This is a genomic window from Aquabacterium commune (genome assembly GCF_004362855.1).
Lineage (GTDB): Bacteria > Pseudomonadota > Gammaproteobacteria > Burkholderiales > Burkholderiaceae_C > Aquabacterium > Aquabacterium commune.
Genome location: NZ_SNXW01000005.1, coordinates 56550 through 113372, shown reverse-complemented (window position 1 = coordinate 113372; position 56823 = coordinate 56550). Strand labels below are relative to the sequence as shown.

The window sequence follows — 56823 nt, the reverse complement described above, 5'->3', positions numbered from 1 at the left end:
CATCATCTGGGATCAGTAGCCGCCGCGGCCGTAGCCACCGCCGCCGTCGCCACGGCCACCGCCGTAACCACCGCCGCCACCTTCGCGACGGCCACCGCCGCCGCCGCCACCACCGTAGCCGCCACCGCCGCCTTCACGGCGACCACCGCCGCCAGCGCCACCGTAGCCGCCGCCACCATTGCCGCCACCGCCGTTGCCACCACCGTAGGGGCTGCGGAAGCCAGCAGGACGCTCTTCGCGGGGACGTGCTTCGTTCACGACGATCGCACGGCCGGCCACGGGCTGACCGTTCAGGCCGTTGATGGCCGATTGTGCTTCGGCATCAGAGCCCATTTCGACGAAGCCGAAACCCTTGGAGCGGCCAGTCTCGCGGTCCATCATGACCTTGGCCGAGGAAACTGCGCCAAATTCGGAGAAAGCGTCTTGCAGATCCTGATCGCGCACGCTGTAGGCCAGGTTGCCCACGTAAAGTTTGTTGCCCACGAGAGAGCCCCTTTCAAAGTAACAAAGTAACCATGTGGAGCTTCAACCCATCAGGACCCATTCCAAAGACGGTGCCGCTTCCAGACACAGACCGGATCATTATGTGTGAAGCCTGCGCCTTCGACCAGCGTTTTGCACCCAAATTTTTGAATGGATGTCAACCATTGATGCGCATGTGGCGGCCTGTCTGCAGGTTTTTCTAGGGGCTAGCCCCTATGATCGGACCGCATTCAGCCCCTTCGCACCTCGCCCCACCCCTTTTTTGAGCGACATGCCCACTCCGCCCGAACCTTTTGCGTCCTTGGTGGCCTCGCGCCGCCGCTTTGACTGGTGGCAGGCCCTGGTGCGTGTGCTCTCCAGCATCGAGGCGGTCCGCGATGGCCACGCCCTGTACGTGCTGCTGGCCTCGTTCTGTGGCGCGGGTTTGGCGACGGCGTCGGCGATGGCCTCCTTCGGACGCGAGGACGTGCCCTGGGCGATCGGGCAGGGCGCGGCGGCCTTGTTCATCGCGTTTTACGGTGCCAACGCGGCCGGCCTGCTGTTGATGGACCGGGCCATGGGCCGCGCGCCCCGCGATGTGGCCGACGCCGTGCGCGACGCCTTGGGCATCGCGCACCGGGTGCTGCTGGCCCTGGCGATGATGCTGGTGCTGGCGGCGGCCCTGGCGGGTGGCTTGCTGGGGCTGTACTGGTTGAGCGGCCTGCCGCGCATCGGCCCCTGGTTGTTCGTGCTGGTGGTGCCGGCCACAGTGCTGATCATCGGGCTGACGGTGCTGGCGGGCGTGGTGGTGGTGGCGCCCTTGACCGGGCCGACCGTCTGGGCGGGGGCCTCGTCCGTGCAGGCGGTGGCGACCATCGGGCGGCTCATCCGCGACCGTTTGCTGCAGGCCGCTGTGCTGGTGGGCGGCTTGAGCCTGGCCACCGGTCTGGTCGGTGCGGCGGCCAGTGCCATGGTGCTACTGGGCGGTCGGGTCATGGCCGAGGCCTCGGTGTTCGTGCTGGGTGTGGACATCCCTCCCGAGGCCCTGATGGCGGGCCTGCTGGGCCGCACCGTGCAGATCACCCAGGGCGCGGTGGTGCCGGCCAAAGCGCTGAGCTACATCTCGGCGGCCACGGTGGGTGGCGGCATGGTGTTCGCGCTGGCGCTGGTGATGCCCACGCTGGTCTATCTGCGCGGCGTGTGCGAGGTCTATCTGGCCTTGCGCGCCGCTGACGCCGATGCCGACGCCCAGTGACGCGTGCCCTTGCGGGCGCGAGGTGCGGGGCGCCAGCGGTGGCGTGGCGCGCTATGCCGATTGCTGTGGGCGCTTCCACGCCGGCCCCTTGCACTTGCAGGCGCCTGACCCGGAGGCGCTCATGCGCTCGCGCTACAGCGCGTTCGTGCTCGACCTGCGCGATTACCTGATGGCAACCTGGCACCCCGACCACCGTCCTGCGCTCATCGAGCCGCCCGAGCCGGGCTTGCGCTGGCTGGGCCTGCAAATCACGGCCACCAGGATGACGGTGCCGGACCGCGGCGAGGTGAGCTTCGTGGCGCGCAGCAAGCTGGGCGGCCGGGCGCACCGCCTGGTCGAGCGCAGTGGCTTCGTGCGCGAGGGTGGTCGCTGGTTCTACACCTGCGCCCTGGAGGGCGCCGCCGAAGCCTGATCGCTGGGGGGCTGATCCAGCGCAAGCCGCTCGCCCCCTGATTCGCGGGGTTTAACGCGATCCGAAAGGGCTTCCCCTGGCGACAAGATGCGTGCTTGTCTTTAAGGTGCAGGCGTTGTCCAAGCTGCCTGCCCGGCAAAGAGCCTGCCATGATCGAGAAGTTGAACGTCATCCAGACCATGATGGCCCTGCTGGGCGCCTCGGCGGTCGCCATCACGGCGCTTGAGGGGGTGTTGATTGGCCGCTTGGCAAAGCGCGATCAAGGCCAAGCGTCCGAGCGCCAGCCCTACGACTGGTCTGCCTTCTGGGTCACGGTGCGCATCAACATGTGGCGCGTGTTGGTGGAGGCCATTCCCATGGGCGTGGTGCTGGGCGCCTCGCTGCCTTTCGGGCAGTGGATGTACGAGCAGCGTCTGTGGACGGTGCCCATGGACGCCTGGTGGGGCTGGGCGGCCATGTTCTTGTGCACCGAGTTTTTCTATTACTGGATGCACCGTGCCGGCCACCGCGTGCGCTGGTACTGGGCCTCGCACCAGGTGCACCACTCGGGCAACCAGTACAACCTGGCGGCGGCGTTCCGTCAGTCCATCACTGGCAAGGTCACGGGCGGCTTCGTGTTCTTCGCGCCGCAGTGCCTGTTGGGCTTTTCGCCAGATGCGGTCCTGATTTCCTACGGCCTGAACCTGGTCTATCAGTTCTGGATCCACACCGACCTGGTGCCCAAGCTGGGCTGGATGGAGGGCGTCTTCAACACGCCCTCGGCGCACCGCGTGCACCACGCCGCCAACGTCGAGTACCTGGATTGCAACTACGGCGGCACCATCATGTTGTTCGACCGGCTCTTCGGCACCTACGTCGAAGAGCAGGACGGCGTGCCCATCCGCTATGGCCTTGTCAAGCCGCAAACCTCGCGCAACGCGCTGTGGGTGTGCCTGGCGGAGTGGGCGGCGATCGGGCGGGACCTGCTCAAGGTGCGCAACCCCCTGCATGCGCTGGGCTACCTGTTCGGGCCACCGGGCTGGGCGCCGCATGGCCGCGGCCTGACCACGGAAGGCCTGCGTCAGGCCATGACCGGGCTCACGGGGCAGCCTGCGGGTGTGCCGCCGGAGTGGTTGTTGGAGGGGCAGCCCGCGCCCGTGGGCGAGGCGGCTGTCGCGCCCGCCGCGGCGGGGTCGCCGCAGTCCATGGCTTTCACCGCGGGGGCGCAGGCTCGGCGCGTGTGAGGTCTTCGAGCCGGCCCAACCAGCGCAGCGCTTGCTCGCGGTTGTTGCCGCACATCTCTTCGCTGGGTTGCAGGGAGCCACACACCGCAGGCCTTTCCGGCTGGCCGAAAATCCGGCAGCGCAAGGCTTCGTCCAGATGGGGGCAGGGCACGCCCGCAGGTTTGCCGTGAGGCAGGCCTGGCAGGGGCGATGAGATCGAGGGCGCGATGCAGCAGGCCGCGCAGCCGGGTCGGCAGTCCATGCCGCGCATTGTGGCGCGACTGGCGCAAGTTGGGGTCCCTGATTGGATGTGGCGCGATGACAGCGTTGGGTTCAATTTAGCGAGGGCAGATGACAGGCGGTGGCATCCCTGGCGACACCAGGGATTTGATTCACCCAGGGCCGTCTGACATGTCACCAGCCAAATCGGCGGCTGCATTGTCAAACAACGATGTCAGCGAGTCGGCGACGCACTCACGTGCCTCGTGGGCCGATGACACCGCAATGATTTGGTGGAGATGGCCGCCTGGCGCGGGTTGGCCGTCGACGCACAGCAGGTCACCGAGCCCTGACACGGCCAGTGGCCACCAGTGTTCATTCCACCAGTCCATTCGCACGGAGGCATCTGGTGCGCCACACGATTCATGGGTGTGGCGCATGTCTGCCATGTCGGGTTGCGCCATGGTGGTTTGCCACACCTGCCATTCGCGCAAGGCTTCTTGCATGCTCAACCAGCGGTACTCGTCCAGGAAAAGGGGTTGGCCCGCGGGGTGCTGCCCATCGTGTTGTTGGTAGATGTCCAGCAGGAATGGGGGCAGTGGGTGACCCAGTGCGTGCTGAGCCTGCTCAAGCACTTTGGGGTCGACGGCCTTCCGCAGCGCCAGGCCGGTCTCCTGACGGAAGGTCTGCCAAATGGAAGAGGTCATGGCGATGCGCGTTGCTCAATCGAGCAGGAAGTAGTGGACGACGGTGTCTGCGGCGAGCTCACCTTCGCCCGCCTCAATCAGGCAGATGGCCTCGGCCTCGTTGAGCCGGGCCACCTGGAACTCCTCGGTGGGCAGCACGCGCACCCCTGTGCGGCCATCTGGCAGTGGGTCGACCTGAGCCATTTGCAGCCCGTGGCGCTTGGGGTCGCGCGGCGCGGGCCCCACCAGCACCCCGGTGAACCAGGGGGTGATGTGCCTGCGCCAGCGTTCTTCGAAGGCCCCGCGCGCAAAGTGTTTGACGGCTTCAGGCGCAGGCATGAGGTCGAGGTAGACGGCGCGGCTTCCCTCGATGACGTACACCCGGCCATCTTCTGTGGGCGTGTAGATGTCTGGTAACGTTGCCTGGGGCGGGATGGTCGCAGAGGCGTTGGGGCTGCCCGGGTAATCTGGACTATCGATGAGGGGGAAGTCACCCACGCCGCACAAGGCCCTCAGCGTTGGCCGCACCAACAGGTGCAGCGCGATGAGCACAGACAGGGGCGAGGTGCATCCCTCCATCACCTGGGCAAAGTTCAGCGGCTTGTCGGACACCGGCAAGGCCTCGTCTGGGTGGACGCGCCGGTGGCTGGTGACGCGCTCGCATGACTTGATGAGACCGGCATGCAGCGGGTAGGAGTCCAGCCCGCCGCTGCCATCTTCGCCTTCGTCCGGGTAGATGTACTCTGGCAGGAAGCCGCCGCCGCCGCTCACGTACACGAGGCCATGCGTTCTGGGCGGGTAGTCCACGGCGCGGATGCCTGCACCGTGGATGACCGTGAAGTCAAAGCGTTCTCTGAAGGCTTGAACCTCCCTCGCACATGCGTCGCCCAGCCCTTCGGTTTGGTCCAAGGTGACGGTGCCGATTTCTTCTGGCGCGAACCCCCACTGGGTGAGGGTGCCGACGATGAGCGGCGTCATGCCATCGGGCAACCAGCCTGTCGGGGCTTCGTGGTCAGGGCTGCGCACCTCTGCATGGATGGTCAGCACGGCCACGCGTGGTTTGTGGAACACCTTGACGGTGCTGACGCCGCTGCAGCCCAGCATGGCCAGCTCTTTGGGCCCCAGGGGCTGGCCACGCTTGAGCAAGGGGGCGCCTGCCGCCAGGTGTGCTCCGCGGCCAATGACGTCGTGCCCTGCCGGTGGCGGGGCGATGACCCGCTCGGCGCGCTTCTCCCGCAGCTTGGTGCCCCGGAAGAAGGGCGACATGGCATGCAGGACGGCGTCGGTGTCAAAGGGCATGGGCCGCAGGGCCTCTACTTTGACAGCCAAGCGCTTCGGGGTGTTGGGCAGCGGCAACCAGTGGCTCAGGCCGAACCCTGGCCAATGCCAGTTGCTGCCCCAAGTGTCGATGATGGTTTCTTCGACCTTGAGGGCCTTGCCCTGGCTGGCCTGCTGCCACTGGGTTGTGCAGATGGCGTAACCGCTCACCTTGGCCAGGGGCCAGTTGGGCACGGGCAGGCGGGTGCAGACGTCCTCGGCCAGGACGTGGCCGAGGGCCTGGTGGAGACTCACTTCCGAGATGCCCGGGACACGACCGATGCTGACTGGGCGGAACAACAAGCGGTCAGCGTGCTCGCCCGTCTCGCGGACGCGGTGGTGCTCTGCTGTTTGCAGCAAGGCATGGTCTGTGGCGTAGTACTGCGCGCGAAGGAACAGGCCAATCGGGGGCACGAATGCCCCCTGCGAAATCACGCGGTGCAGCAGGTCTTTGGCGTGGTTTGACATGGATTTGTCGTGTTGCTGCAGGTCAGTAGGCGATCCAGTATTGATCATTGAAATCTGAGTCGTACCCTTTCAGATTGGGCTTGAGATTCAAGTTCAATGTGCTCTGATCTGGTTCATAGGCTTGGTCCGGAAGAAACCCGTCAGGCACGTTGGGAGGGGGTACGCGGGTGACCATTCGCCGATGGTCAAAAGGATCAATCAGCCGCTCCTTGCGGAGGAATGCGCCCAACTTGGCCCCAGCACTGCGGTTGTCGGCGCGGCTGATGTACTTCACGCTGGCTTCACCATAGGTGCGCGGCAAGGCCGCCCCCTCGCGCGACGAAGCGAAGGGGTACTCATCGCAGTCGCAAGGCGTCAGCGCTTCGACGGTGTCGGGGTCTGAGAAATCAGGGCAGGTGCTGGGCTTGGGCGGCTGGCTGGGCAAGGCCGAGCACAGCTTCTGGGCTTTGGCTCGGTTGGCCTTGATCAGGCTGGTGACCCGCAGGCGCTGCAAGCCGGTGGAGGGCTCGAAGCTGCGCTCCGCAATGGCGCGGCTGCCTGCGCGCAAACCGGTGTACTGGCCTGGCAAGGCCGGGTTGGCAGCGATGGCTTCGCGGATGTGGGCTTCACTTTGCGGGTTGTTGAGCACCAGCACCGCCGAGGCTTGGGGGAAGACGCAGCCGGACTCCTGGCCCCAGACCTGACCGACGTCGCAGCGCAGCGTCACCTGCTCCAGGTTGTCGATGATGACGCGTCCCTCGTCGGTCGGCGTGGTGCCGTCTGCGCTGAAGTAGAGCTTGAGTTCAAACCGGAACTCTGCGATTTTCTTGCTGGTGTCCCAACTGAAGGGGATGCTGAATTCCTTCGTGGACTGAACGCCATCGCTCAGTGTGAAGTCTTGCGTGGTGTTGCAGTTCACGGCAAGAGGGTTGTTGATGTTGGAGGTGGGGGTGCACTTGAGCACCGCGCGCACTTTCAGCGCTGGCACGGGAACCTCTTCCGCCGGTGGGCTGAGTGTTTTGACGTAGTCGTAGCGGAGCTGGAGGCTCATGCGCTTGGACAGCCTGTTGGATGCGCCATGGATGGACCATTGGTGCTTGAGGTCAAAGTAGCCTGTTTTCGGCAAGCGGTTGGTGTCCAGCACCAAGGTGGAGCGTTCGTTTTCTTCACGCTGCGAGCAGGCCACGTGTCGGCTGTGCAGTTGGGTCAGGTAGGACGGAGATTCGTTGGGGTTCAAGGGGCGGAAATCCGAATCTCGCGAGCATGCCGCCTCTGTCGTGCCTGGCAGTTGGCTCCATTTGGGATTGCTGGCCAACGCGGCGAATTGCCCACCAACACTGGCCGCATCCACAGCACCCAACATGAGCGCGCCGGGATGGGTGACAGAGATGTTGACGGTCCCGCCCTTGATGGCCTGCGTGGGTATGCCCACCCAGTTGCCACTTGTGCCGATCGCCGCCGTGGCTGACGTTGCCGATGTCATCGGTGCGGCGCGGGGGGGCGTGGCGGTGAACAAGGCCAGCACCTTGCCTGGAGGTAAGTCGGGCACTGCAGGCAAGCTGACATCCATGGGCTGGGTCAGGGAGGCGCCGCCCAGGTCGACAACAAGTGCCTCGCCCAAGGGTGTGAAGCCAGCTGGCAAGCTGTAGTTGTTTGGTGAGTCGGCTTGGATGCTGACGGTGGCGTCGCCTGAGAGCGCGTTTGCTGGAATGTCGATGCTCGCACCATTCGGCAGGGCGACGATGGCGCCAGCGTCAGCCTTCACGGCGGTGGTGCTGGTGCCATTGGCGTGAACGGTGATGGTGGTGATGGTTTCGTACGCAAACTCCCATTGATCGAGCACGTCGTCGCGTATGCGCAGTACCACGATGTACTCGCCTGCCTGTTGGTAGGTGTGGCTGGCTTGCGGCCCAGTGGCCTGCGTGCCGTCGCCGAAATCCCATTCGTACCTGGGGTGGTTGTCGGGGCCGGCTGCGTACTCAGGCAGCAGTTGGTTGCTGAACTCGACCGGCAGGCCCACTGTGGCATCTGTGGGGGCAATGATGTCGGCGGCGGGGTCGCAGGCGGACAGCAGGAAGGCTGCGGCAAGCGCGAGCAGCCACCGCCAGAGGGTTCTGGAGGTCATTTGGTTTCCCTGAAAAGTTTTGTGTGGCTACTTGACCGATGAAGGCCAAGTGCGCGCCGATCATAGTAGCGAGGCGGTGGTGATTTGGTGGCGGAACGATTTCTTACAGACTGCCGCAGCAGGCTTCGCACCTGTAAAATGAAAGGCTGCTCAAAAATGTGGCAACCTGACCGTTGGCGATGGTGCCGGCGGTGGCCAGTGAGGCGTGCATGCTGTATCCCCAAGAGTTTGATGTGATCGTGGTCGGTGGTGGTCACGCGGGCACCGAGGCCGCTTTGGCCGCGGCGCGCATGGGCTGCGCCACGCTGCTTCTGAGCCACAACATCGAGACGCTGGGGCAGATGAGCTGCAACCCGTCCATCGGCGGGATCGGCAAGGGCCACCTGGTCAAGGAGGTCGATGCCTTGGGTGGCGCCATGGCCGAGGCCACGGACGAGGGCGGCATTCAGTTCCGCATCCTCAATGCCAGCAAGGGCCCCGCGGTGCGGGCCACCCGCGCGCAGGCCGACCGCATCTTGTACAAGGCCGCCATCCGCCACCGCCTGGAGAACCAGCCCAACCTGTGGCTGTTCCAGCAGGCGGTCGATGACCTGATGGTGGAGGGCGATGGCGATGGCGCGCGCGTGGTGGGGGCCGTCACACAGGTGGGCATCCGCTTCCGCGGCCGAACCGTGGTGCTGACCGCGGGCACCTTCCTCGATGGCAAGGTCCACGTTGGCTTGCAGAACCACAGCGCCGGGCGCGCCGGTGACCCGCCGGCCATCACCCTGTCGGCACGCCTGAAAGAACTCAAGCTGCCGCAAGGTCGCCTGAAGACGGGCACGCCGCCGCGCATCGACGGCCGCAGCATCGACTTCTCCAAGCTGACCGAACAACCCGGGGACGGCGTGCCGCTGCTGGGTGGTTGGGGTGCACCGGGCGCGCCGCTGTCTGCGCCCACGGGCCCTCAGGTGCCGGTGTTCAGTTTCCTCGGCTCGGCCAGCCAGCACCCGCGCCAGCTGCCGTGCTGGATCACGCACACCAACCGGCGCACCCACGACATCATCCGATCGGGCTTCGACCGCAGCCCGATGTTCACCGGCGTCATCGAGGGGGTGGGGCCACGCTACTGCCCGAGCATCGAGGACAAGGTCAACCGCTTCGCCGACAAGGACTCACACCAGATCTTCCTGGAACCCGAGGGCCTGACGACGAACGAGTTCTACCCCAACGGCATCAGCACCTCGCTGCCCTTCGACATCCAGCTGGCCGCGCTGAGATCGATGCCTGGCCTGGAGAACGCTTGCGTCCTGCGGCCAGGCTATGCCATCGAGTACGACTATTTCGACCCGCGCGAGTTGAAGTCCACCTTCGAGACCCGCGCCATCGGCGGCTTGTTCTTCGCCGGCCAGATCAACGGCACCACGGGCTACGAAGAAGCGGCGGCCCAAGGCTTGTTTGCCGGGGTGAACGCTGCTTTGCAAGCGCAGGGCAAAGACCCCTTCACCCTGCGCCGCGACCAGGCCTACCTCGGCGTGCTGGTCGATGACCTGACCACCCAGGGCGTGACCGAGCCTTACCGCATGTTCACCAGCCGCGCCGAGTTCCGCCTGCAGCTGCGCGAGGACAACGCCGACCTGCGCCTGACCGAGATCGGCCGCCAGCTGGGCCTGGTGGGCGATGCCCGTTGGACCGCCTTCAACCGCAAGCGCGACGCTGTTTCACGTGAAACAGAGCGATTGCGCACGACTTGGGTGCGCCCCGCGACCTTGCTGCCGGTCGATGCCGAACGCCTGGTGGGCAAGGCCCTGGAGCGCGAGTACAAGTTGGAAGACCTGCTGCGTCGCCCGGGCGTGAGCTACGACCAGGTGGCCGAGGCCGGCAGGCTCGGTGCCGAGCGCCACGCGGCCCTGCGCGCCGAGGCCGCCAACGGGGTGGTCACGGACGATGCGGCTGTGTCACCCAAGGCGGTGGACCGTGCTTCCCTGCGCGCCGAGTTGGGCGACACCCTGGCCGATGCCGTCATCGAACAGGTCGAGATCAGCGTGAAGTACGCAGGCTACATCGACAAGCAGAACGGCGAGGTCGAGCGTGCCGCGAGCTACGAGCACCTGCGTTTGCCAGATGACCTGGATTACGCGGTCGTGTCGGCCCTGAGTTTCGAGGCCCGCCAGAAGCTGAACAAGCACCGGCCCGAGACCTTGGGCCAGGCTTCGCGCATCTCGGGCATCACGCCGGCGGCCATCTCTTTGTTGCTGATCCATCTGAAAAAGGGCCGCTTCAAGGGCTTTGCCCGTGCAGACGCGGCCGCCGGCGAGGTGGCCAGCGTCGCGTCACCGACCCTCTGAGCTTTCTTGAGCACCTGACCCAGCATGAACCGTTCATCTCAAGGCCGTCCTTCGTCCGCTCGCAAGGCGGCCCCTCGCGGTGCAGTGCATCCTGTCTCAACGGTGGTGCAACGCACCGCGGAGGGGCCCGTTCAATGGGACGAAGCGTCTTGGTTGACGGCCATCCCTCCGGTGTTGGAGGCCGTGGGGTTGAGTCTGGTGCCAGAGCAGTTGAGTCAGCTCGCGCGCTACATGGGATTGCTCAGTCACTGGAACGCGACGTACAACCTCACGGCCTTGCGCAGTGCGCCCGACATGCTCAGCCACCACCTGGCCGATTGCCTCGCCGTGTTGCGACCTTTGATGGTGCACCTGGATGATGCAGAAGCGCCGCTGAAGTTGCTGGACGTGGGCAGTGGCGGTGGCTTGCCCGGGGTGGTGCTGGCCATTTGCTGTCCGAATCTGCGCGTCAGTTGCGTGGACACGGTGGGCAAAAAGGCAGCGTTCATCCGCCAAGTGGCGGCCGAGTTGCGCTTGCCCCATCTGCGCGGTGAGCACGCCCGCGTCGAACAGCTGCCGGGCCAATACGATGTGATCACGTCCCGCGCTTTCGCCTCGCTGGACGATTTCGTTTCGCTCACCCGGCAGCAGCTCGTGCCTGGCGGGGTTTGGATGGCGATGAAGGGCAAGCTGCCCGACGATGAGATCGCCGCCTTGCCGGCCGACGTGGAGGTGTTTCACGTGGAACATCTGCAGGTGCCGGGTCTGGATGCCGAGCGCTGCCTGATCTGGATGCGCTTGAAGCCGGCACAGCAAAGCCTTTGATGGCGAGGGCCGGCCTGTTCGGCCAAGCAGCGGTCTACCCGTGGCGGCGTGGCGTCACCTGGCTTGCCTGGCTGTGCTTTGGATGAGCGTTGCCCATGGTCAGGCCGTGACGGGCGCTGATAATGGGGCAGCGCGATTTTCTGGAGGCCGCTTTGCGAATCCCTGCCAAACACCTGCTCCTGCGATCCGACTGGTGTCGTGCGCTTCGAGTCACAGCGGACGCCTCTGTGGCCATCTGCTTGGCCTTGACGGTGAACGCAGCTTGCGCGGGTGCGACAACAGCTCAGACCGATGCCCGTGTCGAGCCGCGTCGGCCGGCGCCTGTGACAGGACGGGTTGTCGCAGACGTCCCGTCCGCTGTGGTGCCGCAGGTGGTGTCCACGGCGGTGCAGGTGCCCCCGCCAGCGCACATGCCCGCCGCACCGCATGACTTGTTCGCACAGACGGGGCCAAGCCATGGTGTTTCACGTGAAACCACGGCGCCCGTCAAGGCCAAGTTGCCGCGCGAAGACATCGTCCACCGCGAAGCCGCCGGCAAAGCCCCCAAGACGCTGACCCCGCAGCGGCGGACGGCTCAGGCCGGAAACACAGCCAGACATGCCGCCGCAGTACCGTCGACCGAGCGGAGCTCACGCAAGGGCACGGGTCGTGCGACGCCGAGGCAAGCGCTTGCCACTGTGGCCCAGTCAAGCGTCCGCGGCAACATGGCCCCGCAGCCACGGTCAAAAGCCAGCCAGAGCGCGGCGCGGGCCGCCGCCACACTGCAGGGCCATGGGCCTCACCGCCGGTCCCCGATGGCCATCGCTGCGAAAGCCGCGCGTCCCGGCAAGTCCGTGTCCAGGGCCCAACGGGCGGTGAAGCCAGCGGCCAACACCGCGCACGCCGCCTCGCCTGCCAAGGCCAAAAAGCATGGCGTGGCGGCACGGTCTGCCAAGCTTGCCGCCAAGGGCGCGACCCCCGTTGCCCGTCGTCAAGGCGTCTGACGCCCGCACCCCAGGCGATAATCACCCCATGCCGCACATCTTCTGCATCGCCAACCAAAAGGGCGGGGTGGGCAAAACCACCACCACCGTCAACCTGGCGGCCGGCCTGGCCCGCGAGGGGCAGCGCGTCCTCATCGTGGACCTCGACCCGCAAGGCAACGCCACCATGGGCTCGGGCGTGGACAAGCGCACCCTGGCGCAAACCGTCTATGACGTGCTGCTGGAAGATGCCAGCATCGCCGAGGCGCGCGTGCGCAGCGACAAGGCCGGCTACGACGTGCTCGGGGCCAACCGCGAACTGGCGGGCGCCGAGGTCGAGCTGGTCAACCTGGAGCGCCGCGACCGCCGCCTGAAGACGGCCATCGAGGCGGCGGCGGCCGACTACGACTTCGTCCTCATCGACTGCCCGCCGTCCCTGAGCCTGCTCACGCTCAACGGCCTGACCTGTGCCCATGGCGTGATCGTGCCCATGCAGTGCGAGTACTTCGCGCTGGAAGGCCTCACCGACCTGGTCAACACCGTCAAGCAGGTGCACGCCAACCTCAACCGCGAGTTGCAGCTCATCGGCCTGCTGCGGGTGATGTTCGACCCGCGCATCACCCTGCAGCAGCAGGTCAGCGACCAGCTCAAGTCGCACTTCGGCGACAAGGTCTTCGACACGGTCATCCCGCGCAATGTGCGCCTGGCCGAGGCGCCCAGTTATGGCCTGCCCGGCGTGGTGTTCGATCCGTCTTCTAAGGGCGCGCAGGCTTTCGTGGCCTTCGCCCAGGAGCTGGTGCGGCGCGTGGCGCCCAGCCTGGGCGCTGCGGCTTGACCCTGCCCGAGCCCCTCTGAGAAAACCGCCGGAAAGCGCGGACAATCAAGCCCATGGCGACCAAGAAATCCAAAGGCCTCGGCATGGGCCTGGAGGCCCTGCTGGGCCCCAAAGTCAGCGACACCCCCCCAGCGAACGCAGGCCCCGACGGCGCGCCCTCGGTGCTGCGCCTCGACCGCATGCAGCCGGGCAAGTACCAGCCGCGCACGCGCATGGACGAGGGCTCGCTGTACGAGCTGGCCGAGAGCATCAAGTCCCAGGGCATCATGCAGCCCATCCTGGTGCGCCCGGTGGGTGACCCGGCCGAGGGGCGCTACGAGATCATCGCCGGCGAGCGACGCTCCCGCGCGGCCAAGCTGGCGGGCCTCACCGAGGTGCCGGTGCTGGTCAAGGACGTGCCCGATGAAGCCGCCGCGGCCATGGCCCTCATCGAGAACATCCAGCGCGAGGACCTCAACCCGCTGGAAGAAGCGCAAGGCCTGCAGCGCCTGACCGCCGAGTTCGGCCTCACGCACGAGCAAGCCGCGCAGGCCGTGGGCCGCTCGCGCAGCGCCGCGTCCAACCTGCTGCGCCTGCTCCACCTGGCCGAGCCGGTGCAGGGCATGCTGATGGCCGGTGACATCGACATGGGCCACGCCCGCGCGCTGCTGCCGCTGGACAAGGCCGTGCAGATCACGACGGCCAACGAGGTGGCGGCCAAAAAGCTCAATGTGCGCGAGACCGAAAAGCTCGTCGCCAAGGTGCAGGGCGTGGGCCGCCAGGCACCGCTGCTGCGCGTCAAGGGCGAGAAATCGCGCGACGTGCTGCGCCTGGAGGAGCAGCTCTCTGACTTGCTCACCGCGCAAGTGGGCATTCACATCAAGCGCAAGACCAAGCGCGGCGAGCAGGGCGAGGTCACCATCCAGTTCGGCAGCCTCGACGAGCTCAATGGCCTGATCGACAAGCTGCGCGGCGGCCCCGAGGCCTGAGGCTGCGGCCCATGCTCGCCCGCCTGCTGACCTGGCCCCTGCCGGCCGCGGCGACCTGGGCATTGGCCTGGGCGCTGGCGCTGGCCTTGCGTTCGGCAGATGCCCCCGTGTGGGTGGCACTCGGCCTGCCCACCGCCCTGGGGGCCCTGGCGGCCTTGCTGCCCTGGGTGGCCACCACGGCCTGGCGCCGGGTCTTCGTGGCCGGGGGCTTCCCGCTGAGCGTGCTGGCGCAATCGCTCCAAACAGGCCTCCAGGGTGGTTTCCAAGGGGGGGCGACAGGACAAGGCATCGGCGGCGGCCTGCCGTCCTGGCTCTGGCTGGCCCCGCTGGCCTTGCTGCTGCTGGCTTACCCGCGCCGCGCCTGGCGCGACGCCCCGGTCTTTCCCACCCCGCGCGGCGCCTTGGCCGATCTGCCCGCCCACATCCGCCTGACCGATGGCGCCCGCGTGCTGGACGCCGGCTGTGGCATGGGCGACGGCCTCATCGCCCTGCATGCCGCCTTGCACGCCACCTGGCCGAACGCCCGGCTGGAAGGGGTGGAGTGGAGCGCCCTGTGGCGCTGGGTGTCGGCCTGGCGCTGTCCCTGGGCCCGCGTGCGACGTGGCGACATGTGGGCCGACGACTGGTCGGCGTTCGACCTCGTTTACCTGTTCCAGCGCCCCGAGACCATGCCCCGTGCCATGGCCAAGGCCGCGCAGGAGATGCGCCCGGGCAGCTGGCTGGTCAGCCTGGAGTTCGAAGCGCCGGACTGGCGCCCGCACGCCCGCATCGACCTGGCCGGCGGACGCCCCGTGTGGGTGTACCGCTTGCCGGTGCGCGCTTGAAGCGCCGCTGAACCGGCCCGCGCCAACCCTTCGGCGCACGCCCGTTCAGGGTCCACACTACACTCTCGCGTTCCACTCAGACTGCCCAAGCCGATGTCCGCACCGCCCACCGCCCCCGCCGCGCCGTTCACGCAGGAGGACTACCGCGCCGCCCTGGGCCAGTTCACCACCGGGGTGACCATCGTCACGGCGCGTGCGGCCGATGGCCGTTTGCTGGGGCTGACCGCCAACTCCTTCAACTCGGTCTCGCTGGCGCCGCCGCTGGTGCTCTGGAGCCTGTCCAGCCAGTCCAGCTCCATGCCGGGCTTCCAGGAGGCCGCGCACTACGCCATCAACGTGCTGGCGGCCGACCAGCGCCTGCTGGCCGAGCGCTTCTCACGCAAGGGCATCGACCGTTTCGAGGGCGTGGCCTGGCGCGCGGGCCTCACCGGGGCCCCGCTCATCGACGGTGCCGTGGCGGTGTTCGAGTGCCGCAACCGCAGCCAGCACGCCGAGGGCGACCACATCATTTTCGTGGGCGAGGTCGCACACTGCAGCCGCCGGGTGGGCGCGGCGCCCCTGGTTTACCACGGCGGGCGCTTCTTCACCGATTTGCCGATCTGACCGCGCTGTTCGGTCAGAGCGCGTCGCCTCGCGCGCAGCGGTCCAGCAAGGTCAGCAGCTTTCCGACGTCCAGCGGCTTGGTGAGGTACTCGACAAAGCCCCGCTGACGCGCCTCGCTGATCTGGTCTGGCATGACGTCCGCCGACAGCGCCACCCGCGGGATGGCTGCCGTGCGGGCATGCAAGGCCAGGGCGTCGGACACGTCCAGGCCGTTCATGTCGCCCAGGTGCATGTCCAGCAGCAGCAGGTCAGGCGGTTGCGACAGGGCCATCGCGATGGCCTCCTGTCCGCAGGTGGCCACGTCCAGGTGCCATTGCGGGCGCATGCGCATGACCTGGCGCAGCAGCTCCACATTCACCACGTTGTCTTCGGCGTAAAGCACCGTCAGGCCGTCGGCCATGCCGTCGTCGAGGGCGCCAAAGCCGGTGCGTGGGCGCGTGGCCAGGGCGTCGTCGTCTTGCGGGGCCTCGGCGCGTGGCAGCCAGACGCGGAAGTGTGTGCCCGCACCCTGGCGGCTGCTGACCTCGATGCGGCCGTGCATCAGCTCCACCAGGCGCTTGACGATGACCAGCCCGATGCCCGTGCCTTCGATGCTGGTGCGCTCGGCGCCCAGGCGGTTGAAAGGCTCGAAGAGGTGGGCCAGCTGGGCCTCGTTCATGCCCCGCCCGGAGTCGCTCACGGTGATGACCACCTCGCGGTCCAGGCCCATGGCCTCGACCATGAGGCGACCGCCCGGCTGGTTGTACTTGACGCCATTGGACAGCAGGTTGACCAGGATCTGGCGCAGGCGCACCGCGTCGCCGTGCACGAACAGGTCGGGCTCCGGGGGCGTGCAGACCAGGTGCAGCTGGGCGTCGCTGGCCTGGTTGCTCACCAGGGCCACGGCGGCGTCGAGCACATCGGACAGGGGCAGGGGCTCGATGGCCATGGGCAGGCTGCCGGCTTCGATGCGGGAGAGGTCCAGCACGTCGGTGAGCATGGCCAGCAGGTGGGCGCCTGCGCGCTCGATGTGGTCCACCTTGCCGCGCTGGTCCGGGTGCAGGGGGTGGCGCGGGTCCACGCGCAGCAGCTGCGCGAAGCCCAGCATGGCGTTGAGCGGGGTGCGCAGCTCGTGGCTCATGCGCGAGAGGAATTCCGTCTTGGCCTTGCTGGCGCGCTCGGCGGCGCGCGCGGAGTTCATCGCGTCCTGCATCTGCTGGCGCGCGGTGATGTCTTCCACCACGGCGATGAACTGCACCGGCTCGCCCTGTGCGTCACGCAGCACGGCGACGTTGAGCGAGGCCCACACCACCTGCCCGTCGGGGCGGACGTAGCGCTTTTCGGTGACGTAGCCCGCCGTGTGGCCGTGGACCGCCGCTTCCATGTGGGCGCGCGAGGCCGAGACGTCGTCCGGGTGGGTGATGTCCTGCACGTGCAGGCCGACCAGGTCGGTGCGGCGGCGCCCGACGATGTCGGCGAAGCGCGGGTTGGCCTCCAGGATGCGGCCGCGCAGGGAGACCCGCACCATCCCGATGCCGGCGGCCTCGAAAATCAGCTGGTAGGGTGCTTCCGCCGCATCGCGGTCGGGGGCCGGGGGGTGGGGGAAGGGTGCGGACACACCCGACGGCCCCGGGACTCCTGAGGACAAGCTCGACATGGCACTGCAAGGACAGTCACCACCCACGGGATCGGTCTTGCACAGACCTGGGCCCGCCTCCACGGCATCGACCAGGGGGTGGTGAGCCCCGGTCAACCGTCATCTGAATGTTGTGTTGGGCACCGCGTTGCACACGTCGGCCCTGGGGGGGAGCATAACGCGGGCAACGCGGATGCACCAGCGCCCTTGTGGGTGGTTTCAGATGATGCTGGCTGCATCACTTTGCCGCTGGGGCGCGGCGTTGGCGGGCGTGGACGTGGATGCGGGCGCAGGCGCCTGCTCCACGGCCGTGCGGTTGCGGCCTGCGGCCTTGGCGGCGTACAGGGCCCGGTCGGCGCGCTCGATGCAGGCGTCCAGGGGCTCGGCGCAGTCGTAGGCGGTGAGCCCGGCCGAGAAGGTGGCGCGCAGCTCGGGCACCGCGCTCGACATGGGCGCGCCTGCGATCATGTCCCGCACGCGCTCCAGACCGACATTGGCCTGCTCGGTGCTGGTGTCGTTGAGCAGCATCAGGAATTCCTCACCACCCCAGCGCGCGAGCACGTCGGTGTCGCGCAGGGCTTTTTGCGCGATCACGGCGAAGTTGCGCAGCACCTCGTCGCCCACGCCGTGGCCATGGGTGTCGTTGACCCGCTTGAAGTGGTCGAGGTCGATCAGGGCCAGGCAGAAGCGGTGGTGGCCGGTGCGCTCCAGGCGCTTGCGGTGCTGGTGCAGCACGTCCATCATGTGGCGGCGGTTGACCAGGCCGGTGAGCTCGTCGCGCGTGGCCAGGATCTGGATGCGCACCAGGGCCTGGCCGAGCTCGTCTTTCTGGCTTTGCAGCCGGGCGCGCAGGCTGCTGAGCTGGGCGGCCAGCGAGGAGATGGTCGGCACGATGGCGGCCGTCAGCAGGAAGTGCACGATCTCCAGCTTGAAGGGGTAGTTGACCGGGTCGCGCGCCATCATCAGGCCCTGGGCCACGCCCATGGCCACCACGGTGTAGCCTGCGGCGATGCGGGCCCCGCGCGGTTGCAGGTTGAAGACGCCGAACACGAGCACCAGCACCAGCAGCATCATGGTCGAGCCGTGCACCGGCCCGGTGACGGCGTAGGCGCCGATGATGATGGTCAGGGCCGCCAGGATCTGGGGCAGGGTGAGGGCCGGGTCGGCGAAGCGCTGGTTGAGGCCCGAGCGCAGCACGGCGTACCACAGCAGGCAGTTGGCGACGATGGCGCCCGACAGCCAGGTGGCGTCTTGCGCGTTCATGAAGCCCATCCACACGGCATAGGCCTGCAGGCCGCAACACGCCAGGAACACGTTGGCGGCCAACAGCGAGCGCTGGATGCGCAAGCGCTGCTTGGGGTCGGCGCTCAGCAGCCAGTTGGCGAGCGAGGATGTCACGGATGTCTGCATGGACCTTTCACCACATTGCCATGGGCATCGGCGTTCATGCCATTGAACTGTAGCCAGGCGGTGGAAGGCAAGGGGGCTTGCGCCGACACATTCAAATGATTTGAAGTTTGGCGTGAATCCCACTCAACCTGCTTGAATGGGCGCGTCTTTACGCTGACGATGGTGATGCCAAGCCCCAGGAGGTGACTTCGATGACAAACCCATCTCAACCCAATTTGACCGCGGCCTCGCCGCGCTACACCGCCGTGGCCATGCTGCTGCACTGGGTGCTGGCCGTGGCCATCCTCACCGCGTTCTTGGTGGGCCTGTATGTGGAGGACCTGCCGTTCTCGCCGAACAAGCTCAAGCTCATCAACTGGCACAAGTGGGCCGGGGTGACGATCCTGGCGCTGTCGCTGCTGCGCCTGGTCTGGCGCCTGACGCACCGCCCGCCCGCCTTGCCGGCCCGCATCACACAGGCCATGCCCAGCTGGCAGCGCGTCGCCCACCACGGCACCCACCACCTGATGTACCTGCTGTTCTTCGCCGTGCCGCTGCTGGGTTGGGCCTACAGCTCGGCCAAGGGCTACCCCATCGTGTGGTTCGGCGTGCTGGCGCTGCCTGACTTTGTTTCGCCCGACCCGGCTTTGGCCGATGCGATCAAGCCCCTGCACGCCCTGGCGGCCTGGGGCCTGATCGGGCTGGTGGCCCTGCACGTGGCAGCGGCACTCAAGCACCAGTTCATCGACCGCGATGGCCTGCTGGACCGCATGCGCCCGGGCCGCTGAGCCGACCCCACGCCTTCCCACACCACCCCATCCTGCCTGCCAAGGAGTTTTCCATGACCTCTCGCCGTTCCTTGACCGTGGCGCTGGCCGCCCTGACCACCATGGGCGCCCTGGCCAGCCTGGCCGCTGGGCCGGCCCTGGCCCAGCCTGCCGCCGCCGCGCCTCAAACCCTGGTGCCCGCCAAGAGCGAAGTCACCTTCGTGGCCAAGCAGCTGGGCGTGCCCCTGCAGGGCCGCTTCAAGGCCTTCCAGGTGCAGTCGGCCTTCGACCCCAAGGCGCCGGCCACCAGCAAGATCGCTTTCAGCCTGGACCTGGGCAGCGTGGCACTGAACGCCGATGCCGACCGCGAGCTGTCCAAGCCTGAGTGGTTCGGCACCGCCAAGTTCCCCAAGGCGAGCTTCCAGTCCAGCGCCATCAAGGCCCTGGGCGGTGGCAAGTTCGAAGTGGCTGGCAAGCTCACGCTCAAGGGCCAGGCGCATGACCTGGTCGTGCCCGTGCAGCTCAGCCAGGCCCAGGGCCTGAGCACGGCCACCGGCAGCTTCGTGCTCAAGCGCCTGGACTTCAAAGTGGGCGAGGGCGATTGGGCCGATGCGTCCATCGTTGCCAACGACGTCCAGGTCAGCTTCAAGCTGGTGCTGCAGGGCGTGCCGGCGCTCTGAGCGTCCTTGCCCGCCCCGTTCACCCATCCCGTCTTCACCCATCCCTTCTTTCCCCCGACCCACCCCTTCACTGGAGATTCCCATGACCCGCACCCTGATCGCTTCTGCCCTGCTGGCTTCCCTGGCTGCCACCGCCGCCCACGCGGCACCGGCCACTTACGCCATCGACCCGACCCACACCTTCGTGACCTTCGAGGCCAAGCACTTCGGCACCTCGACCAACCGCGGCCGCTTTGACAAGAAGTCGGGCTCGGTCACCATCGACGCCGCCGCCAAGACCGGCCAGGTGGACATCACCATCGACATGGGCTCGATCAACACTGGCACCGAGGCCTTCAACAACCACCTCAAGGGCAAAGATTTCTTCAACGCCGAAGCCTTCCCCCAGACCACGTTCAAGAGCAGCAAGGTCGTGTTCGAAGGCGAGAAGGTCGTGGCCGTTGTGGGTGACCTGACCCTGCTGGGCAAGACCCAGACCGTGACGCTGAAGGCCAACAGCTATGGCTGCTACGACAACCCCATGCTCAAGCGCCAGGTGTGTGGCGGCGACTTCGAAACCACCATCCAGCGCGCTGAGTTCGGCATGGGCTATGGCCTGCCCTTCATCCCCAACGACATCAAGCTGGTGATCCAGGTCGAAGCCGTCAAGCAGTGATGGTTGCGGTGGCGTGACCGGCCAGGTGGCGGTGCAGCACCGCCAGCAGCTCGTCGGCCCGGAAGGGCTTGGCGAGGTGGTCGTCCATGCCGGCGGCCAGGCACTGCGCCCGGTCGCTGCTCAGCGCGTTGGCCGTCAGCGCCACCACCGGGATGGGCAGCACGCCGTGCTCGCTTTCCCAGCGGCGCAACAGGCGGCTGGCTTCCATGCCGCCCATTTCCGGCATTTGCAGGTCCATCAGCACCAGCTGAAAGGGCCGGCTGTCGTGTGACAGCAGGGCCAGGGCCTCGCGGCCGTTGTCGGCGCGGGTCACGCTCAGGCCGTGGCGGCGCAGCATGGCGTCGGCCACCAGGGCGTTCACGGGGTTGTCTTCCACCAGCAGCACGTGGGCGTTGAAATGCACCAGGCCGCCCGCGGCGGGTTCGCTGCGCAGCTCGCCCACGGCGGGCCCGGGCGCCGGGATGTCGGGCAGGGGCACCGTGATGGTGAACACCGAGCCGCGCCCCAATTCGCTCATGCAGACCACGTCGCCGCCCATGGCCCGCGCGATCTCGCGGGTGATGGTCAGGCCCAGGCCCGTGCCCTTGTGGCGGCGCACGAAGCTGCCGTCGGCCTGGTGGAAGGCGTCGAAGATCAGGGGCAGTTGTTCGGGCGGGATGCCCACGCCACTGTCCTGGATGGTGAAGCGCAGTGTGCCTTCGCCATGGCCTTGCGCCTTGTCGCGCGCCACCACCAGCCGCACCTCGCCCATGTCGGTGAACTTGATGGCGTTGCCCAACAGGTTGTGCAGCATCTGGCGGACGCGGGCGGCGTCGCCTTGCACCCAGCAGGGTTGCGGCAGGCGCACATCGGTCAGCAGGCGCAGGCCCTTGTCGGACGCGTTGACGCGCAACAGGCCCAGCACCTCGTCGAGGAGGGCGCGCAACTCGAAGGGTGCGTGCTCGATGTGCAGCTTGCCGGCCTCGATGCGGGAGAAGTCGAGCACGTCGTTGATGATGTGCAGCAGGTGCTCGCCGGCCCGCTCGATGAGCTCGACCTGGTGGCGGCTTTCGGCCAGCACGCCCGGGCGCGCGGGCAGGCGCTCCAGCGTCAGGCGCGCCAGGCCCAGGATGCCGTGCAGCGGCGTGCGCATTTCGTGGCTCATGGTGGCCAGGAACTGGTCTTTGATGGCGCTGTGCCTTTGCGCCATGACCAATGCGGCGGTGCGTTCGCGGGCGATGCGGTCGGTGGTGAAGCGCAGCCACAGCAGCTCGGTGATGCGGCGCTCGGCGCGGCGGCTTTCGAACAGCAGCAGGGCCAGCAGCGACAGCAGGCCGGCGCCGCCGAAGAAGCCGTAGGCGTCCTGGCGGAACAGCAGCGCCAGACCCGCTGGCACCAGCATGGGCAGGTTGATGGCCAGGTTGGGGCGAAAGTGCGCCTGCAGCGTGAAGGTGCACACGGCGCAGGCGCCCACCAGGGTTGCGCTGATGACCGCGCTGGTGACCATGTCGCGCACCGGCATCATCACGCCGGCCAGGCCCCAGCAGGCGCCGTGCAGCGCACAGGTCAGGGTGAGCTTGTGCAGCCAGCCCGGGTCGTCGCGCTCGGTGCCGTGGGCCGTGGCCTCTTGACCGGCGCGGCGGTAGGCCCGCCACTGGAGCAGCCGCACCACCGAGGCCAGCACGCACAGCGAGGCCCAGGCGATGGCCCAGCGGTGGCCGGTCTGGTCGGCCACGGCGATGGCCAGGCCGATGGCGGCCAGGACGCTGACCACCGACACCGGCACGGTGGGCGCGAACAGCATGCGGATGCGCTCGGCCCGGATCAGCCGGGTGAGTTCGGGGTCGTGCGAAGCGGCGGCATCGTGGCCGTGCAGGGGCGGCGCGAACGCGGAAAAGCCAGACGGCATGCAGTCCTTTGGTCGGGGCGGCCGCGCTGGCGGGTGGGCAGGGGCGTGCGCGGTGAGCCGCCGGAAGGCTGTTGCTTCAGGCCGCAGACCGGCGCGCCTGTGCGCCCGTCACAGGGACATCCTCTCGGTTTGATCGTTGCAGCCGATGCTGCAGCGATTGGCGCCAGGTGTCAATCGGGCGGACACTGGGCCGCCGGCCTCAACCCTCGGACTGGGGGATGTTCAGGCGCTCGCAGACCCGCATGGTGGCCAGCTGGAAGGCCTGGAAGTGCAGGCCGACCTGGTGGGCGACCGGCTCCAGCTCCGACCAGACGGCCTGCGGGTCGGTGTTGCCCAGGGGGTTGAGCAGCAGCTTGTCCACGGCGGCGCCGATGGTCAGCAGCTTTTGCACGGCGGGGCGCTCCTGCGTCCACTGGGTGGCGCTGTTGGGGCGGGCGCGCACGCTGTCGCTGACCTCGCGCGACAGGCCCCAGGACTGGCACAGGGCCGCGCCCAGGGCCGAGTGGCTGACGCCGAAAGCTTCGATCTCGGCGGCGCACAGCAAAGCCTCGTCGGAGCCATCGGTGTCCAGGGCCGCGTAGCGCTGGCGGTCGTAGGCGAAGAGCACGGCGCGGCCGCTTTCGGCGAACAGGCCGGCGGTGTGCGACAGCCACGGGTCCACGTCGAGCTGGCGGGCGATGCGGCCCATGGCCAGGCCGCGGATGCCGGCGCGGTCCCAGATGTTTTGCAGCAGCGGGCTGGGCGGGAAGGCGCCGCGCAAGCCGATTTCGTAGGTCAGGCCGGCCACTTGCGCCATGCCCAGGTAGCGGATGCCCTCGTGCACGGTTTCCACGCGCTTGAGCAGGCCGAACAGGGCGGAGTTGACGGTGCGCACCACGGCCGAGGACAGGGCCATGTCGGTTTCGATGAGCGAGGCGAGCTGGTCGGTCGAGCAGTTCTCGTCGGCCATCAGCAACGACAGCTTGACCAGGGTGCTCGGGCAGGCCGGCAGGTCGATGTTCAGGTTGCGGAGTTGGGGCGCGATGCTCATGGCGAAGTCCTTGGAAAACCTGCCCAGTCTAGGCCGTTGGCATCGGCCAAATGCATGGAACTGCACCCGACAAGGTCGCTTTTACGAGGCTTATGGCACGCATCTCCCGGCACGCCGGGAGAAAAGCTCAGCGAGGGATGAAACGGCGACGCATCGGGCCGCCTGCGCCTGGCCGCACCACGCCCTGGGCCTTGCGGAACTCGCTGGGGGGCACGCCGCGCCAGCGCCGGAAGGCTTCGATGAAGGTGGTGACGTCGGCGTAGCCCAGGCGCTCGGCGATTTCGCTGTGCGTGAGCGTGGCGCGCGTCATCAGCTCCTCGGCGAGGGTGGAGCGCACCTCTTCGAGCAGCGAGCGGAAGGAGGCGCCCTCAGCCGTGAGGTGGCGGCGCAGGGTGCGCGACGTCATGCCCATCTCGGCGGAGATTTCCTCCATGTCGGGGATGTGGCCGGGCGTGCGCATGAGGCGGTCGCGCACCTGGGCGGCCACGCCGGTGCGGGCGCCGCGCTCGTCCACCAGGCGCTTGCACATCTGCTCGCACAGTGCGGCGGTGTGGGGGTCGGCCTGGGGCAGGGGCTCGTGCATGAGCGCAGCGGCGAACAGGCTGCGGTCTTGCGCCTGGTTGAACAGCGGGCGCACGCCGAAGAGCTGGGTGTAGGCCTCGATGACCTCGGGCTCGGGCTCGGGGCGGCGCATCAGGATGGCCCGGTAGGCCAGCGGCCGCCCGAGGATTTCGCGCTGCAGCGTGACCACGGCGGCGCGGTCGCGGTCCATGATGAACTGGCGCACGTCGGTCGGCAGGTGGTCGGAGTGGTAGGTCACCATGATCTGGTCGCCGACCTGCTCGACCTCATTGGTGGTCAGCGAAAACGTCTGGTTGAGCATGCGCGAGGCCATGCTGATGCCCATGCCCAGCGTCGGGCTGGCCATCACGGCGTAGCCCCACAGGCCGTAGGTGGTGACGTGGTAGCGGCAGCCCGCCTCGATGCCCAGCGTGGACCGCTGCGGCAGCAGGTTGACCAGGTTGCGGATGAGCTGGATTTCCTGCAGCGCTTCCAGTTGGCCGCGCGGGTCTTCGGTCTGGGCCTGACCGAGCCCCGAGTGGCGCAAGACCTCGTCCAGGCCCAGGCCGTGGTCCAGGCCCAACTGGCACAGGACACGCGCGGTGGCCATGCCGCGGCGGAAATCCCAGAGCTGCCTGGGCACGGTTTTCGAGCTCATCTGTGACTGCGAAAGCATGACATTTGTCAATTCCATTATGTCTGACCCCACAATGCGTTGTCGCACGCGTGTCCGATGGTGCCTATTTTCATGGGGCCGCTGGCGCGGTATCGTCGGGCGCTTGGCGAGGCCCGTTTTCTCCACCTGCCCGCTGCGGTCCTGGCGGCCTCAAGCCCTTCCTCCAAGCCCTGTCTCATGCGGCACATCCACCCCCGAACCTCCTCGGTCGCCCTGGCGATGTCTTCTGCCTCACCGGAAGCTGGCGTCCAGGAAGCGGCCTTGCTGGACGTCATTGTGGAGCTGGTGCGCCACGCCACGCAGGTCGATGTGTCGCACTACAAGGACAGCACCTTCCGCCGGCAGTTGCAGCGGCGCATGCTGGAGCTGGGCGTGCCCGATCTGGACGCCTACGTGGCCCACTTGCAGCAGGATGCCGCCGAGTTGCAGCGCCTGCAGCGCAGCCTGCTGATTTCGGTGACGCGGTTTTTCCGCGACCCGGAGGTGTTCGCGCGCCTGGCCGAGGTGCTGGCCGAGATCGTCTCGGTGCGCCCCGATGCCGAGGGGCTGCGCCTGTGGGTGCCGGGTTGCGCCACCGGCGAAGAGGCCTACACCCTGGCCGTGCTGGTGGCCGAGGCCTTGGGCGACCGGCTGCCGCGTTGCCCCGTGCGCCTGTTCGCCACCGACATCGATGCCGACGCCATCGCCCAGGCCCGCCGTGCCGTGTACCCGCATGCCGCGCTGGAGGGCGTGCCGGCCGAGCTGGCGGCGCGCCATTTTGTGGTCGATCAGGACGGCGTGCGGCCGGCCCGCCACATCCGCGACCTGTGCGTTTTCGCGCAACACGACCTGCTGTCGCAGCCGCCCTTCGTCAACCTCGACGTGCTGAGCTGCCGCAATGTGCTGATCTATTTCGAGGGCTCGGCGCAGGTGGAAATCCTCTCGCGTTTCCACCATGCTTTGCGGCCGCAGGCCTGCCTGCTGCTGGGACAGTCGGAGTCGGTCGGGGCCTTGAGCGAGCTCTTCCAGCCCACCGACGGCCACGTCAAGCTGTTCCGCCGGCGCACGGTGCCATCGCCCCGTTTGCTGGAGCTGTCGATGGGGTGGCGGCGCATCGGTGCCGCGGCCGCTGCGCAGAAGGCGCGGCCGGCGCCCGCCGAGTTGCTGGCCGCCAGCGAGTTGCGCTTTCACCAGCACCTGCTGCAGCGCCACGCCTTGCCCAGCGTGCTGGTGGACGCGCAGGGGCAGGTCCAGCATCTGTGGGGCGATGTGGACCGCTTCCTCAAGCTGGAGGGCGGCAAGGCGGACTTCTCCCTGGTCGGCTTGTGCGTGCCGGCCTTGCGCGCCGAGGTGCGCACCTTGCTGCACCTGGCCACCACGGCCGCGCCGTCGGAGCTGGCCAGCATGCCGGTGGCCTTGCCCTTGCCAGATGGCGCTGGGCCAGCCGAAGCCGTGCGCCTGCACGCCCAGGCCCTGTGCAGCCCGGTGGGCGAGGTGCAGGGTGTGGTGGTGAGCTTCGAGGTGCAAGCGGTGGCGCAGACTGGCGGTGGCATCGCGCAGCAGGGGCTGGACAGCGCGGCCCGTGCCCATGGGCCCGACGCGGTTTGGGGCCCGCAAGCCGACACCGCCGAGCGGCACCGCCTGCGCGACGAACTGGCCGTGGCCCGCGAGCACCTGCACGCCATGGTCCAGCAGCTGGAGCGCGCCAACGACGACCGCCAGTCCCTGCACGAAGAGCTGCAGGCCTCGTCCGAGGAGCTGCAATCGTCCAACGAGGAGCTGCAGGCCTCCAACGAAGAGCTGACCACGCTCAACGAGCAACTCCTGGCCAAGTCCGAAGAGCTCACCGGCCTCAACGACACCTTGCTGAGCATCGAGAGCTCCATGCAGGTGGCGCTGGTGGTGGTCGATGCCCGCCTGCGCGTGCGCCGCTTCAACCCGCTGGCCGTGCGCATCTTCGGCCTGCTGGAACACGATGTGGGCCGCTCGCTGGCCTCGGTGCCTTGCAGCCTGCCGCTGTCGGGCCTGCCCGAGCAGATCGGCCAGGTCCTGGCCTCGGGCGAGGCGCTGGTCTCGCGCATCGACCAGGACGAGCGCCACTACCTGATGCAGCTGTCGCCGCTGCGCGATGCCGATGGCCAGCTGCACGGCGCCATCCTCAGCTTCACCGACGTGGCCGAGCTGCGCCATGCCGAGGTCGAGCGTTCGCGGCTGGCGGCCATCGTCACCAGCTCGGAAGATGCCATCGTGGGCAAGACGCTGGACGGCATCATCACCAGCTGGAACCCGGCGGCCGAGCGCCTGTTCGGCCACAGCGCGGCCGAGGCCATCGGTCAAGCGATGCTGATGGTGTTCCCGCCCGAGCTGCACGATGAAGAGGCCATGCTGCTGTCGCGCATCGCGCGGGGCGAGACGGTGTCTTCCTTCGACACCGTGCGCATGCACCGCGACGGCCGGCGCCTGGCCGTGTCGGTGACGCTGTCGCCCATCCGCGATGGGCAGGGGCAGATCGTCGGGGCCTCCAAGATCGCCCGCGACATCAGCGAGCGCATCGCCATCGAAGAGGCCCGCCGCGCTGACCACGCCCGCCTGGCCTCGCTGGTGGCCGAGCGCACCCGCGAGCTGGCCGACAAGGAGCGCCACCTGCAGTCCATCCTCGACGGCATGCCCGGCATGGTGGCGTACTGGGAGGCCACGCCCGAGGCCTTGCGCCTGCGCTTTGCCAACCGGGTGCACCGCGAGACCTTGGGGCACAGCGAGGGCAGCGATGGGGCACTCACCATGCACGAGCTGCTCAGCGACGAGCTCTACGGGCAGATCGCACCACATGTGCAACAGGCCTTGCGCGGCGAGGCCTGTGCCTGCGAGTGTTCGCCCTTGCCCGCGCAGGACTGTGGCGTGCCCCCGGTGTGGCAGCTGAGCTTCGTGCCCGATGTGGCCAGTGGCGGGGTCAAGGGCTTCATCGTCATGGGCTTCGATGTGTCCTCGCTCAAGCGCGCGGAAGTGGCCGCCGAGGCTGCCAACCGCGCGAAGAGCGAGTTCCTGGCCAACATGAGCCACGAGATCCGCACCCCGCTCAACGCCGTGCTGGGCCTGGCGCAACTGGCGCAGCGCCAGCACGAGGGCGCGCCGGTGGCGGGCACCTTCGGCCACATCGTGCAGGCGGGTCAGCACCTGCTGGGCGTCATCAACGACATCCTGGATTTCTCCAAGATCGAAGCCGGCAAGCTGGAGCTGCAGGTGGGCCGGGTGGACATCACCGAGCTGATCGACCAGGCCGTCACCATGGTCTCGCAGCAGGCCAAGGCCAAGGGGCTGTCGCTGCGCATCTCGCGCGACCCGCAGCTGGCCGATGCTTATGTGGGCGACCCGGTGCGCATGGCGCAGCTGCTCATCAACCTGCTGACCAACGCGGTGAAGTTCACCGACACGGGCCGGGTGGAGCTGGTGCTGAGTGCCACGGCGGCGACGGCGCAGCATCCCCAGGGCGGCCTGTCCCTGGTCGTCAGTGACACCGGCAGCGGCATGAGCCCGGCCGTGTTGCAGCGCCTGTTCAAGCCCTTCGAGCAGGGCGACAACAGCAGCACCCGCCGCGTGGGTGGCACGGGCCTGGGCCTGTCCATTTGCAAGCGCCTGGTGGACCTGATGCACGGCCGCATCGGCGTCAGCAGCAACGTGGGGCTGGGCTCGCGCTTCGAGGTCTGGCTGCCGCTGCGCCCCCTGCTGACCCACATGGCCGGTGGCGCGCCCGACGCGGGTGGGTCGCCATCCACCACGGCGACCCTCGCAGCCGGTGCCGCGCGCCAGCCCCGTTTGCAGTGCCTGCGCGTGCTGGTGGCCGAGGACCACCCCATCAACCAGATGGTGCTGGGCCAGTTGCTCTTGCTCGAAGGCGCCGAGGCCACCATGGTGGACAACGGCCTGCAGGCCGTGTGCGCGCTGGAAGACCGTGGCACCGCGGCCTTCGACGCCGTGCTGTGCGACGTCGAGATGCCCGTGATGGACGGCTACGAAGCGACGCGGCGCATGCGCGCGATGGCGCCGGCGCTGCCCATCATCGGCCTGACGGCCCACGCCTTCGAGGATGCGCGCCAGCGCGGCGAGGCCGCCGGCATGAGCGGCTACCTCACCAAGCCCTACATGATCGACGCGCTGGTGCAGTGCCTGGCCCGCCTGAAGCCGCAGCCGGCTTTGGATGCCGGTGCTGGCGCGCACGCGGCTCAGCCCGAGCCCCCGTTGCCCTTGCCGCGCCTGGACGAGGCCGCGCTGCAAGCCCATTACCGCGCGGTGCCCGGCTTCGTGCCGCGCCTGCTGGAGATGGTCCACACCCATTGCCAGGACGAGCCGGCCCTGCTGCGCCAGGCGGTGCAGCGTGGCGATGCCGAAGCCCTGCGCCAGCTGGCCCACGGCGTGGTGGGCATGGCCGCCAACGTGCTGCTGCCCGAATTGCGCGAAGCCGCGCAGCGCGTGCAGGCCAGCGCGGAGCGCGGTCAGCTGGACGCGACCACCCACCAGGCCGTCGAGGCCTTGTGCGGCATGCTGGGCGCCCTGGCCGACAGCCTGGCGCCCGCCGCAGAGGCCCGCGCGGGCTGATCAGTCGCAGCTGTCCTTGCGGCGCGCCCGCGGGTGGGCGGCGTCATAGACCTTGGCCAGGTGCTGGAAGTCCAGCCGCGTGTAAACCTGCGTGGTGCTGATGTGTGCGTGGCCCAGCAGTTCCTGCACGGCGCGCAAATCGCCGCTGGACTGCAGCAGGTGGCTGGCGAAGCTGTGGCGCAGCATGTGCGGGTGCACGTGCGTGGGCAGCCCTGCCGCCTGGGCCAGTTGCTTGAGCCGGTTGCGCAGCTGCATGGCCGTGAGCCGGCGCCCCAGGCGGCTGAGGAAGAGGGCTGGGCCGTCGGGCGGCGTCAGCTGTTCGCGCACGGCCAGCCAGGCGCGCAGGGCGGTCAAGGCGGCCTGCCCGATGGGCACGGTGCGCCGCTTGCTGCCCTTGCCCAGCACGTGGGCCTCGGCGCCTTCCAAGTCCAGCCAGCCGATGGCGTCGGGGCCGGCGAGCGCGTCCAGGCTCAGCAATTCGGCGCTGCGCAAGCCACAGCTGTAAAGCAGCTCGACCATGGCGTGGTCGCGCGCCTGCAGCCAAGGCGCCTCGCGCGCCGAGCGGGTGGCCGCGGCCGGGGAGGCGGCGTGCTCTGCCGGGTCGGCCGGTGCATGCTCGGCCAGCGCCACGGCATGGTCCACCGAGAGCGCCTTGGGCAGTGGCTTGGCGGCCTTGGGCGGCTTGAGCCCGTCGATGGGGTTGGCGGCGACGCCGCCCTCGCGGCCCAGCCAGCGGTAAAAGCCCCGCCAGCCCGAGAGGGTGATGGCCAGGCTGCGCGGCCCCAGGCCCTGGGCGTGCAGCCGGGCGAGCCAGCCGCGCGCGTGGTGGGCTTTGACATCGCCCAGCGCCAGGGATTCGCGCGCGCAGAAGGCGCTCAGGCGGGCGAGCGCGTCGGCGTACATGCCCAGGGTGCTGTCGGCCAGGCGGCGCTGCACGCGCAGGTGTTCGAGGTGCCGCGCGATGAGGGCGGCCGCATGGGACGAGGCGGTGTCTGACGCCGCAGGGGCATCGGCAATGGCGGGGCGGGGCAGGGCCATGCGGCCATTGTGGGCCGGAAATCCGGCACCGGCACGCTGCTGCGCGCGCCGGGCTTCAGCGCCTGTCAGCGCCTCAAGGCCGGGTGCGGCGGGTCACGCCCAGCAGGCCGAGCAAGGCGATCAAACCCGAGGCCATCATGGCGAAGCTGCTGGCTTCGGGCACGACGCTGCCCACGGTGGTCAGGACGCCGCCGCCGAGCCTGGGGTCGTTGCTGCCCAGGCTGCCGCCATTGGAGATGACGATGCCGCCCCCTTCGCGGGGCGTTGTCACCCCGGTCGCGGTGAGTTGCACGTCTCCGCCATCCAGTGTGACGCCGATGTCGACGGTCACGCTCGACCCGCCGGTCAGGACGATGTTGGGCGCCCGCAGCACCACGTCCAACAGGCTCAGGTTGCCGGTGGCGGTCAGGGTGATGCTGGTGTCGGCCTGGAAGCTGCCGGTGCCGCCCAGGCCTTGCACGTTGAGGTCACCGACGCAACTCAGCACATAGGCGTCACCTTCTTGCACCACCAGGGACTCGCTGCATTGCAGGCCGACGTTGCTGAGCTGGAAGGCCGCCTGGGCCGGTGTGGCGACCGTGGACAAGGCCGTGAAGCTGGCAAGTGCGGCCGCCATGGCCAGCACCGCGCGGGGGCGTGCGTGCATCGGAATCTCCCGGATTTTGAGTGTGCCGGGATGCTGCCACAGCCGCATGACGGTCGCTTGACGACCGTCCGCGGTCCGCTCAGAGGCTCAGCGGCTCAGCGGCTCAGCAGCCGTGACATGGCCGCGCTGGCGATGTCGCCCACCTGCAACAGGAAGTCCACGCCCATGTCGGCGGTGTAGCGGGTGGCGTCGGGCGAGCCCAGCACCAGCAGCCCGTGGCACTCGCCGCCGTGGTGCAGGGGGATCAGCGCCAGCGAGGTGATGTGGGCGCTGTCTTCCAGCCACTTGCCCGCCTCGAAGCCGGAGTTCAGGCCGCAGTAGGGCTGGCCCAGGCTGGCCGCGAAGCTGCGGGCGTCTTCGCTGACGGCCTCGGCGCAGGGCAGGGCGGCGACTTCGGCGCGCAGGGCCTGCTCGGCCGTGCCCCAGATGCGCACCGCCACCTGCGGGATCAGGAACTCGTGGCGCAGGGTTTCGACCAGCACCTCGGGCAGGGCGGCGTCTTCGTGCGCCAGCATGGTGGCGCGCACCCAGCGGTGCAGGCGGTCGGCGATGGCCTCGTTCTCCTGGCTGTGGCGGATCATCTCGATGATGCGCTTTTCCAGGCCGCGTATCTTGTCGCGCAGCATCTCCATCTGGCGCTCCTGCAGCGAGACGGCGCGCTGGCCGTGCGGGCTGGTGAGCTGGATGCTGGCCAGCAGCTGGGCGTTGCGCTCGAAGAAGCCGGGCGTGTGCACCAGGTAGTTCGCGATCTCGTCTTCGGTGATGCCTTGGAGGGTCATGTCAGGGGTGCTCGCAACTCAGAGTTCAGGGACGTCGGTGTCCGGGATGTCAATCTCGCCATCAAACACCTTGACGGCCGGGCCGGTCATCATCACCGGCTGACCGGGGCCGGCCCAGGCGATGGTCAGGCGGCCGCCCGGCATGTCCACGTGCACGGTGGCATCGAGCCAGCCCAGGCGGATGCCCGCCACCACGGCCGCGCAAGCGCCCGAACCGCAGGCCAGCGTTTCGCCGGAGCCGCGCTCGAACACGCGCAGGCGGATGTGGCCGCGGTCAACGACCTCCATGAAGCCGGCGTTGACGCGGCGCGGGAAGCGCGCATGGCTTTCGATCTGGGGGCCGAGCTCTTCCACCGGGGCGTGTTCGGCGCTGTCCACGCGCAGCACGGCGTGCGGGTTGCCCATGGACACCACGGCCACGTCGACCGGGTAATCGGCCAGTGGCAGCGGCCACAGCTCACAGCCGTTGACGAGCTGGGGCGTCAGGCCGGCGCCATCGAAGGGCACCTCGGCGGGCACGAGGAAGGGCGCGCCCATGTCCACGGTGACGCGGCCATCGGCCTGCAGGCGGGGCTCAATGACAGCCTTCATCGTCTGCACGCGGATCACGTCTTTCGCGGTCAGGCCGGTGTCGTGCACGAAGCGGGCGAAACAGCGCGCGCCATTGCCGCACTGCTCGACCTCGCCGCCGTCGGCGTTCACGATGCGGTAGGTGAAGTCGGTGCCGCGGGCCGGGTCGCCGGGCTCGACGATGAGGATCTGGTCGGCGCCGATGCCAAAGCGCCGGTCGGCCAGGAAGCGGTACTGGGCCGCGCTCAAGGTCAGACCTTGTGCCAGCGGCCCGCGGGTGGCGTCGAGCACGACGAAGTCGTTGCCCGCGCCGTGCATCTTGGTGAAACGCAGCTTCATGGCTGCCGATTATCCGCCTGTCTGTGACGCTCTGCGGGCACTTAGCGGGCAGTTTGCGGGCGGGCGCGTGGCCTGCCGCAGCGTCAAGCCTGGATGTGGAAGCGCTGCACCGTTTGCGACAGGTCGATGGCTTGCTGGCGCAGGCTGTCAGCCGCCGCGGCGGACTGCTCCACCAGGGCCGCGTTTTGCTGCGTCATGTGGTCCAGCTGGGTCACCGACTGCGTGACCTGGCCGATGCCGCTGGACTGCTGGCGGGTGGCGTCGGCCACCTCGCCCATGGCCAGGGACACGCGCTGGATGGCGTTGACGATCTCGCTCATGACCTCGCCGGCCTCGCGCACCTTTTGCGAGCCCACTTCCACCCGCTCGGTGGACTGGCCGATCAGGCCCTTGATCTCGCGGGCGGCTTCGGCCGAGCGCTGCGCCAGCGAGCGCACCTCGCCAGCCACCACCGCGAAGCCGCGGCCCTGTTCGCCGGCCCGGGCAGCTTCCACCGCGGCATTGAGCGCCAGGATGTTGGTCTGGAAGGCGATGCCATCGATCACGCCGATGATGTCGGCGATCTTGCGCGAGGCCTCGCTGATCTCGTTCATGTGCTGCACCACGCTGCCCACGACCTCGCCACCGGCACTGGCGCGCTGGCTGGCCGTCGTGGCGAGGTGGTTGGCCTCGTTGGCCGAATCGGCCGAGTGCTCCACGGTCTTGCTGAGCTGGTCCATCGAAGACGCGGCTTCCTGCAGGTTCGACGCGGTTTGTTCGGTGCGGGTGGACAGGTCCTGGTTGCCCGCCGCGATTTCGGTGGACGCCGTCAGCATGCTCTCGGACGAGTCGCGCACCGAGGCCACCATCTGGCGCAGGCCGTCCTGCATCGTCCGCATCGACGTCATCAGGTGGGCGATTTCGTCCTTGCCATTGGGCTTGATCTCGCGGGTGAGGTCGCCGTGGGCGATGGCCTGGGTGATGTCTTCGGCGCGCTTGAGCGGCCCGGTGATGGAGAAAATCGTCGCGGCCATCAGCGGCAGGAAAACGATGCCCGGCGACATCAGCAGCGCCCACAGCGCGGTGATGGCGGCGGTGACTTCGTCGGCCACGGCATCGCGGTGGCGGTCGGCCAAATCGGTGACGTCGCCATTGAGCTTGGCAGCGATCACCTCGACCTGGTCGGCTTCGGCGCGGGCCGGCTCGCTCGATTGGTAGGCCTCGGCCGACGAGCCCAGCGCGTTGGAAACGATCAGCTCCAGCGTGGGCGTGAGGCCCTTGCCGTAGGTGTCGAGCTTGGCCTTGACGGTCTCGGCCGCCTGGCGGATTTGCGCGTTCGGCGCCGCCGCGACCAGCGCCTGCGCGGCTTGGCCCGATTCCACCAACGCCGCCTTCCAGGCTTTGAAGTGGTTCTCGGCGGTGACCGAATCGCCGGTGTTGATGATGGCGGCCTTCTCTTGGCCGCGCAGCTTGCTGAGGCTCAAGGCCAGCGTCGCCATGCGCTGCGTGGCGGTGAATTCCTGCTGAGCGAAGGTGTCGAACTCACCCTTGAGCGACAGCAGGCGCCAACTCATGCCCACGCCCACGATGGTGCCAATCGCCACCACCAACGCCATGCAAGCGATCAGGCGGGACCGGATGGAGAAGCCCCGCAGCCATGTGATCCAGGTCATGAACCAAAACTCCTCGCCAGTGCGAACCACGGGCGTGGCCCTTTCACAGCGTGTTTTGGTATCGGCGCTTGGCGGGGCAAACTTGAGTCGGTTTTCCGCCCGCTTGACGTGGGTCAATAAAGGCCGGGCTCGCCCGGAGGACGGGTCTTGAAGCGCTTGTGCACCCACAGGTACTGGGCCGGGCTTTTCAGGATTTCGCCTTCGATGAAGCGGTTCAGCGCGAGCGTGTCGGCCTCGGCGTCCTTCGTGGGAAAGTGGGCCAGCGGCGGCAGGAACTTGACCTTCCAGCCGCGCCCGTTGGGCAGCAGTTCGGCGATCACGGGTTGCACCACCATGTTCAGCATGCGCGACATGCGCGAGGGCGCCAGCAACGTGGCGGCGGGCACGCCGAAGAAGGGCACGAAGGCGGCATCCCGCATGCCGAAATCCATGTCGGGCAGGTTGAAGAAGCCGTGGCCCACCTTGATGGCGCGCAGCAGCGGCTTGATGGAGTCCTGGCGCGGGAAGATGTCCGCGTTGCCAAAGCGCAGGCGGCCCTGTTTCATGAGGCGGTCGAGCAGGGGGTGGCTTTGCGCCTGGTAAATGGAGGCGCCGGGTTGCTTTTGGCACAGCAGGATGGCCGCGCCCGCCACATCGAGGCCGACGAAGTGCGGGCACAGCCACATGGTGGCGCGGCCCTCTTCGCGCCAGACGCGCTCGGCCAGACCGATGTCACCCTCGACCTGGATCAACCCCCGGATGCGCGCGGGCGGCGCCCACCAGAGCACGGCGCGGTCCAGCAGGCTCTGCGTGAGCCACTGGAAATGCTGCCGGAGCAGCACTTTGCGCTCGGCCAGCGGCATGTCAGGGAAGCACAAGGCGAGGTTGCGCAGGCCGACTTTGCGGCGCGAACCCGCCAGGCGGTAGAGCAGGGCGCCGACGCCGCGTGCCAGGGCGGCCAGCGCAGGCAGGGGCAGCCAGTGCAACAGCCAGAGCAGCGCCAGCCCGGCGCGGATGCCCACGTCCTTGGCGCTCATGCGCGGTCCTTGTCGCCCGGGGCCGTGGTGGCCGAGGTCAGGATGTCGGAACGCGGGCCCTTGTAGCGGTTGTAGCCCCACAGGTACTGCTCGGGCGCTTGCATGATGAGGCTTTCCATGAGCTGGTTGATGGCGGCTGCGGATTGTGCCGCATCGCCCGAGGCCAGCACCGCTTCGGTTTCGGGCGACACCCGCGCCGCGTGCACCACGTAGGCGCAGCCACGGTGCCAGCGCGCCAGCGGCCCCAGGCGCTCGCCGCGCAGCAGCACGACGGCGCAGCGGGTTTGCGCCACCAGCTTGGCGGCCATCGTCATGGTGTAGGCCGAACGGCCAAAAAACGGCGCCCACACGCCCATGCCCTCGGGCGGCACTTGGTCGGGCAGCAGGCCCACGGTCTGGCCCGATTTGAGCGCACGCAGCATCTGGCGCACGCCGCCCAGCGTGGCGGGGCTGGTCAGCATGCCGGGGCGGTTGCGCGCGTTCTTCATCATCTCTGCCAGCCATGCTTGCTTGGCTGGGCGGTACAGCGCCGTGATGGGCTGCTGGGCGCCGAAGCGCTCGGCATAAGCCTGCGCGGTGATTTCGAAGCAGCCCAGGTGCGGCGTGAGCAGCAACAGGCCGCGCCCCTCTGCCAGGGCCTGCGTCACCACCTCGGGGTGCACCCATTGCACGGCGTCGCCCAAGGCCCGGTCGCGCGGGCGGCCCCACAGCAGCGGCAGTTCACCGACCATCTTGCCGGCGTGCGCGACGGCACCGGCCACGCGCCAAGCGCTCAGGCCCGCGGCACGCCCATGCGCCACCAGGCGGCGGCGGTAGGTGGGCGAGAGCAGGAAAGCCAGCCAGCCCAGCAGCGAACCGAGGGGGTGCAGCAGGGACAGCGGCCAGGCGGACAGCAGGGCGAACAGGCGGGACATGGGGGCCGATTCTGCCCGACCCACATTGGCAGCACATTGGCGGCTGCCTTATAGAATGAGCCGCTGTTTCCCCAGCGCACCACGCCAATGCCCGAAATCGTCTTCAAAGGCAAAGAGTACGTCTACAACCACCACCTGAGCGTGCCCTACCGCCCGCTGGTGGCAGACGCGGCCAAAGGCGTGGGCCCGGCCGATTTGAACGGCAACCTCGTGGTGCATGGCGACAACCTGCACGCGCTCAAAAGCCTGCTGCCACGCTATGCCGGCTCGGTTGATTTGATCTTCATTGACCCGCCCTACAACACCGGCAACGAAGGCTGGTGCTACAGCGACGGCGTGAACTCGCCCATCATGAAAGAGTGGCTGAACACCAACCCGGTGGACGGCGAAGACATGCTGCGCCACGACAAGTGGTTGTGCATGATGTGGCCCCGCCTGGTGCTGCTGCGCGAACTGCTGAGCGAGCGCGGCTCGATCTGGATCACGCTGGACGACAACGAGGTGCACCGGGCGCGGATGGTGTTGGATGAGATTTTTGGGGAAGACGCGTTCATTGCCAATGTGATTTGGCAGAAGAACTACTCGCCCAAAAGCACGGCGCAGTTTTTCAGCGAAGACCACGACCATTTGTTGGTTATCGCGAAAGACCGAGCGTTGTGGCGGCCTCGACTGCTCGAGCGCACTGCAGAGATGGATGCGCGCTATGAAAACCAAGGCAATGACAAACGTGGCCCTTGGAAGGCCAGCGATTTGTCTGCGCGCAACTTTTACAGCGAAGGGACATATCCCATCACATGTCCAAGCGGTCGCATCATTGAGGGGCCACCCCCGGGCAGCTACTGGCGCGTCAAAGAGTCAAAGTTCAAAGAAATGGATGCTGAGGGACGAATTTGGTGGGGAGAGGATGGAAATAACATACCTGCGATAAAGCGTTACCTCAGCGAAGTCAAGCAAGGCCGCGTCCCACAAACACTCTGGTTCTACGATGAAGTGGGCCACACGCAAGACGCCAAAAAAACCTTGCTTGAAATGGGCGTGCTTAAAAATCAAGAAAGCACCATCACGCCCAAGCCGGTTGCGTTGATCGAGCGCGTGCTGGAGATCGGCGCAGACGAAAACGCCCTCATCCTCGACTCCTTCGCCGGCTCCGGCACCACCGCCCACGCAGTGCTCAAGGCCAATGCCAAAGACGGCGGGCAGCGCAAGTTCATTCTGGTCGAAGGCGAAGCCTATGCCGACACGCTCACAGCAGAGCGCGTGCGCCGCGCCATCAAAGGCTATGCGTGGTCGGGCACCCAGCGCGAAACCCTGCTCGAAGAAAAAATCACCCTCACGCAGTTCAAAAAGGCCGAGCAATGGCTGGCCAAGATCGACGCCCTCAAGCGCGAACACGGCCTGGCCGATGAAGGTGCTGCAGGCGGTGACCTTGTTGAGCAAGCCCAATCTGCATCGGCAGCAGTGGCCACCGCACAAGGAAAATCCCATCGCCCCCGCTTCGACAAAATCGAAGCCAAGATCGACGATGGCGTTCTGCGCGTCGAAGGCGTGCGCCGCATCAGCGAAATGGCCCCCGGCCTGGGCGGCAGCTTCACCTACTGCACTTTGGGCGAGGCCGTTGAGCTTGAAAAACTGCTCAGCGGTGAACGCCTGCCCGCTTTTGAAGCCCTGGGCGCCTGGCTGTTCTACACCGCCACCGGCGGCACTTTGCAGCCCCTGCCCAAAGGCGCACCCACGCACTACTTGGGCGAGGCACTGGACAAGCACGTCTGGCTCATCTACCAGCCCGATGTGAACTACCTCAAAAGCCCTGAGGCCGCTTTGGTGCTCAGCCGGGCGCAGGCCATGCAGGCCTGGGGCCTGGCGCACGACAAGGCTCTGGGACGCGTGCCCAAGGGGCACTTGGTCTTTGCGCCGGCCAAGTACCTCAGCAACAAGCAGCTCAAGGCGTGCGGTGTGGACTACGCGCCGCTGCCGTTTGCGCTGTACCGCGAGGCCTGAGCCGTACCAACTGATTCAGAATCGGGGTCATACATAACGACAACGAGGGTGGGAAATGCTGACACAGCAGAGGGCTGATCAGTTGATCAAGCTGGCCAAAGAGGCCCTGGCACGTGAATGTGTGACATGGCAAGAAAATCAGCGCCAGGAAGAGATGGTGATCGCCGTGGAAGATCGGGGGATGCAGTTTCTCTTTTCCATGAAGCGCAATCCCCATGAAATCACCGCGCAGCTGCGCACGCGCGACAGACACATTCCACTTGCACGCATCGACAATGCTGCGCAGCATGTCAACCCTGACGGCAACGTACTGCGCGGCCCTCACTTACATTGGTACCGTGAGGGCGAGGGCTTGGCCTGGGCAGAGGCCATCGACTGGTATGACGTGGCCAGACCCATGGACACGCTGGTGAAGTTTTTGGATCTCATCGGGACACGATTCCCCGCTGGACTGCAAGAGGCCTTGTTATGACGACCCAACAACGCGCGCCAGACTTGGCCAGGGAGTACCTTGCGTGGCTGAAAGATCGCTTCCTGACGGTCGAGCGCGGGCAATCGCAGGTTTTGAGCACACCATTTCTGGATCCTTTCCACGATGGCATCGAGATTTGCCTGGATCACCAAGGCGGCGAGTTGGTGCTCCATGACGCAGGCAAGACCTTGGAGCATCTGCTGGACATGGGCGTGAGCATCGACAAATCCGAGCGCCGTCAGAGCATTGTTGAGCATGCCATCGCTGGCTGCGGTGTGCGCTTCGAAGGCGGTCGATTGACCACCGTTGCAACGCCTGACAGCCTCGCGCAACGCGCGCATTTTCTACTCACAGCCGTTTCGCGTTTGAACGATTTGTGGATGAGCGCAACGCCGCGCACGTCGTCCGATTTTTTTGCCATTGTCAAAGAGTTCTTAGACGAGCGTGATGCGCATTACGTTGCCAATGTGCCAATACCCGGCCGAACCGTTGATCACCCTATGGACTTCGTCATTTCCCTTGGCAAAGGGCGTGAGCGTTTGTTGAAATTGATGGCCTCTCCTAGCCTGCAAGCAGCCAAACTGGCGTCTTTTGCTTGGATGGAATTGAAAGACACACGCCCTCAGGCCGAGCGAGTTGTGTTGGTCAACGACATGCAGCTACCGGATGCACTTGAAGACGGACAAGACGCCATCGCGCACATGCCCAGCAAGTCCATCAGTGAACAGGCGGTGGCGATCTTGCAAACCTACAGCACAGGAGTGATGCGTTGGAGTGCAAGGAACGATGCATCCTTTTTGCAGCGTCTCATGGCTTGAAGCACCTTGGAAGTTACCCACCTAACAAACGCCATGCCCATCGACGACCGCCTCCAGCTTGCCCTGGACCACTTCGCCCGCGCACAGGCTCGCCTTGTGGAGGTGCTGGCGCAACCTGAAGACGACTTCATGCGCGACGCCCTGATCCAACGCTTCGAGTTCACCTTCGAGGCCGGCTGGAAGGCCGCTTTTCGCTGGCTTCGCGCCCGAGGGGTGGACGTGGACGAAGACGCTTATTCCGTGATCCCCGAAGCGTTCAAGCGCCGCGTCATCACCGATGAGGGGGGGTGGGGGCAGATGCGCAAGTTCCGAAATCTCACCTCGCACACCTACAACGAGATGACCGCCATGCAGGTGGCGGCCTTTGTCCGTGCCGATGCGGTGCGTTTGTTGCAAGACATGCTCGATGTGCTGAAGGCCCGCGCCGATGAGTGAGCCCAAGCATGGCATCGAGCCGCACAGCCTGAGGGCCATCCACACCTTGTGTGAGCAGACGCCGGGCCTCCAGGCCTTATGGCTCTTTGGTTCGCGTGCGCGAGGCGATCAGCGCGCACGCTCAGACATTGACCTCGTGGCCGACGCGCCAGATTGGTCTGCCCGTGATGCAGCCAGCTTTGAACAGGCGCTGAAGCGCCTGCCAATGGTCTACCCCGTGGATTGCGCCTGGTGGCAGGACGGCTTGACGCCTGAGTTTCGACAGCGCATTGAGCGCGACCGATGGGTGCTTTGGGCGCCCCGCCGCGGTGCGGCCGATGTGCATGAGGTGGCGGGCACACAGCTCAAGGCCTTCCAGGGCAAGGTGCTCAAGCGGGTGTCTGACTACCTGGGTGAGTTGCAGCGCCATGCCGCGCAGTCTGACAAGGCCGTGGCCACGCTGCGCGCCATGGAGGGCATGGAGGACCTGGCCCGCGAAGCCGCCGACTACCCCAAGAAGGCTTGGCAAGCGCTCAAGCAGCAAGGCTTGTTGCCCCCAGCCTTCGTCGACCAACCCCACTCCAGCCGTTTCGATGGCGCAGGTCGCGCCATTCCCAATGTGTGCCTGAAGGTGCCCACGGGTGGCGGCAAGACGCTGCTGGCGGCGTCCAGCGTGGCCAGCGTGTTTTCGCAATGGTTCAAGCGCCACACGGGCCTGGTGCTGTGGGTGGTGCCCAACGACGCCATCTACCGCCAGACGCTCAAAACACTGAGCGACCGTGACCACCCGTATCGGCAGATCCTGAACGTGGCCGGCGCGGGGCGCGTCAAAGTCCTGGAGAAAAACAGCCCCTTGAGTCGCCTGGACGTTGACAGCCACCTGTGCGTGATGGTGCTGATGCTGGCGTCTGCGGCACGCCAGAGCAAAGAGACGCTGCGTTTTTTCCGCGACCGGGGCAATGTGCTGGGCTTCTTGCCGCGCGAAGACGACATCGAAGCGCACTGGGATGCCATCCAGCAGGCGCCCAACCTCGATGTCTACGCCGCCTGGGGGCAGTCCCAAGAGGGCGCGCGGGCGCAAAAAGGCAGCATCGTCAAAAGCTCGCTGGGCAATGTGATGCGGCTGTTGCGGCCCATGGTCGTGATCGACGAAGGCCACCACGGCTACACCGAGAACGCGTTGCGCACGCTGGATGGTTTCAACCCAGGCTTCTTGCTGGAGTTGTCTGCCACACCGCGCGTCGCATCAGCCAAGGGCACGGGCTCGAACATCTTGGTGGACGTGCGCGGCACCGACCTGGACGAGGCGCACATGATCAAGCTGCCCATCCATGTGGACGTGCAGCACTGGAGCGATTGGCAAAGCTGCCTGGCGGCCTCTGTGCAAAGGCTCGATGCGCTGCAGGCAGAAGCCCTGGCCCTGCAAGGCGAGACGGCCCGGTACATCAGGCCCATCTTGTTGGTGCAGGTGGAGCGAACCGGGGCCGACCTGCGCGATGCAGGCTTCATTCACGCCGAGGACGCACGCGACTATCTGTTGCAGTTGGGCTTAACGCCCCGCCAGATCGCCATCAAGACTTCTGAGAAAGACGACCTCAAGCAGCCTGAAAACATCGAGCTGCTGGCGCCCACCTGTGAGGTGCGCGTCATCATCACGAAGCAGGCGCTGCAGGAGGGCTGGGATTGTCCCTTTGCCTATGTGCTTTGTGCGCTGGCCGCTGGCCGCAACCCTGGTGCGATGACGCAATTGGTGGGCCGCATTTTGCGCCAGCCGCACGTCACCAAGACGGGCCGGGAGGCGCTGGACGCCTGCTATGTGCTTTGCCACGACGCCAAGACGGCTGATGTGGTGAAATCCATCAAGAACTCGCTGGAGGGCGAGGGCATGGGTGACTTGGCCATGGCTGTGTCGGGCCCCGGCGCCGCTGGTGCCACTGTGCGTCAGGTCAAGCTCAAGCGCCGCGATGCCTTGGCCAAGGTGCGCTTGTTTTTGCCGCGTGTGACCGTGGTGACGCCTGGTCAGCCACGCCGCGAGTTGGTTTATGACAGCGATGTGCTGGCGCATGTGGATTGGAATGGCCTGCGCGTGGATGCGTTGGCTGCAGCCTGGGCACCCGACACCGACGGCTTGTTGGGCGAGCGATTCGATGTGGATCTTTCCATCCTGAACCGAAGCTCCTTGGCGGGTTCACGCCGTGCACTGCCCCAGGATGCCGTGCTGGACCGCGCCCGCGTGGTTCGGGCTTTGCTCGATTTGGCCCCCAATGCGTGGCTGGTGTGGGGGTGGGTTGAGGCGGTGTTGGGCCGGCTGCTTGAACGAGGTTTGAGCGAAGGCGCGTTGGCGGCATCGAGCGCGTCTTTGATCGAGCGCTTGCGCGTGGACCTGGAGGCCGAGCGTGATCGTCTGGCGCAGGATGCGTTCGAGCAGGGCGTGACCAGTGGCCGCATCGAGTTTGCCTTGCGCGCCGATGGTGCCGACTACGAGTTGCCGAGGGATTTGACGCTGGACCTGAGCAACGAACCTGTGCCGCTGTCACGGCCCGATGCCCGCCCCGTCGAGAAAAGCTTGTTGGAGCCCGCACTCAAGACCGCCGACATGAACGACTTTGAGGCGCAGTTCGCCGGTTACCTCGATGGAAAACAGGCCTTGCAATGGTGGCACCGCAATGTGGCCAAAACCCAGTACGGATTGCAAGGCTGGAAGCGCCACAAGGTTTACCCAGACTTCGTCTTTGGCTTGGTACAACAAGGTGGCGTCAGTAAGACCGTGATCCTGGAGACCAAGGGTCTGCACCTGTCTGGCTCTGATGACACCGCCTACAAGCAGCGCATGCTGGCTCGCCTGACACAAGCGTTCAGAGATGAGCGCTGGCAGTCGGTGGGGCAGCTGTCTCTCGCACACACGGACAAGCAAGAGTTGGTGTGTGACCTGCTGTTGGACCAGGCTTGGCAGGGCTCGCTGGAGTCGCGGTTCTTCAGCGTTTGATGCTCAGGGCTGCGGCCCCAGCCCCAGGCGGCGGACCTTGTCGTGCAGGGTCGTCTTGGCGACCTTCAGGGCCTCGGCGGTGCGGGCCAGGCTGCCGCCGTGGCGGGCCATTTCGGCAGCGATAAGCTCCCGCTCGAAGCGCTCGACCGCCTCTGACAGGCTGAGGCCGACCGCGTCTGCGCTGGTCGGCAGTTGCGCCTGTTCGAGGTCCAGCACCACGTGGCGCACGCCCAGCACCAGGCAGTCGGCCACGTTGCGCAGCTCGCGCACGTTGCCGGGCCAGTCGTGGCGCATCAAGGCCGCCAGCCGCGTGCTGCTGAGCTCGGGCGGCGGGCGGTTGAAGCGCTGGGCGGCCTGGGTGGTGAAGTGCGCCATCAGCAGCGGGATGTCTTCGCGGCGCTCGCGCAGCGGCGGCAGGTTGATGGTGACGACGTTGAGCCGGTAGTACAGGTCGGCGCGGAAGCTGCCTTGGCGGCCGCGCTCCAGCAGGTCGTCCTTGGTGGCGGCCACGATGCGGCAGTCGATGTCGATGGGCGCGTTGGAGCCCAGCCGCTCCAGCTTGCGTTCCTGCAGCACGCGCAGCAGCTTGACCTGCATCGCCATGGGCATCGTCTCAAGTTCGTCCAGGAAGAGCGTGCCGCCCTGCGCGAACTCGATCTTGCCGATGCGGCGTTTTTGCGCCCCGGTGAAGGCGCCGGCCTCGTGGCCGAAGAGCTCGCTGTCGAGCAGGTTGTCGGGCATGCCGCCGCAGTTCAGCGCCACGTAGGGGCCTTTGCGGCGTGGCGAGGCGGCGTGCAGCGCTTGCGCCACCAGCTCCTTGCCGCAGCCGGTTTCGCCGTGCACCAGCACGTCCACGGGCGAGTCGGCCACATCGAGGATGAGGCGGCGCACCGCCACCATGGCCGGCGACTGGCCGATCAGGCGGGACTCGATGTCGTCGCCCTGGTGCAGCTGCAGGCGCAGGCGGGCGATCTCGCGGGTGAGCTGGCGCTTTTCCAGCGCGCGCCGCACCACATCGACCAGGCGCTCGGAGGCAAAGGGCTTGGTGATGAAGTCGTAGGCGCCGGCGCGCATGCTCTCCACCGCCAGGTCGATGTCGCCGTGGCCGGTGATCATGACCACGGGCAGGTGAGCGTCTTGCTGCTGGCACAGGCGCACCAGGCTGAGGCCGTCGGCCTTGGGCAGGCGCATGTCGGTCACCACGGCGCCGATGTGGCCCTGGGCCAGCAGCGGCAGGGCCTCTTCCGCGCTGCCCACGCCGACCACGGCCAGGTTGGCCAGCGACATGGCTTGCACGCAGCCCAGGCGCACGTGCGGGTCGTCCTCGACGATGAGGACGGTGTCGGGCGGAGGCGTGGCAGGGGTCATGGCGGTCAAGGCGCGGTCAGGGCGCGGTCAGGGGCGTCTCGTGGGGGTGGCGCTCGGGCAGTTCGATGGTGAAGCGGGCGCCGCCGCCGGCATGGTTGTCGGCACGCAGGTCACCCTGGAAGGACCGGATGATGTCACGCGAGATGGCCAGGCCCAGCCCCAGGCCGTGGCCGTGTGGCTTGGTCGTGAAGAAGGGCGCGAAGAGGCGGCCGTGCAGTTCGGGTGTCAGCCCCGATCCGGTGTCATCGACCATGAGCTGCACGCGGTTGACGCCGTCCTGCTCGATCAACAAGGTGTGCAGGCGCAGCACCCGCAGCGGTTGCCCGCGCATGGCGTCGAGCGCGTTGCCGATCAGGTTGACGATGACCTGCTCCAGCCGGTTGGGCTCGCACCAGGCCTGGGCCAGGCCTTCCTGGCAGTCGTTGACCAGGGTGACGTCGTCGGCGCGGATACGCGCCATGAACAGCAGCAAGGCGTTGTGCACGGCCTGGGCGAGGTCGGTGGTTTGCGGCTGCGGCGGCGCCTTGCGCGCGAAGCCCTTGAGCGATTGGACGATCTCGCCCATCTGGTCGGCCAGCCGCGTGATGAGGCCCAGGTTGCTGCGCACGGTGTCGAGGTCGTCGCGCGCCAGGAAGGCCTGGGAGTTGCCGGCCAGCGTGCGGATGGCGCCCAGCGGCTGCGTGATCTCGTGGGTGATGCCGGCCGACATCTGCCCCACCACGGCCAGCTTGGCGGCCTGCACCAGCTCGTCCTGGGCTTCGCGCAGGGTGAGCTCGGCCTGCACGCGTTCGGCGACTTCGCGGCGCAGGCGCTCGTTGGTCTGGGCCAGCGCGCTGGTGCGCCGCGCGACCTTGCTTTCGAGCTCGGCGTTGGCCTGCTCCAGCATGTGGCGGGCGGCCAGCTTGTCGCGCACGATGCGCTGGCGCTGTTCGAGGGCCAGCCAGAGCAAGGCCACGAACGCCGCGGCGATGGCCGACAGCACGCCCACGGTGAAGGCGTGTCGCCCGGCCTGATCGACGTCGGTGAAGACCCACAGGCGCCAGCGCATCTTGGGCAGCTCCTGGGCCTGGGCCAGCACCTGGCGGCCCAGCCGTGCGCCCAGCGGTTGGCCTGTGAGCAGCACCCCTTTGGCCCCGGCGGCTTCGTGCGCCTGCAGCAGTTGTTCGCTGGCGCCGAAGCGTTGCGGGCGCCGGTCCACGTAGAGCTGGCGGATCTGGAAGTCCACCAGCTTGTCGAGGTCGGGCTCGCCCACGATCTGGTAGAGCCACTCGGGCTGCGACGACAGGATGATCACGTTGTTGTCGTCGGCGATGAAGGCCGGCACGCCCAGCATGCCCCAGGCCTGGGCCAGCGGGCTCAGCGAGATCTTGATGACCGCCACGCCGATGACGCGCTCGCCATCGCGGATGGGGTTGGCCAGGTAGTAGCCGGGCTGTTTGCTGGTGTTGCCGATGGCGAAGTGCCGGCCCACCTGGCCCGACAGCGCCTCGATGAAGTAGGGGCGGAACGACAGGTCCTCGCCGACGAAGCTGCCCGGCTCGCTGGCGTTGCTGGCGGCCACGACGCGGCCGCGCTCGTCGATGACATAGACGGCCAGGCTGCCGAGCTGCTGGTTGAGGCGCTGCAGGAAGCTGTTGACCGCGTCGGTCGAGACCGGCCCGCTGCGCGGGCGCAGCAGCGCCACGACGTCGCGGTTGAGCTGGATGGTGGCCGGCACGTGCTCCAGCCGGTTGAGCATGCCTTCCACCGCCGAGGCGAAGAGGTCGAGGCGGTGGTCGGCGTTGCTGCGCACCTGGCCCAGCTCCTGCCGCCAGGTGGCCTGGTAGCCCGCCACCCCCATCCCCAGGATCAGCACCAGCGCCAGGCCACTGACCAGGCCGCGGCGGCTGCGCAAGAGGATGTCGCGCCACGACAGGCGCTCACCCGCCATCTCGGCGCGGCTGGACGGGATGCCGGCTGGGGGAGCGCTCGGTGAAGGGGGGCGGTGCGCCTCGGCCATGCGTTCAGGGATCGGCGTTCAGGGGTAGAGCCCGCGCATGGCCCGGGCTTCGAGCACACGCGAGCAGGCGGTGATGAAGGTCGCGGTGCGCAGGTTCACGCCTTTGTCGTGGGCGCTGCGCCAGATGCTGTCGAAGGCTTCGGACAGCACGCGGTCGAGTTTGGCGTGGATGTCCTGTTCCGTCCAGAAGAAGCTGGTGGCATTCTGAACCCATTCGAAATAGCTCACCGTCACGCCGCCGGCGTTGGCCAGCACGTCGGGCAGCACGGTGCAGCCCTTGTCGTGCAGGATGTCTTCGGCCTCGGGCGTGGTCGGGCCGTTGGCGCCCTCGACCACGAGGCGCGCGCGGACCTGGGCGGCCACCTCCGGCGTGATCTGCCCCTCCAGCGCGGCCGGCACCAGCACGTCGCAGTCCAGGCCCCAGAACTGGTCATCGGGGATGAGGCTGGCACCGGGGAAGTCCGACCAGCTGCCGCCGGCTTTCAGGTGGGCCAGCAGCGCGTGCGGGTCGATGCCCGCGTCGTTGAACACCGTGCCATGCACGTCCTGCACGGCGATCAGGCGGGCGCCTTCGTCGTGGAAGGCGCGGGCCGTGGCGTTGCCCACGTTGCCAAAGCCCTGCACGGCCACGCGGGCACCGGCCAGCGGCAGGCCCAGGCGGCGCATGGCCTCGCGGGCCACGACGAAGCAGCCGCGCCCGGTCGCGTCGCGCCGCCCCAGGCTGCCGCCCATGCTGACGGGCTTGCCGGTGACCACGCCCGGCTGCATCGTGCCGTGGTTGACCGAGTAGGTGTCCATCATCCAGGCCATGACCTGGTCGTTGGTGCCGACGTCGGGCGCGGGGATGTCGCGCTCGGCGCCGATGAAGTCACCGAGTTCGCTGGTGTAGCGCCGTGTCAGGCGCTCCAGCTCGCCGCGCGACAGCTGGCCCGGGTCCACGCGCACGCCGCCCTTGGCGCCGCCATAGGGCAGGTTGACGGCCGCGTTCTTGACGGTCATCCAGCCCGACAGCGCCATGACCTCGGACAGGTTCACCGCCGGGTGGAAGCGCACGCCGCCCTTGCCGGGGCCGCGCGAGAGGTTGTGCTGCACGCGGAAGCCCTCGAAGTGCTCGATGCGGCCGTCGTCCATGCGCACGGGCACGTCCACCACGAGGGTGCGCTTGGGCCGGCGCAGGGTGTCGGTCCAGCGGGCCAGCTCGCCCAGGTGGGGCTCGACGCGGTCGAGCTGTTGCAGGAACATGGCCCAGGGGCCGGGCTCGGCGGCGTTCAGGTACGAGGGCAGGCGGGTGCTCATGACGGGGTCTCCTCTGTGGGCACGCCCTGCGCGCCCGTTGTGGCAAACAGGAACGGTGTCAGTGGTGCAGGATGCGCGCGAGGAACTGCTGGGCACGCTCGGATTCGGGGTGGTCAAAGAAGTCGGCCTTGGGGCGGTCTTCGACGATGCGGCCGGCGTCCATGAAGATCACGCGGTCGGCCACGCGGCGGGCGAAGCCCATCTCGTGGGTCACGCACATCATGGTCATGCCCTCCTGGGCCAGCTCGGTCATCACGTCCAGCACCTCGCCGACCATCTCGGGGTCGAGCGCCGAGGTGGGCTCGTCGAACAGCATCACGATGGGGTCCATGCACAGCGCGCGGGCAATGGCCACCCGCTGCTGCTGGCCGCCCGAGAGCTGGCCCGGCATCTTGGCGGCGTGCGCCTTCAGGCCCACGCGCTCCAGCAGGCCCATGCCCTTGGCCACGGCCTCGTCGGTGCTGCGGCCCAGCACGTGGCGTTGCGCCAGCGTCAGGTTGTCCACGATGGACAGGTGAGGGAACAGCTCGAAATGCTGGAACACCATGCCCACGCGGCTGCGCAGCTGGGACAGCTTGGTTTTCGGGTCGCCCACCGAGGTGCCATCGACCAGGATGCGGCCGGCCTGGAAGGGCTCCAGCCCGTTGACGGTTTTGATGAGGGTGGACTTGCCCGAGCCCGAGGGCCCGCACACCACCACCACCTCGCCCTTCTGGACGTTCGTGGTGCAGTCGGTCAGGACCTGGAAGCTGCCGTAGTGCTTGGAGACGTTGTCGATCTGGATCATGGGGGACTCCCGGGGGCTGTCAGGGGGGGATCAGTGTTGGGCCTTGGGCTTCTGCAGCGCCTGCACGAGGCGCGAGAGGGCGAAGCAAAGCACGAAGTAAACGGCGCCGGCGAACAGCAGCATCTCCACGAGACGCCCGTCGCGGTCACCCACCTTGTAGGCCGAGCCGAAGAAGTCGGCCAGGGCGGACACGTAGACCAGCGAGGTGTCCTGGAACAGCACGATGGCCTGCGTCAGCAGCAGCGGCACCATGTTGCGCATGGCCTGCGGCAGCACCACCAGGCGCATGGCCTGGCCGCGGCTGAGGCCCAGCGCCGTGGCCGCCGACAGCTGGCCCTTGGGCACCGACTGGATGCCCGCGCGGATGATTTCCGCGTAGTAGGCCGACTCGAACAGCGCGAAGCCCACCAAGGCCGAGGTCAGGCGCACGTCGGTGCCTGGCGACAGGCTGAAGAGCTGGCTGAGCAGCTGCGGGATCAGCAGGAAGAACCACAGCAGCACCATCACCAGCGGCACCGAGCGGAAGAGGTTGATGTAGCCGGTGGCGAACCAGCGCAGTGGCGCGGCCGGCGACAGGCGCATCAGCGCCAACACCGTGCCCCACACCATGCCCACCACCAGGGCCACCAGCGTGATCTTCAGCGAGACCCCCAGACCTTCCGCGAGGAAGGGCAGGGAGCCAGGGATGGACGACCAATCGAATTCATAAGCCATGTCGGGTCTCCTTCAGGCTCATTGGCCCATGTAGCCGGGCACCTTGACGCGGCGCTCCAGCCAGCCCATCAGCGTCATCACGACCACGTTGATGAGCAGGTACATCAGCGTGACGGCGATGAAGGACTCGTACGGCTGCGCGGTGTAGTCCACCAGCTGGCGGCCTTGCGCGGCCAGCTCCAGCAGGCCGATGGTCGAGCACACGGCCGAGTTCTTGAAGATGTTGAGGAACTCCGAGGTCAGCGGCGGCACGATCAGCCGGAACGCCATGGGCAGCAGCACCAGGCGGTAGGCCTGCGGCAGCGTCAGGCCCAAAGCGAGCGCCGCCCGCGTCTGCCCGATGGGCAGGCTTTCGATGCCGGCGCGCACCTGCTCGCTCACGCGCGCCGAGGTGAACAGGCCCAGGCACAGGATGGCCGCACCCAGCTGCTGCGTGTCAGGCGGCAATTGCTTGATGGCGTTGCCCCAGGCCGTGGGCAGCAACTCCGGCACGATGAAGTACCAGACGAAGAGCTGGACCAGCAGCGGGATGTTGCGCAGCACCTCCACGTAGGTCGTGGCCACCCGCTGCAGGCCTTTGCCTGGCACCGTGCGCAGCACGCCGACGATGGCGCCCATCACCAGGGCCAGCACCCAGGCGCTCAGCGACACCGTCACCGTCATCTTCAAACCCGCCAGCATCCAGCCGGCGTAGGTGCTGCCATCGCCCACCACCGTCTCCTGTGCGAAGACGGACCAATTCCATTGGTAGCTCATCGTTGTTCCTTTCAAACCAGGCAGCCCCGGTGCGGGGCCACCCGGTCAACACGCTATCAAAATGCGTGCCGCACGCCCACTTGCAGGCTGCTCACGTCCTTGCCAGCCGACGTGATGGGCCCCAAGCCGTTGGCGGCCGTGGTCGTGTAGCTCGTGGCCGCACCGTTGCCGATGTGGCTCAGCACGCCGTAAAAGCTGGTGCGCTTGCTCAGCACGTGGGTGGCGCCCAGCGTCCATTGGCGCGCGTTGAGCGACGACTGGCCGGAGGTGGTGACCTGGCCGACGGCAGCGCTCACGGTGTTGCGCGCCGTCACCGGCACGTTCACGCCGACCATGGCCTCGGTGCGGTCCACGCTGTCGGTGCCCGACAGGTTGCGCACCTTCTGCACGGCACCCGAGAGCTTGGCCACGCCAAAGTCGTAGGAGGCGGTGGCCAGCACGTAGCGGGCGTCCACCTGCGCATTGGTGCCGCGCTTGAACATGTTCAGCGCCAGGCCTGCGCTGAAGGGGCCGTTGCTGTAGGTGCCACCCAGGGCGTACACGTTGGCGTTGTCGCCGCTGTTGGTGGCCGTGGGCGCGGTCTCGCCCATGCCGACCAGGGCCACGCCGCTGAAGCCGCCGAGCTTGGGCGAGCTGTACTTGACGCTGTTGTTGGCGCGGCTGGTGGTCGAGACGATGCTGCTGGATGCCGACGAACCCACGCCCGTGCCGAAGGTGTCGAAGGCGTCGAGGATGTCGTACTGCGGGATGGTCTGGCGGCCGGCGCTCAGCGAGCCCCAGCTGTCGCTGCTCAGGCCCACCCAGGACTGGCGGCTGAAGAAGCTGCTGGTGTTGGCCTGTGCGCCGGTGTCGGTCAGGATGCCGGCTTCCAGCTGGAACTGGGCCTTCAAGCCGCCGCCGAGGTCTTCGCTGCCCTTGAAGCCCAGGCGCGAGCCGCTGACGCCGCCCGATTGCACGGCCAGCTGGGTGCCGTCACCTTTGCCGTACTGCACGAACATGTCGATGATGCCGTAGAGGGTCACCGACGACGTTGCGGCGCTTTGGGCCTGGGCAGCGCCGCTGGCGGCCAGGCCGGTGGCCAGGATGGCGCCCATGGCGGTGCGGCAAACGAGGGTCTTGGTGGATGCGGGGGCGTTCATCTCAGTACTCCAGGAAGAAACGTTGGATGGTCTTGGCGTCGTGGGTCTTCGTCAGGGCCAGGGCCGTCAGCAGGCGGGCCTTCTGCGGGTTCAGGTCGTGGGCGGCGACCCAGTCGTACTGGTCGTCGGGCTGCTCGGCATTGCGGATCACGAAGCCTCCGCCGACCACGCGCGAGGAGCGCACGATGTGCACGTCCTTGGCACGCAACTCGCGCAGCGCGGGCACCACAGCGCCCGACACCGAGCCATTGCCCGTGCCCGCATGGACGATGGCTTTCGCGCCCGCGGCCACCAGGGCCTGAGGTGCGGTGGGTGACGCGTTGCCGTAGCCATAGGCAATCTCGACCGCAGGCAGCGTGTCGATCTGGTCGATGTCGAACTCGCTGTTGACGGTGTGGCGCTTCACTGGCGCGCGGAACCAGTGGGTCTGGCCTTCCACGACCATGCCCAGGGCCCCCCAGGGGCTCTTGAAGGCATCGGGGCGGATGTTGGCCGCCTTGGTCACGTCGCGGCCCGACAGGATCTCGTCGTTCATCGTCACCAGCACGCCCTTGCCGGCAGAGTTGGGCGAAGCGGCGGTGGCCACGGCCTCGTACAGGTTCAGCGTGCCGTCGGCGGACAGGGCGGTGCCGGGACGCATGGAGCCGACCACCACGATGGGCTTGCGGGTGTGCACGGTCAGCGTCAGGAAGTAGGCAGTTTCTTCCAGCGTGTCGGTGCCGTGGGTGATGACGATGCCGTCCACATCGGCCTGCTTGGCCAACGCCGACACGCGCTTGGCCAGCTTGACCAGGTTGTCGTTGGTGAAGCTCTCGGACGCGATCTGGAAGACCTGTTCGCCGCGCACATTGGCGACGTTCGAGAGCTCGGGCACCGAGGCCAGCAGCTTGTCCACCGGCACCTTGGCGGCCTGGTAGGTGGCGCTGTTGGCGGCCGAGGCGCCGGCGCCGGCGATGGTGCCACCGGTGGCCAGGATGACCACGTTGGCCTTCTTGGCGGGGGCAGCGGTGGTGGTTGCCGTTTGGGCCTGCGCCGAAGCGCCAGGCACCAGGCCGATGGCCAGGGCGCAGCCCATGGCGCTCAGCAGCTTGTTCAAAGGGGTTCTCATGTCATCGCTCCTGGACTCAGTCCGTGGTGGGGATCAGGCAATGCAGCGGCCCCGACCGGGCCGATGGCGCGGTCAAACAGGGCTCTTTTCAGGGATCAGCGGAGGTTGGGTGAAGCGGCCGCGGTCGGGCCGCTTTCTTTGTCAGGCTGCCGGGTGGCAGCTCAACGCATCGTTCATTCGAAAGGCTTGTCGGTGGGCGCCTTGTACAGGCCCTGCACGTCATCGGACATCGGCCAGGCCAGGTTCAGGCCCTTCGGCGGGATGGGCTGCTGGAACCACTTGGCGTAGATCCTGGCGGCCTCGCCCGAGGTCATGGCCTTGGTCAATGCGGTGTCCACGATCTTCTTGAAAGCGGGGTCGCCCTTGCGCATCATGCAACCGTAGGCCTCGTTGGACATGGGCTTGCCGACCACCACCCAGTCGTCGGCCTTCTTGGCCTTGGCCTTCTCGCCATACAGCAGGGCGTCGTCCATCATGAAGGCCACGGCGCGGCCCGTTTCCAGCGTCAGGAAGCTCTCGCCATGGTCCTTGGCCGAGATGATGGCCATGCCCGTGCCCGAGGTCTCGTTGTACTTGCGCAGCAGGCGCTCCGAGGTCGTGCCGGCGGTCACCACCACGTTCTTGCCCTTGAGGTCGGCGAAGTCCTTGATGCCCGAATCCTTCTTCGTCATCAGGCGCGTGCCCACCACGAAGATGCTGGTGGAGAAGTCCACCTGTTTGGCGCGCTCGGCGTTGTTGGTGGTCGAGCCGCACTCGATGTCCACGCTGCCATTGAGCACCAGCGGGATGCGGTTTTGCGAGGTCACCGGCACCAGCTTGATGGTCAGGCCCGGCTTCTTCAGCTCGGCCTTGATGGCGTCCACGGCCTTGAGCATCAGCTCGTGCGAATAGCCCACGACCTGCTGCTTGTCGTCGTAGTACGAGAAGGGGATCGACGACTCCCGGTGGCCCAGGCTGATGACGCCGCTCTCGGCGATTTTCTGCAGGGTGGGCGAAGCCTGCGCATGGACCTGGGTGGCCAGGGGGGCCAGCAGCAGGCTCAGCAAGAGGCTCGGCAACAAGGGGCGGATCAGCTTGGCGTTCATGGGGCGTGTCCTTTGCGTGGGGGCTCGTTGAAGCTCGTTGAGGTCGGCGGGTGCGGTGAGGCGGGCCGGTCTGATTTGACAACGCACGGCCCGTGCCAGCGTGAATTTCGCTGGCCGTGATCGCCAAGTTCTTGATTTCATTGGAGGTGGGCCGTGGCGGAGGTGCGTCCTCGTTCGGATTGTCGAACGCTTCGGAGGTCGCTTGTTCGGTGCACCGAACGGCCCATTTCCTCTACACTACGCGCATCGCCGAGTTAACAGGACAACTTGCGGGGCGATTCAAACATGCCGCTAAAGCGTTCGCCGCTGTGGAAAAACTGCTTTCAACAGCCTGGGCGACGCCGAGGTTGATGTCATTTTTTCAGGAGCACACAGCGTGTCAAACGATTTCCTCTTCACTTCCGAATCCGTCTCTGAAGGCCACCCCGACAAGGTCGCCGACCAGATCTCCGACGCGATCCTCGACGCCATCTTCGCGCAAGACCCCCGCTCGCGCGTGGCCGCCGAAACCCTGACCAACACCGGTCTGGTCGTGCTGGCCGGTGAGATCACCACCAACGCCCACGTGGACTACATCCAGGTGGCGCGCGACACCATCCAGCGCATCGGCTACGACAACACCGAGTACGGCATCGACTACAAGGGTTGCGCCGTGCTGGTGGCCTACGACAAGCAGTCCAACGACATCGCCCAGGGCGTGGACCACGCCTCCGACGACCACCTCAACATCGGTGCCGGCGACCAGGGCCTGATGTTCGGCTACGCCTGTGACGAGACGCCCGAGCTGATGCCCGCGCCGATCTACTACGCGCACCGCCTGGTCGAGCGCCAGGCCCAGCTGCGCAAGGACGGCCGCCTGCCCTTCCTGCGCCCGGACGCCAAGAGCCAGGTCACGATGCGCTATGTCGATGGCAAGCCCCACAGCATCGACACCGTGGTGCTGTCCACCCAGCACAGCCCCGATCAGTCCGAGACCCAGCACAAGATGAAGGACTCCTTCATCGAGGCCGTGATCGAAGAGATCATCAAGCCCGTGCTGCCCCAGGAGTGGCTGCAGAACACGCGCTACCTGGTCAACCCGACCGGCCGCTTCGTCATCGGCGGCCCGCAGGGCGACTGCGGCCTGACCGGTCGCAAGATCATCGTGGACACCTACGGCGGCGCCTGCCCGCACGGCGGTGGCGCCTTCTCGGGCAAGGACCCCTCCAAGGTGGACCGCTCGGCCGCCTACGCCGCCCGCTACGTGGCCAAGAACATCGTCGCCGCCGGCCTGGCCAAGCAGTGCCAGGTGCAGGTCGCCTACGCCATCGGCGTGGCCAAGCCCATGAACATCACGGTCTATACCGAAGGCACCGGCGTCATCCCCGATGACAAGCTCTCCGCGCTGGTGGCCGAGCACTTCGACCTGCGCCCCAAGGGCATCATCCAGATGCTGGACCTGCTGCGCCCGATCTATTCCAAGACCGCCGCGTATGGCCATTTCGGCCGCGAAGAGCCCGAGTTCACCTGGGAGCGCACGGACAAAGCGGCTGCGCTGCGTGCAGCGGCTGGGCTGTAAAGCCTGCCCCGCGCCAAAGCAAAAGCCCCGCACCGCGGGGCTTTTTTCATGGCTGTGGCGCGCGATCAGGTCGTGCGGAACACGTTCACCGCACCCGACAGGCGCTGTGCCTGGTCGCGCATGCTCTGCGAAGCCGCGGCCGATTGCTCGACCAGCGCGGCGTTTTGCTGCGTCATCTGGTCCAGGTGAGACACCGCCAGGCTGACCTGGTGGATGCCATCGCTTTGCTCCGAGGTCGAGGCGCTGATGTCGCCCATCATGTCGGTCACGCGCTGGATGGCGGTGACGATCTCGTTCATGGCCTGGCCAGCTTCGCCCACGAGCTGCGCGCCCGAGTCCACGCGCTCGCCCGAGGCGGCGATCAGGCCCTTGATCTCGCGGGCGGCGTTGGCCGAGCGTTGCGCCAGCGAGCGCACCTCCGAGGCCACCACCGCGAAGCCGCGGCCCTGCTCGCCGGCACGGGCCGCTTCCACGGCGGCGTTCAAGGCGAGGATGTTGGTCTGGAAGGCAATGCCGTCGATCACGCCGATGATGTCGTTGATCTTGCGCGACGCCGTGGCGATCTCTTCCATCGTGGCCACCACCTGGTGCACCACCTGGCCGCCGCGCTGGGCCGCGTCGCTGGCCGAGGTGGCGAGCTGGTTGGCTTGCGACGCCGCCTGGGCCGACTGCGTCACCGTGCTGGTCAGCTGTTCCATCGACGAGGCCGTCTCCTGCAGGCTGGACGCCGTCTGCTCGGTGCGGGTGGACAGGTCGTGGTTGCCGGTGGCGATCTCGGTGGAGGCCGTGTAGATGGCGTCGGTGCTCTGGCGCACGTCGTGCACCAGGGTGCCCAGCGAGCTGACCATGCCGTTGAGGGCCTGCATCAGTTCACCGAACTCGTCGGTGCGGGAGGTGTCCACGCGCACGCTCAGGTCGCCCTGGGCGATGTGGGAGGCCACGCGCACGGCTTCCTTCAGCGGTGCCTGGATCGAGCGGATCAGGAAACGCGCGCCGATGGCGGTGAGCAGCAGCACGCCCATCACCATGACGGCGGCCGTGGCCGTGATGTTGCGGCGGGCCTGGGCGATCTCGCCGCGGATCTCCGTCGCGTTGCGCTCCTGCAAGCTGATGAAGCCGTGCAGGGCGTCGCTGTAAGTCTGCGCCAGCGGGGCGAACTCGCCGATCACCTTGCTGCGCACCTCGTCGTGCTGGCCGGCCGCCTTCATGCCCTGCAGCGATTTGTGCAAGGCCAGCACCTGGCCGCGCAACTCGCTGATCTTGGCCATCTGTCGCCGGTCCTCGTCGGTGAGCGGCAGCGATTCGATGTGCTTGTGCAGGCGGTTGATCTCTGCGATCGTCTCCGCGTTGGTCTTGGCATAGGTCTCGGCCACGACGGGGTCGCTGCTGAGGTTGCCGGCGATCACGCGGGTCACGGTGGTGGTGCTTTTGGAGGCCCAGGCGGTGGCCGAACGCAGCTTGTCGTCGCTGACCTGGAGCGCGGCATCGGCGGCCTGCTGTTGCGAGACAGAGCGCCAGGCGGCCAGGGCCACGATGCCCAACATGGCGATGATCAAGGCTGCGACGGCCGTCCACAGCTTGCCCGAAATGCTCAGATGCTTGAACATGAAAAACCGACTCCCGGTGCGAGACTTCCGGGGATGACGCGACGGCCGTGCGTGGACCCGGACCCTGGCGCACGGCGACCGGCATCACCGGTCTGGTGCATGGATATCGGCCAGATGGCCAGGGGCTTGAGCCGTGCGTGACCCAGTCCACAAAAGCCCGCTTGCCGCGGCTTATTCCATGGATGGCGTGTAACCCGTCCGGCTAGGATCAGGGCATCGCAGTCGGCGCACCACCCCGGTGCGCGCCTCACAGGCCATGCTCAGGAAGATCACGCCCCACCAGCTCCGCATCGGCATGCACATCCACGAAGTGCCCGGCTCCTGGCTGTCGCACCCGTTCTGGCGCGCTTCCTTCAAGCTGGCCGACGAGAAGCAGCTGGCGCAGTTGCGTGCGGCGGTGTCCCACGTCGTGATCGACACCCAAAAGGGCCTGGACGTGGCCGCGGCAGAGGGGCAGACCACCTTCCTGGACGACGTCGAGCT

General features: G+C 67.4%; 47 protein-coding genes (1 of these 47 cut by a window edge). 20 read left to right on the top strand and 27 right to left on the bottom strand.

Features of this window, described 5'->3' with window-relative positions; translation table 11 throughout:
- Nucleotides 1-12 precede the first annotated feature (12 nt).
- Nucleotides 13-483: an RNA-binding regulator gene (gene rbp / locus EV672_RS10240; RefSeq protein ID WP_133608874.1), complete on the bottom strand. Its 471-nt coding sequence runs from the start codon at nt 481-483 to the stop codon at nt 13-15.
- Between the two features lie 271 nt (nt 484-754).
- Here rbp and EV672_RS10235 point away from each other — a divergent pair, with 271 nt between their 5' ends.
- From EV672_RS10235 to EV672_RS10225, 3 genes are all read left to right on the top strand, one after another.
- Nucleotides 755-1717 carry a hypothetical protein gene (locus tag EV672_RS10235; protein ID WP_133608871.1) on the top strand — a complete coding sequence of 321 codons (963 nt, stop codon included), beginning with the start codon at nt 755-757 and terminating at the stop codon, nt 1715-1717.
- Nucleotides 1701-2129 (top strand): YchJ family protein, encoded by a 429-nt coding sequence (locus EV672_RS10230; protein ID WP_166643532.1) that lies wholly within the window; start codon nt 1701-1703, stop codon nt 2127-2129. The genes EV672_RS10235 and EV672_RS10230 overlap by 17 nt, the downstream gene beginning before the upstream one ends.
- A 149-nt stretch (nt 2130-2278) precedes the next feature.
- Entirely contained in the window at nt 2279-3352 is a 1074-nt protein-coding gene (locus EV672_RS10225) for a sterol desaturase family protein (RefSeq protein ID WP_133608870.1), read from the top strand.
- Here EV672_RS10225 and EV672_RS10220 read toward each other — a convergent pair.
- The 4 genes from EV672_RS10220 to EV672_RS10205 all read right to left on the bottom strand — a co-directional run bounded on the left by EV672_RS10220 (nt 3321) and on the right by EV672_RS10205 (nt 8125).
- Complete coding sequence (locus EV672_RS10220; protein WP_133608868.1) at nt 3321-3593, bottom strand: YkgJ family cysteine cluster protein; 273 nt, start codon at nt 3591-3593, stop codon at nt 3321-3323. The genes EV672_RS10225 and EV672_RS10220 overlap by 32 nt on opposite strands.
- Before the next feature lie 130 nt (nt 3594-3723).
- On the bottom strand, nt 3724-4257 hold the full coding sequence (locus EV672_RS10215; protein WP_133608866.1) for an SMI1/KNR4 family protein: 534 nt from the start codon (nt 4255-4257) through the stop codon (nt 3724-3726).
- A gap of 15 nt (nt 4258-4272) precedes the next feature.
- Nucleotides 4273-6021 carry a molybdopterin-binding domain-containing protein gene (locus EV672_RS10210; protein WP_166643531.1) on the bottom strand — a complete coding sequence of 583 codons (1749 nt, stop codon included), beginning with the start codon at nt 6019-6021 and terminating at the stop codon, nt 4273-4275.
- A 22-nt stretch (nt 6022-6043) separates the two neighbouring features.
- On the bottom strand, nt 6044-8125 hold the full coding sequence (locus EV672_RS10205) for a PKD domain-containing protein (protein ID WP_133608863.1): 2082 nt from the start codon (nt 8123-8125) through the stop codon (nt 6044-6046).
- 209 nt (nt 8126-8334) lie between these two features.
- Here EV672_RS10205 and EV672_RS10200 point away from each other — a divergent pair, with 209 nt between their 5' ends.
- The 6 genes from EV672_RS10200 (at nt 8335) to EV672_RS10175 (ending at nt 15448) form a co-directional block, all read left to right on the top strand.
- Nucleotides 8335-10452, top strand: coding sequence for a tRNA uridine-5-carboxymethylaminomethyl modification enzyme MnmG/GidA (locus EV672_RS10200; protein ID WP_133608861.1), 2118 nt, complete (start codon nt 8335-8337; stop codon nt 10450-10452).
- 174 nt (nt 10453-10626) lie between these two features.
- Nucleotides 10627-11256, top strand: a complete 630-nt coding sequence (gene rsmG / locus EV672_RS10195) for a 16S rRNA (guanine(527)-N(7))-methyltransferase RsmG (protein ID WP_279536180.1) — start codon at nt 10627-10629, stop codon at nt 11254-11256.
- Nucleotides 11257-12267: 1011 nt separating this feature from the next.
- Nucleotides 12268-13053, top strand: coding sequence for a ParA family protein (locus EV672_RS10190; RefSeq protein ID WP_133608857.1), 786 nt, complete (start codon nt 12268-12270; stop codon nt 13051-13053).
- Between the two features lie 53 nt (nt 13054-13106).
- Entirely contained in the window at nt 13107-14021 is a 915-nt protein-coding gene (locus EV672_RS10185; protein WP_133608855.1) for a ParB/RepB/Spo0J family partition protein, read from the top strand.
- Nucleotides 14022-14032: 11 nt separating this feature from the next.
- The gene (locus EV672_RS10180; protein WP_133608853.1) at nt 14033-14845 is read left to right on the top strand and encodes a class I SAM-dependent methyltransferase; all 813 of its coding nucleotides are present in this window, start codon (nt 14033-14035) and stop codon (nt 14843-14845) included.
- A 93-nt stretch (nt 14846-14938) separates the two neighbouring features.
- A complete protein-coding gene (locus EV672_RS10175) occupies nt 14939-15448 on the top strand; it encodes a flavin reductase family protein (protein WP_133608851.1) in 510 nt (169 codons plus the stop codon).
- Between the two features lie 13 nt (nt 15449-15461).
- Here EV672_RS10175 and EV672_RS10170 read toward each other — a convergent pair whose 3' ends face one another.
- Together EV672_RS10170 and EV672_RS10165 are read right to left on the bottom strand one after the other, a co-directional pair.
- A complete protein-coding gene (locus EV672_RS10170; RefSeq protein WP_166643530.1) occupies nt 15462-17045 on the bottom strand; it encodes a hybrid sensor histidine kinase/response regulator in 1584 nt (527 codons plus the stop codon).
- A gap of 237 nt (nt 17046-17282) precedes the next feature.
- On the bottom strand, nt 17283-18461 hold the full coding sequence (locus tag EV672_RS10165) for a GGDEF domain-containing protein (protein ID WP_133608847.1): 1179 nt from the start codon (nt 18459-18461) through the stop codon (nt 17283-17285).
- A gap of 203 nt (nt 18462-18664) precedes the next feature.
- Here EV672_RS10165 and EV672_RS10160 point away from each other — a divergent pair, with 203 nt between their 5' ends.
- The 3 genes from EV672_RS10160 (at nt 18665) to EV672_RS10150 (ending at nt 20554) form a co-directional block, all read left to right on the top strand.
- The gene (locus tag EV672_RS10160) at nt 18665-19240 is read left to right on the top strand and encodes a cytochrome b (protein ID WP_133608845.1); all 576 of its coding nucleotides are present in this window, start codon (nt 18665-18667) and stop codon (nt 19238-19240) included.
- Nucleotides 19241-19293: 53 nt separating this feature from the next.
- Nucleotides 19294-19899 (top strand): YceI family protein, encoded by a 606-nt coding sequence (locus tag EV672_RS10155; RefSeq protein WP_133608843.1) that lies wholly within the window; start codon nt 19294-19296, stop codon nt 19897-19899.
- 82 nt (nt 19900-19981) lie between these two features.
- Nucleotides 19982-20554: a YceI family protein gene (locus tag EV672_RS10150; RefSeq protein WP_133608841.1), complete on the top strand. Its 573-nt coding sequence runs from the start codon at nt 19982-19984 to the stop codon at nt 20552-20554.
- Here the strand turns inward: EV672_RS10150 and EV672_RS10145 are convergent.
- From EV672_RS10145 to EV672_RS10135, 3 genes are all read right to left on the bottom strand, one after another.
- Nucleotides 20544-22442, bottom strand: coding sequence for an ATP-binding protein (locus EV672_RS10145; protein ID WP_133608839.1), 1899 nt, complete (start codon nt 22440-22442; stop codon nt 20544-20546). The genes EV672_RS10150 and EV672_RS10145 overlap by 11 nt on opposite strands.
- Before the next feature lie 199 nt (nt 22443-22641).
- Nucleotides 22642-23472 carry an HDOD domain-containing protein gene (locus EV672_RS10140; protein ID WP_133608837.1) on the bottom strand — a complete coding sequence of 277 codons (831 nt, stop codon included), beginning with the start codon at nt 23470-23472 and terminating at the stop codon, nt 22642-22644.
- A 127-nt stretch (nt 23473-23599) separates the two neighbouring features.
- Nucleotides 23600-24691 (bottom strand): AraC family transcriptional regulator, encoded by a 1092-nt coding sequence (locus EV672_RS10135; protein WP_166643529.1) that lies wholly within the window; start codon nt 24689-24691, stop codon nt 23600-23602.
- A gap of 195 nt (nt 24692-24886) precedes the next feature.
- Between EV672_RS10135 and EV672_RS10130 the strand changes: the two genes are divergently transcribed.
- A complete protein-coding gene (locus EV672_RS10130; protein ID WP_166643528.1) occupies nt 24887-29281 on the top strand; it encodes a CheR family methyltransferase in 4395 nt (1464 codons plus the stop codon).
- Here the strand turns inward: EV672_RS10130 and EV672_RS10125 are convergent, their stop codons facing one another.
- From EV672_RS10125 to EV672_RS10095, 7 genes are all read right to left on the bottom strand, one after another.
- Nucleotides 29282-30319 carry a tyrosine recombinase XerC gene (locus EV672_RS10125; RefSeq protein WP_133608831.1) on the bottom strand — a complete coding sequence of 346 codons (1038 nt, stop codon included), beginning with the start codon at nt 30317-30319 and terminating at the stop codon, nt 29282-29284.
- 73 nt (nt 30320-30392) lie between these two features.
- A complete protein-coding gene (locus EV672_RS10120) occupies nt 30393-30965 on the bottom strand; it encodes a hypothetical protein (RefSeq protein WP_133608829.1) in 573 nt (190 codons plus the stop codon).
- Between the two features lie 95 nt (nt 30966-31060).
- A complete protein-coding gene (locus tag EV672_RS10115; protein ID WP_133608827.1) occupies nt 31061-31744 on the bottom strand; it encodes a DUF484 family protein in 684 nt (227 codons plus the stop codon).
- 18 nt (nt 31745-31762) lie between these two features.
- On the bottom strand, nt 31763-32653 hold the full coding sequence (dapF, locus tag EV672_RS10110) for a diaminopimelate epimerase (RefSeq protein ID WP_133608825.1): 891 nt from the start codon (nt 32651-32653) through the stop codon (nt 31763-31765).
- 83 nt (nt 32654-32736) lie between these two features.
- A complete protein-coding gene (locus EV672_RS10105; RefSeq protein WP_133608823.1) occupies nt 32737-34305 on the bottom strand; it encodes a methyl-accepting chemotaxis protein in 1569 nt (522 codons plus the stop codon).
- Between the two features lie 113 nt (nt 34306-34418).
- Nucleotides 34419-35321, bottom strand: a complete 903-nt coding sequence (locus EV672_RS10100) for a lysophospholipid acyltransferase family protein (RefSeq protein ID WP_133608821.1) — start codon at nt 35319-35321, stop codon at nt 34419-34421.
- Nucleotides 35318-36235: a lysophospholipid acyltransferase family protein gene (locus tag EV672_RS10095; protein WP_133608819.1), complete on the bottom strand. Its 918-nt coding sequence runs from the start codon at nt 36233-36235 to the stop codon at nt 35318-35320. The genes EV672_RS10100 and EV672_RS10095 overlap by 4 nt, the downstream gene beginning before the upstream one ends.
- 87 nt (nt 36236-36322) lie before the next feature.
- On the opposite strand from EV672_RS10095, the gene EV672_RS10090 reads away from it, so the two are divergent.
- The 5 genes from EV672_RS10090 to EV672_RS10070 are packed head-to-tail and all read left to right on the top strand — an operon-like array spanning nt 36323 to nt 42923.
- Nucleotides 36323-38233, top strand: a complete 1911-nt coding sequence (locus EV672_RS10090; protein WP_133608817.1) for a site-specific DNA-methyltransferase — start codon at nt 36323-36325, stop codon at nt 38231-38233.
- A 55-nt stretch (nt 38234-38288) separates the two neighbouring features.
- Nucleotides 38289-38705 (top strand): DUF6978 family protein, encoded by a 417-nt coding sequence (locus EV672_RS10085; protein WP_133608815.1) that lies wholly within the window; start codon nt 38289-38291, stop codon nt 38703-38705.
- Nucleotides 38702-39523 (top strand): DUF1828 domain-containing protein, encoded by an 822-nt coding sequence (locus EV672_RS10080; protein ID WP_133608813.1) that lies wholly within the window; start codon nt 38702-38704, stop codon nt 39521-39523. Before EV672_RS10085 ends, EV672_RS10080 begins: the two co-directional genes overlap by 4 nt.
- Nucleotides 39524-39556: 33 nt before the next feature.
- Complete coding sequence (locus EV672_RS10075; RefSeq protein WP_133608811.1) at nt 39557-39958, top strand: HI0074 family nucleotidyltransferase substrate-binding subunit; 402 nt, start codon at nt 39557-39559, stop codon at nt 39956-39958.
- Nucleotides 39951-42923, top strand: coding sequence for a DEAD/DEAH box helicase family protein (locus EV672_RS10070; protein WP_133608809.1), 2973 nt, complete (start codon nt 39951-39953; stop codon nt 42921-42923). Before EV672_RS10075 ends, EV672_RS10070 begins: the two co-directional genes overlap by 8 nt.
- 3 nt (nt 42924-42926) lie before the next feature.
- On the opposite strand, the gene EV672_RS10065 is transcribed toward EV672_RS10070, so the two are convergent.
- The 9 genes from EV672_RS10065 to EV672_RS10025 form a co-directional block, all read right to left on the bottom strand.
- A complete protein-coding gene (locus EV672_RS10065; RefSeq protein WP_133608807.1) occupies nt 42927-44291 on the bottom strand; it encodes a sigma-54-dependent transcriptional regulator in 1365 nt (454 codons plus the stop codon).
- Between the two features lie 16 nt (nt 44292-44307).
- A complete protein-coding gene (locus EV672_RS10060; protein ID WP_133608805.1) occupies nt 44308-46290 on the bottom strand; it encodes a sensor histidine kinase in 1983 nt (660 codons plus the stop codon).
- Between the two features lie 18 nt (nt 46291-46308).
- Nucleotides 46309-47586 carry a Glu/Leu/Phe/Val family dehydrogenase gene (locus EV672_RS10055; RefSeq protein WP_133608803.1) on the bottom strand — a complete coding sequence of 426 codons (1278 nt, stop codon included), beginning with the start codon at nt 47584-47586 and terminating at the stop codon, nt 46309-46311.
- Between the two features lie 58 nt (nt 47587-47644).
- Nucleotides 47645-48373, bottom strand: coding sequence for an amino acid ABC transporter ATP-binding protein (locus EV672_RS10050; RefSeq protein ID WP_133608801.1), 729 nt, complete (start codon nt 48371-48373; stop codon nt 47645-47647).
- A gap of 30 nt (nt 48374-48403) precedes the next feature.
- Nucleotides 48404-49087: a glutamate/aspartate ABC transporter permease GltK gene (gltK, locus tag EV672_RS10045; protein WP_133608799.1), complete on the bottom strand. Its 684-nt coding sequence runs from the start codon at nt 49085-49087 to the stop codon at nt 48404-48406.
- A gap of 18 nt (nt 49088-49105) precedes the next feature.
- Nucleotides 49106-49843: an amino acid ABC transporter permease gene (locus tag EV672_RS10040; RefSeq protein ID WP_133608797.1), complete on the bottom strand. Its 738-nt coding sequence runs from the start codon at nt 49841-49843 to the stop codon at nt 49106-49108.
- A gap of 56 nt (nt 49844-49899) precedes the next feature.
- Nucleotides 49900-50982 (bottom strand): porin, encoded by a 1083-nt coding sequence (locus EV672_RS10035; protein WP_133608795.1) that lies wholly within the window; start codon nt 50980-50982, stop codon nt 49900-49902.
- Between the two features lies 1 nt (nt 50983).
- Entirely contained in the window at nt 50984-52090 is a 1107-nt protein-coding gene (locus tag EV672_RS10030) for a type II asparaginase (protein WP_133608793.1), read from the bottom strand.
- A 173-nt stretch (nt 52091-52263) separates the two neighbouring features.
- Nucleotides 52264-53175 (bottom strand): glutamate/aspartate ABC transporter substrate-binding protein, encoded by a 912-nt coding sequence (locus EV672_RS10025; RefSeq protein ID WP_133608791.1) that lies wholly within the window; start codon nt 53173-53175, stop codon nt 52264-52266.
- Nucleotides 53176-53551: 376 nt separating this feature from the next.
- On the opposite strand from EV672_RS10025, the gene metK reads away from it, so the two are divergent.
- A complete protein-coding gene (gene metK / locus EV672_RS10020) occupies nt 53552-54733 on the top strand; it encodes a methionine adenosyltransferase (RefSeq protein WP_133608789.1) in 1182 nt (393 codons plus the stop codon).
- 65 nt (nt 54734-54798) lie between these two features.
- Here the strand turns inward: metK and EV672_RS10015 are convergent, their stop codons facing one another.
- On the bottom strand, nt 54799-56340 hold the full coding sequence (locus EV672_RS10015; RefSeq protein ID WP_243738617.1) for a methyl-accepting chemotaxis protein: 1542 nt from the start codon (nt 56338-56340) through the stop codon (nt 54799-54801).
- A gap of 256 nt (nt 56341-56596) precedes the next feature.
- On the opposite strand from EV672_RS10015, the gene EV672_RS10010 reads away from it, so the two are divergent.
- On the top strand, nt 56597-56823 hold the beginning of the coding sequence (locus EV672_RS10010; RefSeq protein ID WP_133608787.1) for a cyclic di-GMP phosphodiesterase. 1045 nt of this gene lie beyond the right edge of the window; only the first 227 of its 1272 coding nucleotides appear in the window; its start codon is at nt 56597-56599; its stop codon lies beyond the right edge, outside the window.

What these genes read in the sequence shown, in the direction of transcription:
- EV672_RS10235 (WP_133608871.1), top strand. Translation starts at nt 755, where the DNA reads ATGCCCACTCCGCCCGAACCTTTTGCGTCCTTGGTGGCCTCGCGCCGC.
- EV672_RS10230 (WP_166643532.1), top strand. Translation starts at nt 1,701, where the DNA reads ATGCCGACGCCCAGTGACGCGTGCCCTTGCGGGCGCGAGGTGCGGGGC.
- EV672_RS10225 (WP_133608870.1), top strand. Translation starts at nt 2,279, where the DNA reads ATGATCGAGAAGTTGAACGTCATCCAGACCATGATGGCCCTGCTGGGC.
- EV672_RS10220 (WP_133608868.1), bottom strand. Translation starts at nt 3,593, where the DNA reads ATGGACTGCCGACCCGGCTGCGCGGCCTGCTGCATCGCGCCCTCGATC.
- EV672_RS10215 (WP_133608866.1), bottom strand. Translation starts at nt 4,257, where the DNA reads ATGACCTCTTCCATTTGGCAGACCTTCCGTCAGGAGACCGGCCTGGCG.
- EV672_RS10210 (WP_166643531.1), bottom strand. Translation starts at nt 6,021, where the DNA reads ATGTCAAACCACGCCAAAGACCTGCTGCACCGCGTGATTTCGCAGGGG.
- EV672_RS10205 (WP_133608863.1), bottom strand. Translation starts at nt 8,125, where the DNA reads ATGACCTCCAGAACCCTCTGGCGGTGGCTGCTCGCGCTTGCCGCAGCC.
- EV672_RS10200 (WP_133608861.1), top strand. Translation starts at nt 8,335, where the DNA reads ATGCTGTATCCCCAAGAGTTTGATGTGATCGTGGTCGGTGGTGGTCAC.
- EV672_RS10190 (WP_133608857.1), top strand. Translation starts at nt 12,268, where the DNA reads ATGCCGCACATCTTCTGCATCGCCAACCAAAAGGGCGGGGTGGGCAAA.
- EV672_RS10185 (WP_133608855.1), top strand. Translation starts at nt 13,107, where the DNA reads ATGGCGACCAAGAAATCCAAAGGCCTCGGCATGGGCCTGGAGGCCCTG.
- EV672_RS10180 (WP_133608853.1), top strand. Translation starts at nt 14,033, where the DNA reads ATGCTCGCCCGCCTGCTGACCTGGCCCCTGCCGGCCGCGGCGACCTGG.
- EV672_RS10175 (WP_133608851.1), top strand. Translation starts at nt 14,939, where the DNA reads ATGTCCGCACCGCCCACCGCCCCCGCCGCGCCGTTCACGCAGGAGGAC.
- EV672_RS10160 (WP_133608845.1), top strand. Translation starts at nt 18,665, where the DNA reads ATGACAAACCCATCTCAACCCAATTTGACCGCGGCCTCGCCGCGCTAC.
- EV672_RS10155 (WP_133608843.1), top strand. Translation starts at nt 19,294, where the DNA reads ATGACCTCTCGCCGTTCCTTGACCGTGGCGCTGGCCGCCCTGACCACC.
- EV672_RS10150 (WP_133608841.1), top strand. Translation starts at nt 19,982, where the DNA reads ATGACCCGCACCCTGATCGCTTCTGCCCTGCTGGCTTCCCTGGCTGCC.
- EV672_RS10145 (WP_133608839.1), bottom strand. Translation starts at nt 22,442, where the DNA reads ATGCCGTCTGGCTTTTCCGCGTTCGCGCCGCCCCTGCACGGCCACGAT.
- EV672_RS10140 (WP_133608837.1), bottom strand. Translation starts at nt 23,472, where the DNA reads ATGAGCATCGCGCCCCAACTCCGCAACCTGAACATCGACCTGCCGGCC.
- EV672_RS10135 (WP_166643529.1), bottom strand. Translation starts at nt 24,691, where the DNA reads ATGAGCTCGAAAACCGTGCCCAGGCAGCTCTGGGATTTCCGCCGCGGC.
- EV672_RS10130 (WP_166643528.1), top strand. Translation starts at nt 24,887, where the DNA reads ATGCGGCACATCCACCCCCGAACCTCCTCGGTCGCCCTGGCGATGTCT.
- EV672_RS10125 (WP_133608831.1), bottom strand. Translation starts at nt 30,319, where the DNA reads ATGGCCCTGCCCCGCCCCGCCATTGCCGATGCCCCTGCGGCGTCAGAC.
- EV672_RS10120 (WP_133608829.1), bottom strand. Translation starts at nt 30,965, where the DNA reads ATGCACGCACGCCCCCGCGCGGTGCTGGCCATGGCGGCCGCACTTGCC.
- EV672_RS10115 (WP_133608827.1), bottom strand. Translation starts at nt 31,744, where the DNA reads ATGACCCTCCAAGGCATCACCGAAGACGAGATCGCGAACTACCTGGTG.
- dapF (WP_133608825.1), bottom strand. Translation starts at nt 32,653, where the DNA reads ATGAAGCTGCGTTTCACCAAGATGCACGGCGCGGGCAACGACTTCGTC.
- EV672_RS10105 (WP_133608823.1), bottom strand. Translation starts at nt 34,305, where the DNA reads ATGACCTGGATCACATGGCTGCGGGGCTTCTCCATCCGGTCCCGCCTG.
- EV672_RS10100 (WP_133608821.1), bottom strand. Translation starts at nt 35,321, where the DNA reads ATGAGCGCCAAGGACGTGGGCATCCGCGCCGGGCTGGCGCTGCTCTGG.
- EV672_RS10095 (WP_133608819.1), bottom strand. Translation starts at nt 36,235, where the DNA reads ATGTCCCGCCTGTTCGCCCTGCTGTCCGCCTGGCCGCTGTCCCTGCTG.
- EV672_RS10090 (WP_133608817.1), top strand. Translation starts at nt 36,323, where the DNA reads ATGCCCGAAATCGTCTTCAAAGGCAAAGAGTACGTCTACAACCACCAC.
- EV672_RS10085 (WP_133608815.1), top strand. Translation starts at nt 38,289, where the DNA reads ATGCTGACACAGCAGAGGGCTGATCAGTTGATCAAGCTGGCCAAAGAG.
- EV672_RS10080 (WP_133608813.1), top strand. Translation starts at nt 38,702, where the DNA reads ATGACGACCCAACAACGCGCGCCAGACTTGGCCAGGGAGTACCTTGCG.
- EV672_RS10075 (WP_133608811.1), top strand. Translation starts at nt 39,557, where the DNA reads ATGCCCATCGACGACCGCCTCCAGCTTGCCCTGGACCACTTCGCCCGC.
- EV672_RS10070 (WP_133608809.1), top strand. Translation starts at nt 39,951, where the DNA reads ATGAGTGAGCCCAAGCATGGCATCGAGCCGCACAGCCTGAGGGCCATC.
- EV672_RS10065 (WP_133608807.1), bottom strand. Translation starts at nt 44,291, where the DNA reads ATGACCCCTGCCACGCCTCCGCCCGACACCGTCCTCATCGTCGAGGAC.
- EV672_RS10060 (WP_133608805.1), bottom strand. Translation starts at nt 46,290, where the DNA reads ATGGCCGAGGCGCACCGCCCCCCTTCACCGAGCGCTCCCCCAGCCGGC.
- EV672_RS10055 (WP_133608803.1), bottom strand. Translation starts at nt 47,586, where the DNA reads ATGAGCACCCGCCTGCCCTCGTACCTGAACGCCGCCGAGCCCGGCCCC.
- EV672_RS10050 (WP_133608801.1), bottom strand. Translation starts at nt 48,373, where the DNA reads ATGATCCAGATCGACAACGTCTCCAAGCACTACGGCAGCTTCCAGGTC.
- gltK (WP_133608799.1), bottom strand. Translation starts at nt 49,087, where the DNA reads ATGGCTTATGAATTCGATTGGTCGTCCATCCCTGGCTCCCTGCCCTTC.
- EV672_RS10040 (WP_133608797.1), bottom strand. Translation starts at nt 49,843, where the DNA reads ATGAGCTACCAATGGAATTGGTCCGTCTTCGCACAGGAGACGGTGGTG.
- EV672_RS10035 (WP_133608795.1), bottom strand. Translation starts at nt 50,982, where the DNA reads ATGAACGCCCCCGCATCCACCAAGACCCTCGTTTGCCGCACCGCCATG.
- EV672_RS10030 (WP_133608793.1), bottom strand. Translation starts at nt 52,090, where the DNA reads ATGAGAACCCCTTTGAACAAGCTGCTGAGCGCCATGGGCTGCGCCCTG.
- EV672_RS10025 (WP_133608791.1), bottom strand. Translation starts at nt 53,175, where the DNA reads ATGAACGCCAAGCTGATCCGCCCCTTGTTGCCGAGCCTCTTGCTGAGC.
- EV672_RS10015 (WP_243738617.1), bottom strand. Translation starts at nt 56,340, where the DNA reads ATGTTCAAGCATCTGAGCATTTCGGGCAAGCTGTGGACGGCCGTCGCA.